The following is a 57,671-nucleotide window of genomic DNA, read 5'->3' as shown; positions in this document are numbered from 1 at the left end:
AGGCCGTTGGCGACCATCATCATGGCGAGCGTGGCGATAAACGGTGGGATACCGAGGATCGCGATATTTGCGCCGTTAATGAAGCCGAGGAGCAAGCCGACCCCGAGGGTGAGGAGCAAGCCGACGGGAAGTGGCAGGCCCATGTGGTCAGTGGACAGGAAAAGGCCCGCCATCACCGCGCATAGCGTCATACCCGTACCGACCGACAGGTCGATGCCCGCGGTTGCGATGACGAAGGTCGCGCCAAGCGCCATGACACCGATGGCGGCAGTCTTGAGCAGAATGTCCGGAAGGATCGTCGGCCCGGAGAATCCGGGGGCGAAAATGAGGAAGATGATATAGACCGCAATGAGGGCTGCTGCCGCAAAGAGCTGCTGCATGGAGGCCCTAAAGAACCCGAGTACGGGGTTCGGGGCTCGTTCCTCAGCGCGGGCTTCCGCCCGTTCGCGTGGGGTTGTTTCGGTCACGACGCGTCTCCCTCCATAAGGGCTTTGCCGACGGTGGCAAGCTCCATGATGTTTTCCTGAGTGGCTTCTTCGTTGTCGAGAATGCCGGTGATTCGTCCGTGGGCCATGACAGCAATCCGGTGGGACATCCGGAGGACTTCGGGCAGTTCGGAACTAATCATGATGATGGATTTGCCCTGGGCCGTCAGGTCCTCGAGCAGTTGGTAAATCTCTTCCTTGGCGCCCACGTCGATGCCGCGGGTAGGTTCATCAAAGATGAGGATGTCGCTGTCCCGTATCAGCCATTTGGCGATCACGACCTTTTGCTGGTTGCCGCCAGATAGCTTGTTCAGCGTCTGGTTAATGGACGGCGTTTTGATCCGCAGCTGACCACGGTACTTGTCGGCATCGCGCTTGGTCTTGGCATCGTTGATGACGCCGGCGCTCGTGTAATGGTCCATCGAGGCGATGGCGGTGTTGGTCTTGACGTCCTGGTCGACCAACAGGCCGAACTGCTTGCGGTCTTCGGACAGGTAACCGATCCCGTGGCGGACGCCATCTGCGGCGTTACTGATCTTGACCTTCTTACCGTGGACCTCGATCGTGCCTTCGGTGCGGTGATCGGCCCCCGAAATGCAGCGAGCGACCTCGGTGCGGCCGGCGCCCATGAGTCCCGCGAAGCCGAGGATCTCGCCCTTCTTCAGATCGAAGTTGACGTCATGCAAGAGGCGCTTGGTCGACAGCCCGGATACGGATAGGACGATCTCATCGGACAGGGGAGCTGTCTTCGGTCGCGCGTCGGCTGCCACCTGGCGGCCGACCATCATAGAGATGATCTCGCGGACCTCGACCTTGTCGGTCTCGACCGTTCCGATGTACTCGCCGTCGCGCAGGACGGAGACGCGGTCGGTGATCTCCTCAATTTCGGGCATGCGGTGCGAGATGTAGATGAGGCCGGTTTCGGGACCAACGAAGTCCCTAATCATCTCGAACAGGGCTTCGGTTTCTTGCACGGTCAGCGCCGCGGTCGGCTCATCCATGATGAGGACCTTGGAGTCGTAGGACAGGGCGCGAGCGATCTCGATCATCTGCAGTCGTGCGACCGACAGTTCGCGGCAGTAGGCCTTCGGGTCGATCGCCATTCCGAGACGATCAAATAGATCGCGGGCATCGGAAAGCATCTTCTTGTCATCGATGAACCCGCCGCGCGAGTATCCGGGCCGGCCCATGTACAGGTTCTGTGCCACCGTCAGGTCCGGCACCATGTTGAGTTCCTGGTGGATGATCGATAGGCCCAGGTCGCGCGCGTGGTTCACATCCTTGACCTTCACGCGGTTGCCCTGCAGGTAGATCTCGCCGCCGGGATCCATCGTGTAGATGCCGGTCAGGATTTTCATCAGGGTGGATTTGCCTGCGCCGTTCTCACCGCACAGGCCCAGCACTTCACCCGTGCGCAGCGTCAGGTCGACATTTTGTAGCGCCTTAACGCCGGGGAACGTCTTGGAGACGTTCTTCAGCTCGAGCAACAACGATTGGTCAGCCATGAGTCACTCCCATCGGCACGACACCCTTGCGCAGCAGGGCGTTGCCATAGATCCGGGTTTCACCGGTGCGGATAATCAGCTGTGCGTCAGCCGCGGCGTCGTAGAAGGCGAAGCGTTCGACGAGGCGGACGGTCTCGCGCGTTAATCCCGCGGCGGCCACGAGCTCGGCTTGGACCGGCAGCAATTCGGGCTCGGGACTTTCCATAAGGTCCAGTCCGGGAGCGTCATCGGGAGGGATGACGGTGCAGATTGCCGCCAGGACTTCGGGTGTCGAGGTGCCGGGAAGGTCAATGCTGATGCCGGCGTGAGCTAACCGAGCAGCGGGAAAGTGGGCATCGGCGATGACCACGGAGTCAGAGTGTCCCATTGCGTCCAGGGCAGCCAGGATCTGGCCTGTGAGCAAGGGATTGATGTTGAGCAGCACCTTTGCCTCCAACGGTAGAGTGAAACCAATTTCACGAAATCGATTTCTTAGAGCGTATGGTACGACACACGTTTCGTCAAGCGACACCGAAAAATAACTCAAATTTCACGAAAAACGAGTCAAAACGCTAGAGATGGGCGCACGGAAGGCAAGTGACTGCAGCTTTCGACGACGAGTCTGGCGCGTGGCACCGCCCGCAGTTCTAGGAGATTTCTTGCGTTCAGTAGCGATTCTGGTCATTTTAAGGGGCTGCATCGTGAGTCGGCGCACGTTATGATGAAACCGATTTCCACATCTATGCCGACGCGTCACACGAAGGAGAGTGAACGATGGCTACGCAACACGCAGCAGTCGATCTAGGAGCCTCGAACGGGCGAGTCATGATCGGGTTGGTGGCCGATGATGCGGTCACATTGACCGAGATTCACCGCTTTCCAAACGGCGGCATTCCCGTTGGTGACCATCTCTACACCGACACGCTGGGGCTGTATGCCGGAGTTGTCGAAGGCCTGCGTCGCGCAAACCGAGTAGGCAAGGTCTGCTCCGTGGGTGTGGATTCGTGGGGCGTGGACTACGGCCGGATCGATGTCGAGGGCCAGCTGCTCGGGTCGCCGCGACACTACCGCGATGAGCGCACCATCGCTCAGCAAGAAAAACTCCGCGCTCAGTTCACCGATGACGAGCTTTACCGGATGACGGGCATTCAGCCTGGCGCCGCCTACAACACGATCTACCAGCTCATGGACGACATGACGTCCGTGCAGTGGCCGCTCGTCGATCAGGTGCTCTTTACTCCCGACCTCGTTGGCTTCCTGCTTAGCGGTGCGCGCGGCGCGGAAGCGACGATCGCCTCGACGTCGCAGCTGTTAGACGCTGCCACCCGGCAGTGGTCCCCGGAAATGGCCCGCGCCGCGAGGATCCCGCTGGAGATCTTCGCCGAGCTGCAAGAGCCCGGCACTCGCCGCGGGCGATTGCGCCCGGGCCTCATCGAGGGCAGCGAGATCGAACTCGTTGCCGTCGGTGGCCACGACACGGCATCGGCTGTCGCGGCGACGCCCGCAGTCGATGAACACTTCGCCTTCATTTCGTGCGGCACCTGGTCGGTCGTGGGTGCCGAGCTCCTCGAGCCGATCAAGTCGAGTGAGGCCTTGGCGGCCGGCTATACGAACGAACTTGGGATCGATGGCACCGTGCGCTTTAACCGCAACCTCACCGGGCTGTGGCTCCTGCAGGAATGTCAGCGCGCCTGGCAGGAAGCCGGCGAGGACGCGAACCTCTTCGATCTGCTTGACGCCGCGGCCCGTTCAAAGGAGCTCGTCTCCGTCGTCGATGCAGGCTCGGAGGTCTTCCTTGCTCGCGGCGATATGCCGAGCCTCATTGCCGAGGAGTGCCGCCGGACCGGCCAACCGGTGCCGCAGGACAAGGGAGCAATGGTTCGGTGCGTGCTCGATTCGCTCGCGCTGGCGCACGCCCGCACGATCCGCGCCATCCAAGAGCTCGGGGGACCGGAGGTCCACGCCGTGCACATCGTCGGAGGCGGGTGCCAAAACGAGCTGCTGTGCCAGCTCACCGCCGACGCCTGCCAGCTGCCCGTCGTCGCGGGCCCCGTGGAAGCCGCCGCCCTCGGCAACATCATCGTGCAGGCCCGCGCCATGGGCGAGCTCGACGGCGACCGCGCGGCGCTCAGAAAGGTCATCGCGAACTCCGGTGGCGTCATCCGCTACGAGCCGCATGGCAGCGCTCGGCCCTGGGATGAGGCGGCGAGCCGAATCTTCTAGCAGACGCGCGAGACAAAAGTCCTTCCCACCAATGTTCGGAGCTGTTAGACTTAACATGATCTAACAAGCAGATGGGATAGTCGATGGCTATTGGCTCACTCAGCGCAGAGAAGCGCCACGCAGTTTTAACCGACCTGCTGGAAAAGAGCGGATCGCTCGATCTGGCAGAAGCGGCCGAAGCATGCGGCGTCTCGGAAATGACAATCCGCCGCGACTTGCAGCAGCTGGAATCACGCGGCCTGGTCAAACGGGTTCGCGGGGGAGCCGTCTCCGTGGAACCAGAACGCTTCGAGCGTCGCGTCGCGATGAACCGCTCCGCCAAGATCAAGATCGCGAGCAAACTCGCCGCCCTCATTCCGGCGCGCGGGATGATCGGGATGGACTCTTCCACCACGCTGCACGCCTTCGCGTTGCGCTCTGATGCGCTCGACGTCGAAGTTTTTACCACCGGCATCGAGAACTTCCTGGCTATGCGGGGCAAGGCCAAGCGAGTCGTGCTCTCCGGCGGCGAACTGGAAGAGGCCACCGACAACCTCGTGGGGCCCGTCGCGCTGAAGGCGCTGGAGGATTTCTACTTCGCGCGCTCCTTCATTTCGATCTCGGCCCTACATCCGGAGTTTGGTGCCACGGACTCGACGATCGAAACTGCCGCGTTTAAGCGGGCCCTGCGGGCTCGCTCCGGTGAGATCGTGCTCGCCACGGATTCGTCGAAGTTCATGACCACCACCGCCAATCTGTCCCTCCCGCTGTCCGAGATCGATGTGCTCGTCACGGAACTCGACCCGGACGACACCCTGCTCGATCCCTTCCGCGATCACGTCGAGATTTTGTAACCCCGAAGGATTAGGTATGTCGCAGCCGCCCGTTGTTAATACACACGTCCACATTCCGCCGAACTTCTCCGCGTTTTCCAGCCCCGAAGATGCGGTAGCCGAGGCCGCCGCGCAAGGGGTCGCCGCGCTCGGGGTCTCCAACTTTTTTGACCAGCAGGTCTATTCGACGTTCGCGACGCTCGCCGAGGACGCGGGCATCGTGCCCCTGTTCGGCCTGGAGTTCATCACGCTCGATGAGGAGTTGGCGGCGGCGGGCGTGAAGGTCAACGATCCGGCCAACCCGGGACGTATCTACCTGTGCGGCAAGGGGATTGACCCGTTCCGCACCAAGTCCGACCTCGCCGAGACCATCGCTCGCGACATTCGCGCGGGCAATGATGAGCGCTCCGGCCTCATGGTGGAGCGGCTCGATGCTCACCTGCGCGAGCACGGCGTGGCGGCCCGCCTGAAGCGTGGCGACATCGAGGCCGAGGTCGCGAAGCGTGGAGGCGTCCCCGCCGAGTGGGTCTCGCTGCAGGAGCGCCACATTGCGCGTGCGGTGGCCGATGAGATCGACAAGCTGCCGGAAAGTGAGCGCGCCGCGACGCTTGGAGCGCTCTACGGCGGCGAGCCGAACCAGGATCCCGCGGATTCGGTTGCGACGCAGGGCGAGATTCGCTCGCGGCTCATGAAGTCCGGTACACCCGGATATGCGCCCGAGGTCCCGCTCGATTTCGCCGACGCCTACCGCTACATCCTCGAGATGGGCGGCATCCCGACCTTCCCGATCCTGGCCGATGGCGCCCCCGAACTCTCGGAGTTCGAGTGGACGCCCGATGTCCTTGCTGGCCATCTCAAGGCGCGCGGCATCTTCGCCGTCGAGCTCATCCCGAACCGCAACCGCAGCGAGATCGTCGACCGCTACGTCACCGAACTCACCGCCGCTGGCATCATCGTCATGGCCGGGACCGAGCACAACACCCAGGAGCGGCTCCCACTGTTGCCCCAGTGTGCCGACGGCCCGCTGTCCGAACTGGCGCGGCAGGCCTTCTACGACGCGACCTGCGTGGTCGCCGCGCATCAGGAGCGCACGCGCAATGGCCAGCCCGGCTATATCGGCGAGGATGGCAGCGTCGTCGGCGACGTCGATGAGCTGCGGGCCGAGGGCGATCGCCTGATCCGCGCCGCGGCTGGTGCCGCGCGCCGATCCGAGCCGGATCTCCTCGCGCCGAAGCTACGTGGCCTGTTTGCAACCGAGGCCGGTCCGGCGATCGTCGTGACTGACGACGCCGCCGACGCCGATGACCTTGCTGGCGCGTGGGAGGTCTCCGCCACCGCAGACATCGCCGACCTGCGCGAGTCCCTCGCGCGCTATCGCGAGGAGCACGGCGGTGAGCCGCAGCTTGTCGTGGCTGGCCGTGCGCTCTACGCGATCGGGCAGCCACTGTCGGTTGCCGGCCGGCTCTCCGGCAAGATCGCCGTCGTCACGGGCGCCGCCCAGGGCTTCGGGCTCGGCGTCAGCGAACATCTCCTGGCCGAGGGCGCCACCGTCGTCCTCGCCGATCTCAACATCGACCTCGCGCGCGCCGAGGCCGAACGCCTCGAGGGGCAGTACGGCGAGGGTCGGGCCCGCGCCGTGGCCATCAACGTCTCCGACGAAGCCTCCTGCAAGGAGGCCATCGCCGAGGTCGTCGCCACCTTCGGCGGCATCGACCTGTTCGTCTCCAACGCTGGCGTGCTGCGCGCCGAGAGCGTCATGACCCAGCCGGTTGCGGACTTTGACCTCGTCACCAGCGTCAACTACCGCGGCTACTTCCTGTGCGTGCGCGCGATCGCGCCCGTCATGGCCGCCCAGTTCGAAGCCGACCCCTCCCGCCTGCTCGACATCGTTGAGGTCAACTCCAAATCGGGGCTGGAGGGCTCGAAGCGAAACTTCGCCTACGCCGGATCAAAGTTCGGCGGCATTGGCCTCACCCAGTCCTTCGCGCTTGAACTGATCGACCATGGCATCAAGGTCAACGCCGTCTGCCCGGGCAATTACCTCGACGGGCCGCTATGGACCGACCCGGAGCGCGGCCTGTTCGTGCAGTATCTGCGCGCAGGCAAGGTCCCGGGCGCCCAGACGATCGACGACGTCCGAGAGTTTTACGAAGCCAAGGTCCCGATGCGTCGCGGCTGCCTGCCGATCGACCTTGCGCGAGCCATTTTCTACCTGACCGAACAGGCCTATGAGACCGGGCAGGCGCTGCCTGTCACCGGCGGCCAGAACATGCTGAATTAAGGAATGCCCCGATGAACGTTGTGCCCTCCACCCAGTACGCCGTCCAGTTCACTGGCGTCGATGAGATCATCATCAATCCCGCAAAGCCCGTCGCGAGCGTGGGCCCGCACGGGATCATGCTGCAGATTGAAGCGTGCGGCATCTGTTTTTCCGACACCAAGCTGCTGCACGCCTTTGACTCCCACCCGCGTAAGTCCGAGGTCGTTGCGGGCCTGACGGAAGAAGAACTCGCCGAGATCCCCGGCTATCAGCCCGGCAGCCTCCCGACCGTACCCGGGCACGAGCCCGTCGCTCGCATCATTGAGGTCGGCGAGAAGGTCACCCATTTCCGCGTGGGCGAGCGCGTCCTTGTCCAGGCGGACTGGAAGCACCTGCCGACGGCGAAATCGAACGCTGCCTTCGGCTACAACTTTGAAGGCGCCCTGCAGGAATTCGTCGTCGTCGACGAGCGGTGCATCGTTGCTCCTAACGGCGATGAGTTCCTCATCCGCGTCGCCGAAGAGCCGACCGCCGCAGCGATCGGATTGATCGAACCGTGGGCAACCGTCGAAGGCGCCTACGCGTGGCGGGAGCGCCGCACGCTCAAGGCTGGCGGTCACCTCCTGGTCGTCGCCGACGCGGACGCTGCCGTCTCTTCGATCGCGGCACTGGTATCGGAGGCGGCCCCGGGCGAGATTACCGCCGTCGGGACTACCGGCGACGCCTTGAGCGTTGCCGCAACGACCGCCGCGAGCCTTGCCGAGCTTGGCGAGCAGCGCTTCGATGACATCATCTACTTCGGCGCCGATGCTGGCGTCATCACGGACCTGGGTGCCCGCCTTGCCGCCCGCTCGATCTTCAACATCGTGCTCGGCGGTAAGCGGATCGAGGGCGTCACGAAGGTCGACGTCGGCCGCGTCCACTACGACTTCATTCGTTACTGCGGCACCACGGGCTCCGACCCCGCGGCCGGCTACGCCTGGATCCCCGAGACGGGGGAGGTGCGCGCCGGCGACAAGCTCGCGATCATGGGCGCGGCCGGGCCTATGGGCCTCATGCACACCATGCGCGCCGTCGTCCTTGGCCTGCCCGATATCTCGATCGACGCCACCGACCTGTCGGCCTCCCGGCTCGAGCACCTCGCGAGCGTCATCGTCCCGGTCGCAGCCGAGACGGGCGTGCCTGTCACCTACCTCAACACGAGCGAGCAGCAGCTCGACGCCGACTATTCCTACGTCGTCGTCATGGTGCCGGCACCGGCCCTCATCGCCGAAGCCGTCACCATCGCCGGCGAAGGCGCGATCGTCAACGCCTTTGCGGGCATTCCCGCCGGCACGCTCGCCGAGATCGACGTCCAGGGCGTCATCGAGCGCCAGATCTTCATGATCGGTACCTCGGGCTCGGACGTCTCCGATATGCGCACGGTTGTGAACAAGATCGAGCGCGGCGATTACGATACGACGATCTCGCTCGACTCGATCACCGGCATGGCCGGGTTCAACGACGCGATCAACGCCGTCATCAATCGGACCTCCGGCGGCAAGATCATGGTCTACCCGCAGCTGCACGACCTGCCCCTCATCGCGCTGAAGGACCTTGCCGACCAGCTGCCCGAGGTCGCCGCCAAGCTCGAGGGCGGGCTGTGGACGCGGGCCGCAGAGGAGGAGCTGCTGCGTGGCGGGAACGGAAACTGACGCACGAAAAACTGTCGAAGCTATTGCGACCGAAAGTTAGTCAGAATAGAATCGAAAGTGAAGCGAAAGTAGGTCAGTGAGGATCATGAACGGGGATCGGCGCGAGCGAGAAGCTCTCATTCTCGATCGCTTGGGCCGCGATGGCCAGGTGTACGTGGCGGATCTTGCCAAGGAATTCGATGTCTCCGAGGTGACTGTCCGAAACACCCTGCGTCACCTGGAATCGCGCGGCCTGCTTATGCGCACGCGCGGCGGTGCCCGCCCATCCTCGATCCAGCACGTGCTCGAGCGCCGCGGCGAAAACGCCGAGGCAAAGGAACGTATCGCGCAGGCCGCCGCGGGGCTCGTGCGTGATGGCGACACCATCATGATCGAGGCCGGGACGACCACCTCGCTGCTCCCGCGATTCTTGACCGGCCGGCGCAACATCAAGATCGTGACGAACTCGACGCTCGTGCTCAACCAAGCGCGCGTCAACCCCGAACTGCACATCATCGTGACGGGCGGATCCTTCCACCGCAAAAGCGAGTCGCTCGTTGGCTCGGGAGCGATCCGTTCGATCCGCGACTACAATGTCCGCCTCGCCTTCGTCGGCACCGACGGCTTTTCGCGCGACGGCCTGACAACCGAGTTCGCGGAAGGCGCCGACATCATCACCGCGATGCATGAGGCAGCAACTGAAACCTGGCTCCTGACCGACTCATCGAAATATGGGCGCGCAGGCTTCGTCAACGTTCTCGGACTATCCGAGCTCACCGGAATTATCACCGACACCGATCTACCCGAGGGCGCGGTCGATGAGGTGTCAGAGCACGCCGACGTGCGTGCCGTCTAGGAGGAATCATGGCCCAAACCGTTGTGATGCCGCAGGCGGGTAACACCGTCGAATCGTGCATCCTCGTGTCCTGGAATGTGGCGGTCGGCGATAGCGTCGAAGCCAGCACCGTCCTGTGCGAAGCAGAAACCGATAAGTCCACGATCGACGTGGAATCGGGCGTCAGCGGCACCGTGCTCGCGCTGCTCGCCGAGGAAGGCGATGAGGTCCCAGTCAAGGCCCCCATCATCCTTATCGGCAACGCGGACGAAAACGCCGAGGCCGCGCTGAAGGAGCTCGGCATCGAACCGCAGACCACCGGCGAAGCCGGCGAGGTCGACGAGTCGAGCGAGGACCCGCTCACCCCCGAAGCCGACGAGGCGGCAACTACGAGCGAACCGGTGGCCCCCGAGGCCGCCGAGCGCCCGGCACCCGTCGCCGGCGCCCCGGCAAGCCCGCGGGCGCGCGGCCGCGCCAGCCACGAGGGCATCGACCTCGATTCCGTTAGCGGCACCGGACCCCACGGGCGCATCATCGAGCAGGACGTCGTTGCGGCAGCGGCCAGCGGCCGCGGCGCGAGCGCCGCCGTCAAGGCGAGCGGCGAGTACCGGCCGGGCGAGGTCCAGGGCACCGGGCTCGGCGGCCGCGTGCGCCGCAGCGACCTCGAAGGCGCGGCCGAGCCGGCAGCGGCATGTCCCGCAGCGACCGGCCGCGACTACCCGGGCGCGACGACGCAGACCCCACTCAAGGGCGTTCGCAAGCTCATCGCGGACCGGATGCGCAATGCGCTGGAGACCTCCGCGCAGCTGTCCTACACCACGAGCGCCAACGCCGCGGCCCTGCTCGCACTGCGCGCCCGGTTCAAGAACTCGGACCCGGCGCTCGGCTACTCGGCCATCACGATCGGCGACCTCGTCTGCTTCGCCACGGTCAAGACGCTCGCCTCGCACTCGGTGCTGAACGCTCACCTCGAGGGCGGCACCCTCACCGAGTTCGCGGCCGTCCACCTGGGCCTTGCCGTGGACACGCCTCGCGGCCTGCTCGTTCCCACGATCCGCAACGCGAGCGCCATGGGCATCCGCGAACTGTCGGCCACCACGAAGGACCTCGCCAGCCAGGCGATCGGCGGCAAGATCGATCCCGAACTCCTCTCGGGCGCGACCTTCACCGTCTCCAACCTCGGCGCCTTCGGCATCGAGTCCTTCGCCCCGATCATTAACGTCCCGCAAACCGGCATTCTCGGCGTCAACACCATCTCGCCGCGCGCCACAACGGATGCCGAAGGGAACGTCGTCGTCGAGCAGCGAATCGGATTCTCCCTCACGGCCGATCACCAGGTGGTCGACGGCGCCGACGCGGCGCGCTTCCTGCGCGACCTCGTCGCCGCGATCGAGAACATCGACCTCACGGTCATCGGCTAGGGGATGGTCATGGATTACGACGTCATCATCATCGGCGGGGGACCGGGTGGCTACATCGCCGCCGAGCGCCTCGCCCACGCCGGCAAGAAGGTCTGCGTCGCCGAACAGGACACCGTCGGCGGCACCTGCCTGAACGTGGGCTGCATCCCGACGAAGTCGCTGCTGAACTCCGCCAAGCTCTACCGCCACGCGCTGGAATCCGAGAAGTTCGGCGTGAGCGTCCAGGGCGTGAGCGCCAACTGGGAGACCATGCAGGCGTGGAAGGCGCAGACCGTCACGACGCTCGTCGGCGGCGTGCTCCAGCTACTCAAGCGCGGCAAGGTCGATGTCCGCAATGCGCATGCCAGCCTCGTTGGCCCCGGCAAGGTCCGGGTCGGCGATGAGGAACTCAGCTGCGAGCACGTCATCGTTGCCACCGGCTCGGTGCCGGTCATGCCGCCCATCCCGGGTGCGCAGGACAACCCCGCCGTCGTGGACTCCACCGGCCTGCTCGAGATCTCGGAGCTGCCCAAGCGCCTCGTCATCATCGGCGGCGGCGTCATCGGCGTCGAATTCGCCTCGATCTTTGGCGCGCTCGGCACCGAGGTCCACGTCATCGAGATGCTCCCAGAGATCGTGCCCTTCATGGACGACGAGCTCGGCTCCCTGCTGCGCTCGGCGATACCCGGCGTCACCTTCCACCTGGGATGCCAGGTCACCGAGATCAAGGGCTCCACAGTCGTCTTCAGCGATCCCGAGGGCAAGACCAACACGCTCGAGGCGGACGTCGTCCTCATGGCCGTCGGCCGCAAGCCCGCGACCGAGGGCTGGGGCGCTAACGAGGCCGGACTGGAACTGGACCGGCGCGGTGTGCGCGTCGATGACACGATGCGCACCAACCTGCCGAACGTCTGGGCCGTGGGCGATGTCACCGGGCGCTCGCTGCTTGCGCACGCGGCCTACCGGATGGGTGAGATCGCCGCGGCCCACATCATCGATGGCGCCAAGGCGAAGGCCGATGGCCAGGTGCTGCGCGAAGAGTGCATTCCCTGGGCCGTCTACTCGCTGCCGGAAGCCGCCGGTGTGGGCCTGACCGAAGCCCAGCTGGCAGACCAGGGAATCGAGCCGGTGACGGTGACCGTCCCACTCGTCCTGTCGGGCCGCTTCGTCGCCGAAAACGGCGTGAAAGAACCCGGAGCCGTCAAGCTCATCGCCGAAGCGAAAAGCCGCGTCATCCGCGGCATCCACATGGTCGGCAACTACGCACCCGAGACCATCTGGGGCGCGGCCGCCACGCTCGAACAAGAACTCAGTATCGATGACCTACGGCAGGTCATCTTCCCCCACCCGACCGTCTCCGAGGGTATCCGCGAAGCGGCCTGGGCCATCGCCGATTAACCCACGAAGGTAAGTGAATAGGACATGACCAAGCACCTCATTGTTGATCCAGCCGACGTCCGGAAATCCCAATCCATCACGTTTTCCGATATCCCGGTCAACGCCTACGAGATGGACTTCAAGGCCGAGCTGAAGCATCACGGCACGGATGGCCTGAAGAACATGCTGCGCGACATGATCGCCATCCGCGCATTCGAATCGATGCTGGACTCAATCAAGAAGACCGGCGGATTCAACGGCATCGAATACAACCACCGCGGTCCGGCCCACCTGTCGATGGGTCAGGAGGCCGCCGCCGTTGGTCAGGCCGCCGAGCTCGGTGCCGAGGACTTTGTCTTCGGCTCCCACCGCTCCCACGGCGAAATCCTGGCCAAGTGCTTCTCGGCCTCCCGCTCGATCGAGATGCCGAAGATTCAGTCGATTATGAAGGACTTCCTCGACGGCGACACGCTGCGTCTGGCCGAAAAGATCCCGTATGACGGCGAGCTGGACCTCGTCGAGAACTTCATCCTCGTGGGAACCCTAGCCGAGATCTTTGCTCGCTCCGCGGGCTTCAACCGCGGCATGGGCGGCTCGATGCACGCTTTCTTCGCCCCGTTCGGCTCTATGCCGAATAATGCGATCGTCGGCGGCTCGGCCCCGATCGCGCAGGGGTCGGCGCTGTACAAGCGCATCAACCGGGAACCCGGCATCGTCATCGCCAACATCGGCGACGCCTCCATGGGGTGTGGCCCGGTGTGGGAAGCCATGTCGTTCGCGGCGATGGACCAGTTCCGCACGCTGTGGCGGGAAGAGGACGGCGGCAATCCGCCGATCCTGTTCAACTTCTTCAATAACTTCTACGGCATGGGCGGCCAAACCTCCGGCGAGACGATGGGCTACGACATCCTCGCCCGCGTCGGCGCCGGCGTGAACGTCGACCAGATGCACGCCGAGCGAGTCGATGGCTACAACCCGCTCGCCGTCGCCGATGCCGTGCGCCGCAAGAAGAAACTGCTGCTGGCTGGCCGCGGCCCGGTCCTCATGGACACGATCACCTACCGCTACGCCGGTCACTCGCCCTCGGATGCCTCCTCCTACCGCACCCGCGAAGAGGTCGAACTGTGGGAGAGCGTCGATTCGATCAAGGACTTCGGCGACCTGCTCGTGAAGAAGAAGGTTCTCAATCGCTCCGAGGTCGACCAGATGTCTGAGGAAATCGACGAGCGCCTGACCAAGGTCCTCGCGCTGACGATCGATGACGAGGCCTGCCCGCGCGTGGATGTCCCGTTCATGGAGTCGATCCTGTACTCCAACGGCAACGAGCCCAAGCTCTCGGATGCCGAAGTCGAGCTCTCCCAGCCCCTCGAGGACAACGATCGCGTCAAGTCGCTGGCCAAGAAGATCCGTACCTCGCACACCGAGGACGGAAAGCCGGTCTCCAAGATCCGGATGTTCTCCTTCCGCGATGCGCTCTTTGAGGCCATGGCCCACGGGTTTGCGACCGACCCGACCATGGCCGCATGGGGCGAAGAGAACCGCGACTGGGGCGGCGCGTTCGCGGTCTACCGTGGCCTGACCGAACTGTTGCCCTACCGCCGCCTGTTCAACTCGCCGATTTCGGAAGCCGCCATCATCGGCGCAGGAGTTGGCTATGCCTTGTCGGGTGGTCGCGCAGTCGTTGAGCTCATGTACTGCGACTTCCTCGGACGCGCCGGTGATGAGATCTTCAACCAGGCTGCCAAGTGGCAGGGGATGAGCGCAGGCCTGCTGAAAATGCCGCTCGTCATGCGCGTGTCGGTCGGTAACAAGTACGGCGCCCAGCACTCGCAGGACTGGTCCTCGATCGTCGCCCACATTCCGGGCCTGAAGGTCTACTTCCCGGCCACACCCACGGACGCCAAGGGCATGCTCAACCTCGCCCTGCGCGGTACCGACCCGGTGGTCTTCCTGGAGTCCCAGCTGCTGTACGACAAGGGCGAAGAGTTCGAGCCCGAGGGCGTGCCGACCGGCTACTACGAGACCGAGGAAGGCGAGCCCGCCATCCGCCGCGAGGGTAAGGACATCACCATCGCGACCATTGGCGCGACCCTGTACCGGGCGCTGGAAGCCGCAGACGTGCTGAAGGAGAAGTACGGCCTGGAGGCTGAGGTCATTGATCTTCGCTTCCTGTGTCCGCTGAAGTATGACACCGTGTTGGAATCTGTGAAGAAGACCGGACGGCTACTCCTCAGCTCGGATGCGGTCACGCGCGGCTCCTTCCTCAACCAGGTTGCCTCCGACATGCAGACCCTGGCCTTCGATTACCTCGATGCACCCGTGGCTGTCGTCGGATCGCGCAACAACGTCACTCCGGCCCCCGAGCTGGAAGACCTCTACTTCCCGCAGGTCGACTGGATGCTCGACACCATCCACGAGCGGATCGTGCCGCTGAAGGGCCACAAGCCCGCGACTAATCAGACCGAAGGAGAGATCCTGCGGCGAGCAGCGAAGGGGTTGTAAGCCGATAGCAGAGACCGGGGTCATCGTCAGTCCGAGAAGATGACCCCGGTCGCGTATTCGGATCGGCGCTCAGCGGTGCAGTAGGCTTTTGAGTCCGCATGAAGTACGAAATCGACAACGAAGTGGATGAGTAGTGGTGAAGGCAGTCTTTGGATTCGACGTAGGAACCTCTAGTAGCAAGGGCGTTCTCACGACCTTGAGCGGGGAGATCCTCGCAACCGCCCAACGCCCGCACGACGTCCAGCGGCCACACAGTGGGCACGTGGAAATGGACCCGAGAATCTGGTGGACCGAGCTCTGCGACGTGGCCCACGAGCTCCTGGACCAACAGCCAGAGGTCGAGGTCGTCTCGGTTGGCGTCTCAGGAATGGGGCCGTGCGTCGCGCTCACAACCCGTGATGGGGAGCCAGTACGCCCGGCAATCCTCTACGGGGTCGATACCCGAGCGATGGACCAGGTCGCGCGCCTCACCGAGGAACTCGGCGGGGCGGAGGAGATCCTCAAGCGAGGCGGCTCCGTCCTCAGTTCGCAAGCGGCGGGTCCCAAGTTCCTGTGGGTGAAGGACAATGAGCCGGAGGTCTATGACCGGGCCGAGCGGTTCTTTATGCCGGCGTCCTTCCTCGTGTGGCAGCTGACCTCCCAGTACACCCTTGATCATCAGTCGGCTTCGCAGTGCACGCCGCTCTACGACACGGAATCCCTCACGTGGTACGAGCCCTGGGCGAAGCAGTCAGCCCCAGCGATCGAGCTGCCGGAGCTCTATTGGGCGGGCGAGACCGTCGGAACAGTGACGGCGAAAGGCCATGCGGCAACGGGCCTTCCCGAGGGGATTCCTGTCGTCACCGGCACGATTGACGCATGGTCCGAAGCGCTATCGGTCGATGCCCATAACGTCGGCGATCTCATGCTCATGTACGGCACGACGATGTTCTTCATCAACACCGTCGATTCGCCGGTGCTGTCAAAAGAGCTATGGGGCACCGTCGGTGCTCTGCCCAATACGCGAAACGTCGCCGGCGGAATGGCGACATCGGGTGCCATCACCGGCTGGCTGCGCAGGCTCTTCGGCGACGCGGATTTCGCCGAGCTCACTGAGCAAGCTCGGCAATCGGGACTCGGCGCGAACGGCCTAATCATGCTGCCGTATTTCGCGGGGGAGAGGACCCCGATCTCCGATCCTGATGCCCGCGGACTCATCCTCGGCTTAACCCTCGACCACTCCCGGGGCGACCTCTACCGCGCAGCGCTCGAAGGCACAGCCATGGGAGTCCGCCACAATATCGAAGCGATCGAAGCTGTCGGAGGCAAAATCGAGCGGATCATTGCCGTCGGCGGCGGCACCCAGGGAGATCTGTGGACGCAGATCGTCTCGGACGTGACTGGACGGCCGCAGGTCATCCCGACGCACACCATCGGGGCCGCTTTTGGAATGGCATGGCTCGCCGCATGCGCGATCGAACCGATCCCCGCGCACGAGTGGAATCCGCCCGCACGGATGCTCGAGCCGAACGCGGAAGATCACGCACGATACGACGAGCTCTACCGCCTGTATACGTCGCTGTACCCCGCGAATATGGAGCAGATGCACGCGCTCGCGGCCATTCAGCGCGCGGGTGACGGGCGGTCGTGACGCAACGATCCCGCCCCCTGAAGAGGCGGGATCGTGCTGCGAGGATAGGGTTAGCGGAACTCTACGAGCAGTGGCCCATGGGAGTCCGGTTCTATCGTCGCTCGCCAGCGGTTTAGCATCTCGGCGACTAAACGGAAGGTGCGTCGTCAGGTGCATTACTGAGCAACCGATGAAAGGAAAACTCGCAGAATTCCTCAATCTTATCGTGCGTCAGACCATCTAATAGTCGCTCGACTTCCAATCGACTGCCCAGGAGAGCTGATATAGTAATTAGATTATCCAGGTCATCGTCGATTGTCGGCTTTGTGACTATCTCTTTACGCAATGAAATCAACAGGTCTAACTCTTTGCTATCAAGCGGACGTAACATTGAGACTGCTTGCAGAGTTCGTACTGCAATGCCAATGGACCGCAATCCAGCGCCCTGTGCCATTGATCCTACTTCTGCCGCTATCGCCGCATGGTAATTAGGCGTTGTGTGCTCGCCAGTGCAGCGCAATAAATATTCAATTAGCCATTCTAGTCTAGAAGTGTTATTGGGAGTGCTAGGAAGCCTTGAGTATGCCGAAACGATCTGGTCGGGGCAGAGGTTTCCACAACGCTCGATTTCTTCTTGCGTGAGCAGGTCATATCCGGTAGCCCAGAACCCAGAGTTATTGTCTGCAGAACCGTCATGTTCGATCCACAATACGCAGTCGAAAAGGCTGCCAAGTTTAACGTCTTCTCCTTCGTCGGCCTGAATAACGAGTGCTAATTCTAATCCGCCTAAACTCTGTTGAAACCGTGATGATCCAGATATTGGTCTGCTGAGCGGTTGTCCGCGGTAGAAGTATCCATGAATAGCATGTATTGAGTTCCACTCGGAAGCTAGTATTCGTGCTGGATACAAGATTGTGGTGTCGATCTTTAATTCATTCGCGACTTCCTGTAGTTCTCTCAGATTGGCCAGATGTGCGGAGATGTCGTCGGAGTCTTGTGGTGTGTTTGACTTGTAGCGGTGCGGTATTCCGTTCACAGTGATTGTCCCGGTGTCAAGCAGCGCGTTAACTAAGGTGTATATTTGATATATTTCTATATATGGGACGTTAGGATGAGGGGCGAGCTCCAATTTGGCTCTATTGTCGAAAATCTTGAACGTCGCCCAGTCTGTAAGGCGCAAGACAAGTAGCTTTTCTTTCTCATAAATCTCACCTCTTGTCTCCAATTTGATCTCGCCGACCTGTATAGTTATCGTGCCTATGCTACGGATCCTTCGGAGGACGACCGGAGTGTAAAATGCAAATCCTTCGATTTCGTTTTCGCCGTCGAGCATATAAAAATCGGCAGTTTCCGGAGTCAGAAATATTTCATCTTCTGTGTAGTTGATCGGCTGGGCAGATTTGATTTGTAAAGTTGTCAAAGAAGCCAAGGGGTCTTTATTTGGGTGTTCCCTAAGCCGCTTCGTGGATATCCCAAACTCTACGATACGCTTGAGTTCGTCGGGATGTTTCGGGAGTTGTTTTAGGGGTATTCTGAATTTATTGGTTGATTCCGATAGTAGTTTACAGATCAAAGGGGGAGTAAGGAGAGCGTACATGTTTTTCTGGGAGGTCTTTTGAGGGTCGACGCGTATGGCTACGAAAAGCACAGTCTCCAGCTTTTGGAATCCTTCCAGCGTGGCGCGATCTAAACTAAAAGTCTTCCCAAGGCGCTTTCTGCCTTTAATTTGGACATCTAATCGACCTACAAATGTATCCTTAGCTCGTGAGTCTCCTTCATATAGATCGATATGGCCATCTGTGAAAGGCCCCGAATCTGAGGTGTTGAAGCTCGGCACCAGATGTTGAGATTCTGCGAAAAGACAAGTTGCTGTTCCCACGGCAGTGAACTCGGCGTTACTCACTTCTGGACCTATCTGTAGTTTCTTTTGCTCGCCGCGTCACGACAAGCTCGTCACGCGCGCGGGTAGCGGCGACGTAGAGAAGGGACCGTTCGCGCAGTATGCCATCCTCGCGATCAGCCTCGGTGAGGCGGTCGATGGCCCACGGCGCGGGGATCTCACCGCTGCCGGCGCCGAGGACGATGACGTGCTGGAACTCGATGCCCTTGGCGGAGTGCATCGTCATGACGGGGACCTGGCCGGGTGTGAGTTCGGCGTCGCGCCTGCGTTGGCTAGCGGGGATATTCCGATCAACGAGGGCGCTGGCGGCATCGCGGGCGCGGGACTCGGCCCGGGCGAGGACGCCGATGGCTTCGGGCTTCACGCCGTCGTCGATCCAGCGGGTGATTTCGCTGGCGACGGCTATCATCTCATCGTCGGCGTTGCTGACGTCGAGGATGCGTGGGGCGGGGCCGGAGCGCACGGAGCGGTAGTCATCGCTGCGCTCGCCTTCACCTTCGAGATCGGTGATGGCGTTGCCGTCGAGGATGGAGATGGCGTAGGCAAGGTTTTCCGCGGTGGTGCGGTAGTTCAGGCGGAGGCGGCGGGCGCGACCGCGGATGTTTATGCCGTATTGCGAGAGCGTGATCTTATGGCCGTAGATGCGCTGGTGGGAGTCTTCGGCGATGAAGAGGTCGTTTCGTCCTTCGGCGACGAGGGCACGCAGGAGCTGCCAGTGCAACGGGTTGAGGTCCTGGGCTTCGTCGACGAGGACGTGATCGGCGATGGGGGCCTCGCGCGCTTCGAGGATTTCGGCGGCAAGCGCGGCGACTTCGGGGAAGGAGAGTTGGCCATCGATTTGGGTGGTGGCACGGAACTGGGCGAAAACCTTCCACAGTTCTTGGCGCTGGCGGCGATTCAGTGGCGTGCCGCGGCCGGTGCGGGCGACCCGGACGTAGCTGCGCTCGTCAAGGATGCGGTTGGCCAGGACGATGTAGACGTACTCCTGCTCGAGAAAGGCAGGGTTGGCTAGTTCCTCGGTGACGTCCGGGTCGGCCATGACGACGGCGTCGTCCCAGGCCTTTTTCGCGTTGGTCACGCGCTGGTTGCCGATGGTCGCGGCGACGCCGAGGACACGCTCGGCGGCGAGCTGCTTCTCATCATCCGTGGCCGTGGCAAGGACATGGCTAGCGATCTGGTCAATTCCGGTGATCGCGACGCCAGGCTCGCCCAGACCAACTTGGGGGATCTTGGGCGCGAGTCGCGAGAAGTTCTCAGCCAGCGAGTCGGCGAGCGTCCGGGTGAAGGTCGTCAGCACGATGCGAGAGTCCGGCTCTCCTCGATACAGGTAGCGGGCGCGGTGCAGCAGGACGACAGTCTTGCCGGTGCCGGCGCCGCCGGAGAGGCGATAGGCACCCTTCCACGATCCTTCGGCGTAGCGTTTCTGCTCGGGGTGGAGAAAGACGCGCCAGCGATCGATGTCCATCGACTCGAGGGCTTCGCGCAGCTCGTCGGGGCTCTCGCCGACGTAGACGAATCCGACGGAGGACGACTTCAGGGCTTCGACGATCGAGTCGTCGGAATCATCCGTCGCGGGGGTCGCAGGCAGGCCTAGATCGGTGCGGACGGCCTCGAGCGAGTCGCCCGTTGCTAGGCCGAGGAGCATGAGTCCTTGGGCTTCGGGGGCACGATCAATCACGGCAGTCAGTTCTGCCGGTGTCGATGCGGCGAGCGCAGGTGCCGCGAAGGCCTCCGAGATACCGGTCTCAATGAGGCTCTCGGTGTCCCAGTTCTCGGGCAGGTGATTGACCCACTCGGGCGCGATCGGCTCCGTCGGCGCGGTCTGTTCGTAGGTGACGCGCGGGGTGAAGACCGGCTCGGGGGTCTCCACGGGCTCTTCGTAACGGAACTCGGGCATGCCGAGCGCGAGGTTGAAGTCGAGGATCGTGTTGCGAGCGATGCGGATGGCGTCGTCGTGGTTGTAGGTGCCGTGATAGATGTAGTGCGCCTGACCGCCGGAATCTAGCCGGAAAAGGACAGCTCGGTATTGCTTGGAGACTCGGCCAGTGCGGGCGCGCCGGTCTCGGGCATCGATCATCGGCTCGATATGGAGGCCGGGAGTCGTGTCGTCCTTCTGCAGCTTGTGGAGGAAGTCAAGCACCTGGTTCTTGATTGAGCCGTCGACCTTACTCTGGTGAGAGGCCATGGTGACGTAGGGCATTACGATTCCTTCCTGCAAACGGCGGCCACGACGCCGTCGATGTCGTCAAGGCTTAGTACGGCCCACTCGGGCGCATCGAGGGTGCCAATGTCCTCGGGGTAAAGCACGGCAATGTGGCGATCGGGCCAGCTCACGACGGTAGAGAGGCCTGCGAGTTCTTCGCCAACCTCCGGCAGGGGAGCGCCTGATTCCGCAAGAGCTGTGAGGAGTGGTTTCTCGTCGTCGTACGCATCCGAAATGAGGTCGACCCACTCCTGCGAGAACTCTGCCTCGGCGGAACTCTCCTCGGGTTCGGCTTCATCGAGCGCGGGAAGCAGGAAGTCGGCAGTGGACGTCGTGACGGCGTGAAGCTCGTCAGGGGCCTCGGTAAAGGCCAGCAGAGTCGACCACAGTAGCCACTGCTGCCACGCGGCACGGAAGTCCTCATCGCCGACGGCTCCATCCTCCAGGTGTAGAACCGTTCGATTTCGGCTGCCATCGCGGGCCGAGGAGCTGCGGAACACGAGGTGCGGAGTAGTAAAGCCCCAGAGGCGCCGGTCTGCTTCCTTGGTCAGAAGGAAGGATTGAAGGAGTGTCGCCGTTGCCTGGTCCAGTCCCGGGGCGAGAGCCGTGGGCTCCAGTGCCGGTGGCAGCGCTCCGGAGTTGAAGAAGGAAGCGGGCAGGCGCTTTGCGAGGATGCGCCAGCGGTCCAGGCCGGGATTCAGCATCCACTCCCACAACAGGCCCATGGTGCCGGTGCCAATCGCGGCGACGAGTTTGGAATCGAGGCCAAGCTTTTGCATGAGCAGATCAAGCATCCGCTCTTCGACTCCCGCGGCTGCCTTCCAGTCCTGACTCGACTTCTTGCTCGCGAAGCGCTCGATGTCCTGCAGGGTGACGGCCCAGGGAATGATGCCCTTAGCTCGCAGGTTCTCCCGCTTGATCGCGTCATCGCCGACGCGGTTATGGGCCGGGGTGGCGTGGAACTCGAATCCATCTGTGTAGATCGCGATCTTGGGGATATTCGTATCTTCGGACGAGAGCACGAAGTCGGGGCGGGTACCTTCGATGGTCACCTGCGGATCGAGTTTCCAGCGCTTCCCCTTCAACGTGAAGACGAGCTTTTCGCCCACGATCGTCGGTGTCGCCTCCACCTGCGCTTTCGATGCCTTGAGGCGGTCCTTCAACGCTTCGCGGAAGCGTATTTCCAGCGGGCTCTCACCACGCGAGGGATCGACTGTTCCAAAGCGAACGTTCCAGCGCGCTGGGTCAGGATCGGGGTGGTTTTCGTCCACTCCGAGCAGTAAGCCGAGAACGCGCAACGCCTCAAGACGGGAGACATTGTCTTCTTGCTGGTTAGGCGCATAGGGCAGGAGGCAACGATGGCATGCCCGGCGGTCATCGAGCTGGCAGGGACAGTCACGGCAGATGCGCCACGCGGTAGCGAGGACATCGAAGATGACTTCTGGGTTCTTGAACGAGGCAAGGTATCCCGTCCCGCCCGGAACGGTGTCGTGCACGAGGAAGCACTGTGAGGCGGGCTGTTTCGGATCTGGGACGCTGATGATCTGCAGATGCCCCGGTGTTCCGCCGAGTCGTTCCTTCAGGCCGAGCAGGATTGCGGCGTGAAGGGTCGGTACTGAGAACTGTCCCGCAGCGGAGGCCTGTGGTGGCAGGGTGAGTTTCACTCCCTGGGTGGACAGCTTGCGGGCGAGAACGAGTGGGCGGGTGTGTTCTTCCGTTGCATTGCGGTACTTACACCAGAACCGGTGATTATCCCGGGAGTTGTGGCGCGCAGTCGGGTCGAGCTTGCCACAGTATTCGCACAGCGGGAACAGGGGAGCGGTGATCTTCTTGCCAGCGATTTCGTACGATTTTCCGCCTACGCCTTGTCGGCCGAGATTCAGCCAGGTGATGTCAACGCTGCGGAGGTACTCGGAGCCGAACCCAGTCGCGTCGACCTGCCAAGGACCTTCGACGTAGGCGTCGTTGATATCGGCGATCGGCGCGATCTCGAATCTGACGCGCTTGCGGTCGTCTGTCGAGTCGGAGATCGAGGCTTCGTCGCGCCGAACTTCGGCGGAGACCTTCGACAGCACGATGACGTCGTAAACGTTGCCGGTGTCGTTGATACCTCCGGCGCCGCAGCGAATACACCGCGTGGCAAGTCCGCCGTACGTGAGGGGAGATGCGCTCAGTAGGGTGACGGAGTGGCGCCAGCCGCACGATGGGCACATCTGCCAGTATTCGGCGTCGCGGAGATCCGGGCCGAGGTCCACGGCATCGATAGCAATTTCCATGCCCTGGACGTAGAAGGTCGATCCGGGGGCGAGTTCCTGAATTGCGGAGGACGCTCCTCGACTGTACTCGTGCGGGGTGGCTTTGAACTCTTGAGTATCTTCGTCGCGAGAAATCACGGTCAGATCGAGATCGACTGAGTCTCCCACCAGCGTGTAGTTGGGGAAGACCCCGTAGGCTTCGAGCGCTGAGATCCAGAAGACTTTGCGCATCCCCGCGAGGCGCCCACCGATACGGGAAGCCTGCGCACGGGAGGATTTCAGGTCGCTTTCCGCCTTCTTGACTTCGGGTGAGTCTTCCGGATAGACGCTAACCGTATCCTCGAATTCCTTTTGGAGGGTGAGGATTGCTTTGTCCATGTCGGTTCTGCGGTGGCGGAGGTCTTCCAGGTCCCGCTGGAAGTCAGCGCTCGCCTGTTCCAACCGAACGGGCAGCTCGTTGTGCGCCCAGGATCGAAGTCGGTTGGATGCCTCGAGGGACAGGTGCGGGCCGAACTGGTTGATGAAGGTATCAAGCAACTGGTCGCCTGAACGCTCGACGAGTGCGGCCAACTGAGGCAGATAATCGCGGTCATTCTTCCACTGCAGAGCCCCGATCGCAGAACGAGGCTGGCGGAATTCAGCTGCGCGAGCGTAGGTATCGCCCACGAACGCGGTGAACTGCCGGGTCAGGATTTCCTCGGCTTCTAAGTACGTTGAGGGCGGAGCAACCTCGCCATTGATAATGCTCAGCGGGTCGTAGAGCTTTGGGAGGTGTTCGCCGCGCCCTCGTACAAAAGACAGCACAAGAGAATTACCGGTCTTGCGACCAGCTCGGCCGACACGCTGGACGTAGTTCGCAACCGTACGCGGCATAGACGCCAGCATCACGCATGAGAGGTCGCCAATGTCGATACCCATCTCAAGCGTGGGGGTCGCAACGAGCACATTGGGATCGTCTGGTTTTTGGTCCTCGGCACGGAACGCATCTTCATAGCTGCGACGAACATCATCGGGCAACAACGAAGTGTGCTCGCGAGAGACGACTCGCTTGCCAGCTGTCGCATACATCTGCCGGTAGTAATTGTCCGGCGAGGCTTCAGATCGAACATGGATCCCGGGACAGCGCAGCTGTAGACAGGGGGATCCATCGAGCTGCTTGACGGTGTTGAGAGTGCCGAAGAGTTTGGTTTGGCACACGGTGCATTGCAGCGAGTTGTCGCGGTCTGCAAGCCCTTGATCCGTCGGCACGGATAGGAAAATGCTGTGTGGGTCGAGCGCGTACACCGTAGCGGAGGTTTCGGTTTCGCACTTCTTCAACAGGTCGTTCTCTGCAAGGGCCGGCAGCAGCGCTGAAGCGAGACGGCCGCCGTCATCTTTCGGAATGCTGAGAACACGTGAGGTCCAGTCGGCGTACCACGAAGACCGTGGGCCAACCGGGTCGAGACCCGAGTCAGATGGTGTTGCTCCAACGATCGGGAATGCCGGTGCCGGTCGGCCTGCCGGAAACGCTGGCATTCCTTCGTTTCGATAGCGACCGCCCCAAAGGTGGTAACGCCGACCGTGGGAACGGATATAGCGACCCAACCAGGGATGGAAGATGCCGCCCTGAATCCGCATGCGGATAAGAAGACCGCGGACCCACGCGAGGAACTGCGTGTCGGTAGGACGAGCAACATCAAGGACACCCAGTGAGTCCCACAGCTCGTTCGCGATATCGAGGATGAGGGTGGGGGGCATATCCACTTCGGCCACGAGGGATCCCGTGAGCTCGAGGGTACGGCCGAGCCTCGATTGGAGACCGAGTTCGAGCGCAGCATCGAACTGAAATCGCTTGAGGACCCGATTGCGGGCACTCGCTACGGCACGGGCATCGGCTCCAACGGCCCAGAACTCCCTGAAACCGGGACGCTCAACAAGTTCTGGCGGAATGATCGCGTATTTCTCGTCAGCGTCGCCGAAGCGAGCGAGTCCGAGGGCGTCATCCGCGACTTGGGCAAGGGTCTTGACCTCACCTTCAGTGAAGGTCCGCCGGATCTGGGAGCGGAGCGCAAACGTGTGGGCTCGCGATTGGATAAACCCCGCGCGGTGGGCAGCGTCCTGGACGGAGTCGGTGAAGACCAGCGCCTTCTTCTCGCCGGCATCGAGTTCGGCATTTCCGAACATGTTCGAGATTGCCACCGAGGTCAGGGTCGCGATCGCAGACCCGACGAATCGAATGGCATCGGGAGCAAAACACGCGGGGCAGGCTTGGTCGGTGGATTGGTCGCCAGCGGTCGGTCCCGTATGCGTGAGGACTGGGATGATTCGCCCTTCCTGGAAATCGCGATCGTTCGAGTCCGGAAGATTGGTGGTGAGTTTGCGATCCACGGTGTGGAAGAAGCGGAGGTTGGTTTCGCGAATCGAGCGGGAGTTCTGGCCTTCGTTTAGTGCAGCGTCTGCTTCGCCGGCTGCATGCATGAGCGCGCGGAAGCTAGAGGAACGCCGCGCGGCCTCTTCGCGGATCTTCGACGGAGCCGTCCCAATCTCATCATCGATAGCCGTGGTGATTGCTCCCCACCCAGATTTGCCGCAATGGCGGCAATAGACCGCCGGTAGGTACAGAGCGGTGTCATCGTCGGCAACACCGTCGTCGCTCCACCGGTAGACGTGGCCGACGTCGACGGCGGCGTCAATCCGGCTGAGCTCTCGCACCCAGAGGTGGGTTTCTACTCCGAGAGCCTCCCGGCCGGACCGCGCGCGGATATGTGAAAGGTACGCGACAAGAATCTCGACGAACTCGGTGACTTCGGCGTGCGAGATTGTTCCGACTCGATCGGGGAACAGCTCATACGCAATGTCGCGGATGTGTACGGCATTGACAGTGATACACGCGAGCTGTTCGATCAGTGGGTGGTGCCGCACGCCGGCAAGAAGATTCGCTGGGGGAGTCTCGAAGAGCTTCCGGGTGAGTAGCTCGGGGAGGTCATCAACCGGGGTCTCATGAACCTGCTTGAGGAGTTCGGGGATCTGCCCGTAAATGACGTCAGTCGCTACCGGAGTTCCGGATTCCGATTCTGGTGACAGGGCTCGCCACGACTCGAAACTCATCCTGCTTTCGGTGACGAGAGCGGACGGTTCGAGCTCTTCACCGAAAACCGTGTGCGCGAAGTGAAGCATTGCTTCTCCTCCGTCGCCGGAGCCGAGGGTCGCTGAGGTTCCGACGGGTGTGATCCGTCCGAGGGGGCGCTTGCGATCCTCTTCGGTCGGTGGGTAAGGCAGCTGCGAAAGGTCGCTTGGCCAATACGACTTCAGTAGTGCACCGAGGCGCCGCAAGAGCATGGCGACGTCGGTTCCTTGAGCCCCGTCATAGGTGTGGAATTCATCGAGTACGAGGTACTGCAACGATGTTGCAGACTCCTCCCACAGCGCGGAGTCTTCCTCACGGAGGAGCAGCATGTCGAGCATCTTGTAGTTCGTGAGCAAGATGTCTGGCGGGTCTGTGCGCATCACGTAGCGATCAGTAATGAGGGACGTTGGTGTGACCCGGGAGGATTCCGGTCCCTCTTCTCCTGTATAGATACCTGCCCGCACGCTGCTCAGACGAGCGTCGGAAGAAAGCAACTCCGCCAATCGATGTGCCTGATCGTTCGCGAGGGCATTCATCGGGTAGAGAATGAGTGCCTTGATGCCTGAAATCCCGGCGGCCTGTGCCCGCAGGACATGGTCGAGAATCGGATAAAGGAACGCTTCGGTCTTTCCGGAGCCAGTACCTGTGGTGACGATTATGGGTTCCGGCCGACGGAACCCGCCGTTAGGGGATTGCGCTTTGAGCCGTGCGAATGCCGCCGCTTGGTGACCGTACGGGACGAAACCCTCGGGTAGGTACTCGAGTGCGGAACGGGGATCAATCGTCGATGGCTCGTAGGGGAGACGTAGCCGAATGAAGGGTCCCTTGAACATGCCGGTATTTCCGGATGTCAGGAACTCGTTGACAGCGCGCTGCGCGCCTGTGTTAGACAAGGCGAACGTCGTCGCGAGATAGTCCGTCAGACCATGGGTGATCTGCGAAGCTAGGCGCGTCGGCAACAATTCGCTCATTCAGGGTCCTTGTGGAGAAGGGGCTCGAACTTAGCGTAAGCCGCACGCATGTCTTCCTCGCGGTCCAGCAAAACGAACGGCAGTTCGAACGTGTACGTCACGCCAGATTGAGGGTGTGTCCACGTCCGGTCATCGCGCGTGAGGCCTTCGTCGCCTACCTTTTCCCACAGCTTCACGATTTCCCTCGGGACCTTTCGCCCGTTCGCGTCGTAACGGTCAACTTTTTCGTAGCGGTGGTGAAGAACCGAGAACTGTGTTCGATAGATCGTGCAGAGCTCATCCGCGGTGATGCCTAGTTCCAGGGCTGCGAGTGCATCGAGCTCAACCAAGAGTTGGCGGCGCTCGCGGGCGTTGCGTTCGGGAGAGGCTGAAGTCCACGGCGTGCCCATAGCTTCCTCCCACAGTTCCGCGAAAACAGAAGAGACGCACACTAGACGAGAAGCGTGCCCGACGATGATGGAGGAGGCAGGAGAACCTACATTAAACCGGGGCATCAGCTCGAGGAGATCAAAGCTGATTTTCGATGCTCCACCCGCTTTCACCATAAAGTCGGTCGGAAGTGACGCGCCAATTCCTAGTTGCCCTAAGAGTTCGGTTGCATTCGCGAAGCCGCCGGCAGAATAGACGGCGTGCACGTGCGCTGCTCCAGGAGGTATTACCGTTGGATAGAACGTGCGAACTCCAGTGACGGCAGCCATATTGCGCCAAGCTAGGCGGTAAAAGTCTCTGACGGGCTTCTTGGAACCATCAGGGAGTGTCCAAGTGCCGTAGTTGGAGTCGTAATCGACATCGCCATCCCGATTTGGCTGGTAGCTTGTGCGCGGAATGAAGTTGGACGGTAGCACTTCTAGGTCCAATTCGGTGTAGTCCCGATTGCTCCGCATCGAGGGATTGGCTTCTTGAAAGAATGGGTTGGCAATGCTGAAGAAAGGACCCTGCAAGATGACGTCATCCCATGACACGTTTACCTTGCTTCCAACCTCAAAATATCCCCTCTTACGGTCCATTGCTTCGTCCCAACCGCGCGAGAACTGGAGATGAAGATTCCGGACTCGTGGGGCATGAGCGAGCTTGTTCAGCACCTCTGTACTCGCTCGGTTCACGGGATAGAGCATCGTTGCCTCCTCGGCAGGTGTGCCAGGTTTGTCTGAGATGCTTGCCCAAGCTTCCAATACGTCGTTGTCGACTCGGATGAGCCTCTCTGCATGCGGACGACGGTCCCACTCGTTGTTTGAATCCTTCAAGCCAGGGATTTCGCCGCTGCCATCATGTTTGAGAGATCGGGTGACGGTTTCGGGATGGTAGAGCGAGCTTGCAGTGATGAAGGAAGCGCGTTCAAGACGGGGCCCGTAGATATGAATGCCGTATACTACATGGTTGCTGATCTCATAGAGCATTAATTCATTCAGGAATTGCCAGTGTCTTCTCAGACGTGAGTAGGTCTCTCTGCGCAGCGCACCGGCCTTCTTCTCCGTCAAGTGCGATTCTGGATGAACGAGGCCAACTACGCCAATAGCTGCCATATTCTGCCAGGTCTTTGACATAAAGGACCGATATAAATCAGGCTGCAACCCTCTCAGTAGCGGGTACTGACTTGGAGATCCAAGGAATGCGGCGGTCACCGGTATCTCCGGGGCAGCTTCGATGATTGATTCCCGAGCTCCTGGTTGCTCGAGGGCACGTTGCTGACGCGTTCGCTTTGCTGCCTGGGTGGGGCGGTGTGCGAGTTGGAACCAAACGTCGGTCTCTGCAAATAGAGCGTCCATGTCGGATCGAGGGCGCACCCAAGGCGGATTTCCGACTTGAAGGTCGAACCCACCATTCGAGAAGACGGAGGCAAAGTCCAGTTCCCAATGGAAGAAACCCTGGCGTTTTGCTACGCTGTCACAAACTCTTAGCCATGGGTATGCGTCCGACAGTCGAGTTGTGTCCGCCGATCCCGCAAGCTCAAGATCTAGCGTTTCAGCCTCGCCCAGATCGTCCCACGTTAATGCTGAAGAGAACGTTGGCTGGGTGGCATCAACATGAGTTCCAAGGATGTCTTTTAATGCTTCGATCCATTTCTCCAAACTGGGTGGATTGATCTCCGTTTGAAGTGGCCAGAACCAGAGGGCGCACCATGCGTCCATCACTCGGCGTAGGCGCATATACGCCCCGTTGGGATCACGAAGACTCGATTCGATCTGTTCGCGAGTGATTCTGTTCTGAGTGAACTCGCGACGATGCGGCCAGTAGTCAATGAACCTTCGAGCTTCCGACTCGGCTATTGAAAGTCGGTAGAGGACAAACCGCCATAAAGTCTCGACCCGTTTAGCGAGCCCCTTCAACTCTTTCACCTGAGCCTTGGACAGTTTGACCCGGATCGAGCGCACCCATTCCTTGAGGCGTTTCACTTCGTCGTCTGCGATGCCCCTTAGCTCCTTGGCATCCGCCGCGGCACCCCAACCTTCGCTAGGCAGGAGGAAATGATGGATCCCATCAGCGATAGCGTTGTCAGCCCCATCGAGCGCTGCGTTCGCGAGACCACTAAGCGGGACGTCACGCGGGGCTTCGGTTAGGTACAGCTTCTTCGCAACTTGTTGGGGAGAATAGACCGCTCGTTTGGCCCCGATGAGGGAGTTGCCTCGCCGTAAATGGAGACCAAACCATGGCGCGTGAAGCCCAGGAAGCATCGTGTCGAGCCACAGCGAAACCTCCGCGAGTTCGACTGCTGTGGCATTGAGATCCACTCCGTAGATCTGGTGAAGGGCGATGTGGGCCTTCACCCTCTGCAGCTCGAGTGGATAGTCCTCTGCAGATATCTCTTCCCCGAGCTCCTTCTGCTTCCGCTCCAGGTACTCGGCCGCTAGTTGCCTCACAGCCTCGAGAGCGAAGGCGCCAGATCCGAGCGCTGGCTCGCAGACGGTGAGCTTTAGGATGTCGTCGGCGGCTGTGTCCTCTGTCAACAATTCCTCGAGCGCCTGTGATACGACGAATCGGGTTATCACTTCCGGTGAGTAGAACGACGCTGACTGTTGCCGCTCACGACCAGCGAGCCGGAAAACGAAGCTGCCCTTCTTATGGAGTACCGGTTTACGGGTATTTGTGACGTCATCAAGACGCGTGACGAGGTGTCGATTTTCAATGTCATCTGCCTGGTGTACGGGAACCACCCACGAGCCAGCAGATGCGTCCCCGTCTTTGGCGACTTCTCGTAGGTCTTCCTTGGCAATGAATCCTGTATAGCTCATCAGTCCTTCATAGACCGCGCCTAACTGGTTGATGCCTAGATTGGCGTAGGAGATGAAACCACGGTCATTGGATGAACGCTTGGAGAGTAAGAGTCTTTCAAGAACGCGTTGGAGCTCAGCATTCGACAATCCCACGTCATCGATGAGCGAGGTCGCCTCGGGTTGGAACAAGTCAGCTTTGAGTGGCTCGAAGGTGAGACCTTCAGTTTCGTCCGATTCGGTGCCAGACCGACGTTGCGACGGGTGATCGCCATTGACGAGTTGGAACAGTAAGGCGAGCGATTCATATATGTGAGTGCCGCTACGAGAGTGGTAGCTGGAAAGCTCGACCTGAATGAGTTCGCGTAGCCGATCCAGTCCATACCCGGCGTCGTACTCGCCGGCACCTTTCGGAAGGACTCCAAGTTCGGGGGAAGCCTCGGCGTAAAGCAGGAAGAGAATCCGGTACAGATAGCGCAGCGACTGTCGAGCGAGTTCCTGGCCATCAAGGTCATCATTGCTTAGCCCACGAGCAGTTCGCCGAACCAGAACGTCGTTCGCGATGATCTCGATCGATTCACGAATGCCATCGCGGAGATCCTTTGAAACACCGACGGCGTGCTCACGAGATTCCTCCAGGCGTACATTCCACCAGATAGTGCCGTCAGAGTCCGGGACGAGAGAGTTCCTCGAGAAGATCGAGAGAAAGCGGTTGATCTCGCCCTTGTCCTTCGCGTCGTTTCTCTCGGCTACGAGTTGAACATCAGCGCCGAGATAGCGGCCTTCCGGCCAGCGCTCACGGTCCGTCAAGAAGAGATAGGAACCAGCAGAAACAACGATGAATTGTGGCGAAGGCGAGGAGAGATAGAGCTCCGAGAGCACCTTCCCAATTGGTTCAAGTCGATCCTTGCCATCGACCCGATGGACGCCAATCAGATATGACGAAGTAAAAACATCATCGATGCTCTCGGCAGGGGTAGCCGTCAGCCACAGGACCTCACGGTCGCCTCCAAGGACCACTCCGGTGATTTCGTAATCCGTGCTGCCACGCTCAAACGTGAGAATCTCTGGCTGCTGCCCGAAGCCAAGAACTCCACGCAGCTGTGCGGAAACGTCAAGGATCGCATCCTCGCCAGCTTCGTCGAGGGTCGCGAGTTTCGCTTGAAGGTCTGCGCGTTGGGAGGAGAACCGGGTGATCGGCGTGGAGTACCCGTCCGCCTTATCGGCCTTCCAGGTCTTAACGAGGTCCGCCTGTGCGCTCGCGAACGTAGCGCCTTTGTCGGCGGTGAAGTAATGCTCGCTGATCCACTCTTCGACGTTGACTATCGAATCGAACTCGCTCATGCTGCGCCTCCAGTTCCTTCGCGCGGAACGACGACAAGTAGTGGACGAATGATGCTCTGCGCAGGAGCCATTTGCCGAGCCAGTTCCTGTTCCACACGAACGCGTTCCCGACGATCCTGAACCTCACGGCGCTGAACTAGCCCCGCAGCCTCCGCATTCCATTCCTCTGCACGCTTGAGCCAGTCAGCCAAGAGGGAAGCGGACTGGTTTGCGAGGCCGTCGTACATCATGCCCAAGTGGCCCTCCGCGGCATCAATAGCCGGACCAACGAGTGAGCCGAGATCGGCTGTGTCCACGGGACCGGGATTGGCAGCTCTCGATGTCAACCCGATTGACTCCAAGTACTCTCCGATGTCCCGGATCGGGTGAGCGAAGCCGTCCGAGACTGTCATGAAAGTGCGATTGAGGAGTTGACCGCGCTGATTGGTGATGGTGCCTAATAGTAGGAACTCTGGAGATTCCACGTCCCCGCGTATGGCGAGGACTTCGTTTTGCGCCATTGACGCGAGCGCCCGATCGGAGGCCCAGTCCAGAACGGGGTGTAACGGCCCAAGGAAATGTGCTGCCGGCCAGTTGGTCTCGTCAGACTGCCGAGCGCTCAGCAGCGAGCGTTTGCCCGTAGCGGGTGACGTTGCCAGCCGAAGCGAATCCGCGACTCGGCGCTCTTTCAAGTAATCCTGGGGAAGGAATGTCAGTCGCCTCCGCAGGTCTGCCGGGGGAGTGAGGCTAGCGACGTCGTGCTCGTCGTCGACCACCCAATCGACCTTCTCGTAGGGGTCGCCGAATGCTTCACCAAGTGCTTGGGAAAGGAACTCAAGATCTGAATCAAAGAGTTGCCGACCGTTAGACGTGACGACGACATCAGAAAGGTTCGAGGAATCCTCGTCCCCGTCAAGCCCCGCAAGGAGTTCATCAAAGAAATCACCAACAGGTTCTGGGATCGTCTCCTCGATGTCCCGGCCTTCGGCGAGCATCTTGGCGATGGCATCTTCCTCCGCTTTGATGGAGTTCTTCCCCATGATCGATGCCACGTCTGGCAGAATCTTGTGCGCCTCATGCTCTTTTTCGACCAGCCGAGTGAGCACTCGAATATCACCCGAGAACTTTTCCGAGTCCGGTTGCAGCAGGAGCGTAGCGATCTCTGGAGTGTGTCGTTGTCCGTAGCGATCGATGCGACCGTTGCGCTGTTCGATCCGGATCAGCGACCAGGGAATGTCGTAATGCACGAGAAGGTGACACTCCGCGTGCAGGTTCACGCCTTCGGAAGCCACATCGCCCGTAACGAGAACTCGAAGTTCGGACGTGCCCCGTTTGAAGTCCTCCACAATCTCCTGTTGCTCAACATCGCTCAAGCCGCCGTGCAGCAGACCGATGGCGCCAGCGGGCAGACCTAGACTCTTCGGAAGAGTCTCTTGCAGGAATTTGAGCGTAGCGATTCGTTCCGCGAACACCACGGCACGGGTATCCGAGCCTCGGCCAACCCCCTTGTCCTTCAGATGGTCGACAAGAGCTTCAAACTTCGCGCTCACTGATTCGTCAGCTTCCTCGGCCAATATGAGGAGTCTTCTCAGGGCGCTAACCTCGCGATCGGCGCTCGCGGATTGATCGCCCGATACGTCGATGCGCTGGAGCCGACTTTCGATCGTTTCGCGCAGCGCTGCAGGAGACGACAAGAAGGCCTTGGCAAGGGTCCAACCGAAAAGATGGTTCGACGACGGTGACGTGGTTTTCGAATAGAGCCAGGTGTCTGCGAGATCCTGAGCAACGGCATTCTCTGCGGGTGAGGCATCAACCAGGAGGTTCAACGGCTCGGCACGCTCCGCCCAATCGGTCCCCACCTCGGATGCGACCTCGGGGCTGTAGCGGTGGCGGCGCACGATGAGCTTGCGCGCTGCTTCTTCATTGATCTCGCCATCCGGGCTCACAGCAGTTGGATCAAGGAGCCGGATGAGCTCGGCGAAGGATTCGTTCTTTCCGTTGTGAGGGGTCGCAGAGGCGAGGATTAGGGCATCTGTCCGCGGAGCGAGGATACGTGCGAGCTCGTTGTTCAGGGTTCCGGTGTTCGTGAGGTTGTGCGATTCGTCGATGACAACGGCGTCCCAGCGTCGCCTTTTGAGATGCTCGCGGTAGCGGGGCGTCTTGAGAGTATCGATCGAGATGATGGCGCGCTTGAAGTAGGTAAAGGGATTGCGGGTCGCCGGTATCTGTTGACGGATCCGCTGGATGCCTTGCGAGTCGAGGCGCACGAATGGCAGGGCGAAACGGCACCACATTTCGTGCTGCATCTGCTCCAGGACGTGCCGAGGAGTCACGATCAGGATGTTGTCACCGCGTCCGCGAGCGACGAGTTCCGACAGGATCATGCCGATCTCGAGAGTCTTACCGAGACCCACGGCGTCTGCAATGAGAATGCGAGGACGGATGTTCGTGGGATCGAGCGCTTTGGCGACCGCGATCCGCTGATAGTTGAGTTGCTCGGCCAGCATTCCGGTGGAAACTGTCAGAGCGGCTGAGGTAGCCGGCTCGGGGGTCTTGCGAAGAGTCGTCTCGAGAAAAAGTCGTGTCTTGCGGTAGCGGGGAGTGTCATCCGCGATGATCTTTGCGTTACGGGGGTCAACAACTTCAATTCGGTCGAGATCGGAATAGAAAGCGGCCTCGGTGCCTCTAACCAGCTCAGTCAGACCGCGGACTTGGATGAGGGTGCCGGACGCGGTTGCTTCGGTTCCAGTGACAAGCCAATCCTCGTCTCGCACTCGAACAACCGACCCAGGAGCAACGTTTGGAGCGGAGTTCGCCACGGGAGCTGCAGTGCTCACACACTCTCCTTGTGAGACAGGTATTACTACGACCACCCCAGTCTAGGTCAGGGGCCATAAGCAAGCAGGCCGTGGTTACAGTGACGCATTCATAGCGGATAGCGGTGATCTGCCTCAATCTAGAGGAGTGGATGCGAACAGATCCTATTGAAGTTTGGCGCTAAACTGCACGGTGGAACCCACGAAAGGTCGTCATGTCTGATACTCCGCTGAGCCCGCTGGATGAAGCGGGCGTCGAGTCTGCGGTAGCTGAGGCTCTCGCAGCGATCGAAGAAGCTGACTCACTCGAGAGCCTCAAGGCTGTTCGTCTCGCGCACGCTGCGGATGCGTCGCCGCTTGCTGGCGCTAATCGCCAGATCAAGTCGCTGGATCCGAAGGATCGTGCCGCTGCTGGAAAGCGCATGGGCCAAGCCCGCGGTCGGGTCAACAAGGCCATCGCCGAGCGTGAAAGTGTGCTGAAGAAGCAGGAAGCAGAGCGGGTTCTGCTTGAAGAGAGCGTGGATGTCACCATTCCGGCTCGCCGGCTGGCGCACGGCGCGCGCCACCCAATCGGCCTGCTCATGGACGACATCTCTGACTTCTTTGCCTCGATGGGCTGGCAGATCGCCGAGGGCCCCGAGGTGGAACACGAGTGGTTCAACTTCGATGCACTGAACTTCGGGCCAGACCATCCGGCTCGCCAGATGCAGGACACCTTCTTCGTGGATGCCCCCGGTTCCCATCTGGTCATGCGTACCCACACCTCACCGGTGCAGGCACGCACCCTGCTCAAGCAGGATCCGCCGCTGTACATCGCTTGCCCAGGCAAGGTCTTCCGCTCAGATCAGCTCGATGCGACCCACGCCCCGGTATTTCACCAGGTGGAAGGGCTCGCGGTCGACAAGGGGTTGACCATGGCCCACCTCAAGGGCACGTTGGATCATTTCGCGAAATGGATGTTTGGCGAAGAAGCGCATACACGCCTGCGCCCCTCCTACTTCCCCTTTACCGAGCCGAGCGCTGAACTCGACCTGTGGTTCCCACAGAAGAAGGGCGGCGCCGGATGGATCGAATGGGGTGGCTGCGGCATGGTCAACCCCAACGTGCTGCGCGCCTGCGGCATCGATCCCGAGGAATACACCGGCTTCGCCTTCGGCATGGGAATCGAGCGCGGCGTCATGCTGCGCCACGAGATCAACGACATGCGCGACATGGTGGAAGGCGACATGCGCTTCACCACTCAGTTCGGCCCGACTTCGCATGCAAGGGGAATCTAAGACATGCCATACGTACCCATTGATTGGCTTCGCGAGCACGTTGATGTTCCCGCAGGAACGACGGCCGAGGAACTCGCTGCCGCACTCGTTGCCGTAGGTCTCGAGGAAGAGGAAATTCATCCTCCGTCAGTTTCGGGCCCGCTCGTTGTCGGCAAGGTCCTGACCTGCGAGAAGGAAACCCACAAGAACGGCAAGACCGTTAACTACTGCCGCGTGGATGTTGGCGAGCACAATGTCGCTCCAGGGACCGGCAAGGAGCCGAGCGAGCTCGAGAGCCGCGGCATCATCTGCGGTGCCCACAACTTCGGCGTTGGCGACTACGTCGTCGTCTCGCTTCCGGGGACGACACTTCCGGGAGGATTCGAGATCGGCGCCCGCAAGACCTATGGGCACTGGTCCGATGGCATGATCTGCTCCGATAAGGAGCTCGGCCTCGGTGACGACCACGATGGCATCATCGTTCTCAACGAGCGTTTCGAGGATATTCCGGAGCCCGGCACATCGGCCCTCGAACTGCTCGGGCTTGGCGGAGAACTCCTCGAGATTAACGTGACCCCGGACCGCGGGTACTGCTTCTCGATGCGCGGTGTCGCTCGCGAGTACGGTCACTCGACGGGAGCCACCTTCAACGATCCGGCTCTCGGCGTCGACGTTCCCGAGGCCACGGCAGACGGGTACGAAGTCCGCATAGAGGATGCCGCACCGATTCACGGCAGTGTTGGCTGCGATCGCTTCGTTACCCGCATCGTGCGGGGCGTGGATCCAACCAAACCGAGCCCGAAGTGGATGAAGGATCGACTGACAGCGGCCGGCATGCGTCCGATCAGCCTGGCAGTCGACATCACCAACTACGTCATGCTCGATCTGGGCCAGCCACTGCACGCCTATGACCTGGACAAGATGAACGGCCCCATCGTCGTGCGGCGAGCGAAAGCAGGGGAGTCCTTCGAGACCCTCGATGACATCACGCGCAAGCTCGACCCCGAGGATCTCCTCATCACCGACTCTGAGGGCGCACGGGTACTGGGCCTTGCCGGCGTGATGGGTGGAGCGGATACCGAGGTAAGCGAGTCCACCACGGACCTGCTGATCGAAGCTGCCCACTTCGACCAGGTTTCGGTCGCGCGTACCGCCCGCCGCCACAAGATCCCGAGTGAAGCTGCTAAGCGATTTGAACGCGGTGTCGACCCGGAGCTCCCGCCCGTTGCGGCACAGCGTGTGGTCGATCTCCTCGTCGAATTTGGCGGCGGGACCGCTGATCCTGCCGTAGGCGACGTCAATAATACGACCGCTCCCGAGCCGATCAGCTTTGATCCGGCTCAGGTCGCCGGGCTCGCGGGACTCGATCTCTCTGATGACCGCATTGCCGAGGTTCTCGAAGCCATCGGTTGCACCGTCGAGCGAGGAGATCGCTGGCAGGTTACCCCTGCTACGTGGCGACCGGACCTTTCCGGCGGCGCGGATCTGGTGGAAGAAGTAGCCCGCATTGTCGGCTATGACAAGATCCCATCGATTGTTCCCACTGCTCCGGTTGGCTCTGGCCTCACCGCAGACCAGTCCCGGCGTCGCGCGATCGCCCGTTCGCTAGCCGAGCATGGCCTCCTCGAGGTGCTGTCCTTCCCGTTCACGGGAGCGGATCGGCTAGGCATTGCTGAGGGAGACTCGCGTTTCAAGCGTCTGAAGCTCGCCAATCCGCTTGCCGATGATGCCCCATACTTGCGGTCTAATCTGCTCTCGACCCTGCTGGACACAGCTGTGCGGAACGTGTCGCGGGGACTCGAGCGCGTCGCGATCATGGAGCTTGGCACTGTCGTCTTGCCGAAGGAATTGAAGGAAACTCCGCTTCCTGCGGTCGGCGCGCGTCCAAGCGATGCCGACCTGGAGGCGATCGCTGCTGTCGTTCCGGATCAGCCGTGGCATGTGGCAGGCGTGCTTTCCGGGCCGGTTTCAGAAGGCGCAGCCCTTGGATCGTCGCGCTCCTACGACTGGGCGGATGCCATTGAGTTCACCACCATCGTCGGAGACACGGTCGGTGTGCCGTTGACCCCGGTGAAGACGGAGTATGTCCCGTTCCATCCAGGTAGGTGCGCCGAGCTCAGGGCGGGTGACATCGTCGTGGGTCACGCGGGCGAACTCCACCCTGATGTATGCGCCGAGCTCGGGCTGCCTGCCCGCACATGTGCGTTCGAGATCGACATTGATGCACTCCTGGCACAGATCCCAGATGGTGCTCACCTTGTATCCCACGTCTCGACCTTCCCACCCGCGAAGGAGGACTTCGCGTTTGTCGTGAAAGACTCCGTCACCGCCGCTGAGGTTGAGCAGGTGGTGCGCCAGGCGGCGAAGGAACTGACCGAACAGGTCCGCACGTTCGACATCTACCGTGGTGCCGGAATCCCCGAGGGCCACTACTCGATTGCGGTGGCCCTTCGAATCCGTGCCCAGGATCGAACCCTGACTGCAGAGGACATCAACCAGGTGCGCAATCGTGTCATCAAGTCGGCCAAGGCCCGGATTGGGGCTGAGCTGCGCTCCTGACCGGGTGCCAACTTAGCGAGGTCCCCTCAGTTCGACACGGTGTCTGACTGAGGGGACTTTGCGCATCTCTTATATGGCCTAGCCTTGAAGGCATGCGTGGACAAGTCAGCCCGATCCTCTCGGCGTACGGAAATGTTGATCGCGATCTCATCATCCCGGTGTATCAGCGGAATTATGACTGGCGAATCAAGCAGTGTGAGCAGCTTCTGGTGGACTTAGAACACCTCATTCTGACCGATCAGCCGAAACACTTCTTTGGTGCTCTTGTCGGAAAGCCGGATGACAGTTTCACCTGGGTGGTCATCGATGGACAGCAGCGGCTCACCACGGTGAGCCTCCTGATGCTCGCGATTGTCCATACCATTCGCGACAGTGGTGAGGGCGATAGCGGCCTCGCGCGACGGATTCAGCGCAACTATCTCCTCTCCGGTGACTCAACTGATAACCCGCGCTTCCGGCTGAAACCCGTTAAACACGACGCGGAGGCGTACCGGCGGCTGTACGGTCCAGAAGATGAGTTCATCGAGACGTCGAACCTCACGGCGAATTACCGATACTTCATGAAGCGGATTCCCGAGCTGGAGGTTACCCCTCAACAGTTGTGGGGAGGAATTGAACGCCTAGAAGTGATGATCCTCGATCTTGAGGCACACGACGACGCCCAACGCATTTTTGAATCGCTGAACTCGACAGGACTGGCGTTGAGTGAAGCTGACAAAGTCCGCAACTTTGTTCTCATGGGTCTACCCGTCCACGAGCAGACAGTTGTCTACGAAGATTATTGGAATCGCATCGAACAGAACGTCGAGTACGACACCACTGCCTTCTTACGCTGGTATCTGACAGCCAAGACCACGCGGATTCCTACGATCAGCGCCGTGTATGACGAGTTCAAACGGTACGCGCGCGACCAAGGTGCAGTTGGTCGTGAGTTGCTAGCGCCAATCCGCGAATACGCCGATATCTATCGTCAGATTCGCAGAGCCGACACCGCTAGTGACGCCGTCAACCACAGACTGCAGCGGTATAACATCCTCCGAGCTGAAGTTGTTCTCCCGTTCCTCCTGCCGACGTTCTCAGATTGGCGTCATGGAAGAATCAGTGAGCACGATGTTGTTGAGAGCTTGCGAATTATTGAGTCATACCTCTTCCGACGGTGGGCTTGTTCCATCCCTACGCACGCGCTCAACAAGATTTTTGCAACCGCCTATCGAGAGCTCACGCGACTCAAGGGCGACTCGGACTCGTTCGTGGACGTCCTTGCATATCTCCTTCGCCGCCGCACGAGAACAGGAACGTTCCCTGCGGATGCGGCATTCACCGAAGCGCTACGGACGCGTGACTTCTATAAGACCAAGCGGGAATGGCGCAATTACCTCTTTGAGTGTCTAGAGAACCTGAACTCCCGGGATTCTCGCGACATCGTCAAGCGACTCGAAGATGGCGAACTTTCTGTCGAGCACATCATGCCGCAGACTCTCACGGACAGCTGGCGGCGAGATCTCGGAGCAGAGGCCGATGTCATCCACGAGAACTGGCTGCATCGTCTAGGCAATCTCACCGTCACTGGTTACAACTCGAAGTACTCAAACGTCTCGTTCAAAAAGAAGCAATCGATCGAGAACGGGTTCTTGGACTCTCCATACCGGCTCAATCGGGAGTTGAAGACGGCTGAAGTTTGGGACCTCGACGCCATGGAGGCGAGGACCGATCGGTTGGTCAACGACGCATTAAAGTACTGGCGCTACCCCGAAACCTCCTTCGAGCCTCCTGCCCCACAGCTGCCAGTAGAGACGCTGGGAGGAGATACGAACTTCACCAACCGAGTCATCGTGGCGTTCGAGTTCAACGAGGTTCAGGGTACGGTCGCTTCTTGGACTGAATTCGCGCAGGTCCTAATGAAGGAACTACTGCGTATCGATCGAGAACGTGTGCTCGCTTTCGCGCAGAAATTCGTTGAATTCCATGTGGGTAGCGAACCAAATATGGGGCGTAAGCTGACAAAGATCGACAACGGTTTTTACTGGAACCTCCAGACCTCGACGAGGGAAAAGGTCCTCACTTTGCGTCGCCTATTCGAGTACCTAGACCTCGATGCCGAGGATGTTTTGGTTACTCTCCGGCCAACTGAGAGTGAGAACGCCAGCGAACGGCAGGAAGAAGAAGCTAAATCTACCTACGCCTTACTCATCAAGTTCAAGGAACGCCTCGAAACCCGTCGCGGTGCATCCGAGATCGACGAGGAAGCACAGCAAATCCTCGCGGAGTTTACCGGCGAGGTGATGAAGTTTGGCATTGAGGATCCGATGGGAGTCCTCGGATCGACTCCGATGGAGTTCGCGGGCGATCCCGAGCGAGTGACGGCGGCCTCTGAGCAGGAACTGCTAGCGCTCATCTCGGGCGTAGTCGCACTGGACAAGGTTTTCCCGGGCTCGCTTTGGCGTCAGGTCGCCAATGGAAACCTGGTCGACTGGCTCGGACGGTTGGCCGAGAAATCCTAGATCGTCTCGAGCGGGCCCGATCGCTCCGGGGCCGGGAAGGCGTCCTCCAGGGCGGCTAGGACATCATCGGTGAGCTCGAGATCGAGCGCAGAGACGTTCTCCTGCATACGCTCGGGCGAGCGTGTCTTTGGGATCGCGATGGTCGAGCAGTCGCGCATGACCCACGCCAGGGCGAGAACGGCGGAAGAGAGCCCGGCTTCGGAAGCGATGGCGGCGAGCCGCTCGCCGCGCTCGCCGTCAAAGAGCCGCCCTTGCTCGATGGGGGAGTAGGCCATCGCGGGCATGCCAAGCATCCGCATGAGTGGGAAGAGATCGACCTCGGGGCCGCGGCGAGTCAGGTTGTAGAGCACCTGGTTGGTGGCGCAGTCTCCCGAGATCGTCTGGAGCTCGTGAAGGTCGTCGGGATCGAAGTTCGACACACCCCAGGACCGGATTAGGCCCTCGGAGACGGCCTCGTCGAAAGCGGCAACGGTCTCCGCAAGCGGCACGGCACCGCGCCAATGCAGGAGGTAGCAGTCGAGGTAGTCGGTTCCGAGTCGCTCGAGTGATGCTCGCAGCGATCGCCGTACCCCATCGTGGCTGGCATTCTCGGGGAGCACCTTGCTCACGAGGAAGACCTCATCGCGGCGACCCGCAATAGCCTCGCCTACGAGTTCTTCGCTGCGGCCATCGCCATACATTTCGGCGGTATCGATCAGGCGCAGTCCGGCATCGAGGCCGGAGCGAATTGCGGCGATTTCATCGTCTCGCTTGCTGGCGTCATCGCCCATCATCCAGGTGCCGATACCGAGCCGGGGAACGTCGTTGAACCTCATACCTCGACCGTACGCTACTGGCCGCGCGCTGTGACGTACGTCTGGTGGTGGCGGCGGAGACTGCACGCGGTTGGGGACTGAACTAAGCTAAGGACGTAGGTCACCGATTCGTCACCAACAGCAAGGGACACTGGAGTCATGAAGGTACTCGTAGTCATCGCATCCCAGCACGGCGCCACCGCAGAAATTGGCGACGCCATCGTCGAAGAGCTGCGCGCTGCGGGCCACGAATCTCGCCGGGTAGCACCCGGGGATGTTCGCGACCTCGAAGGCATCGACGCAGTTGTTCTCGGCTCTGCCGTCTATATGACTCAGTGGATGGAATCCGCGCGCAATTTCGTGCAGCGCTTCCGTTCCGAGCTGCGTGACATCCCGCTGTGGACCTTCTCCTGTGGCCTGGCCGGCGTCCCCAAGGGCAACGTGCAGGATCCGCGCCGCGTCGGACCGGTCCTGCTGTCTATCAACCCGATCGACCACGAAGTCTTCAAGGGCCGCCTCGACCTTGGCGGACTCTCCCTGCGCGAGCGCACGGTCGCTCGCCTCGGTAATGCCCCCGAGGGCGACTACCGCGAGTGGGACAAGATCAAGGAGTGGGCGCAGGAAATCGGTAGCCAGCTCTCCGAGCAGGAAAAGCTCCAGCAGTAGCCTGCCGTGCCGAGATGGCCAGTGTCTACGGCGCACAGCGTCCTCGCTGAAGTCCCGCGCGACCGTTTTCATCGTTGCTCTGTTCATTACGCTCGTCGCCGTGGCGGCCTCGTTTCCGGCGCGCGAGAAACCGCGTTGTGGCTCGCGATCATCCCGTCGGCGCTCGCCGCGTGCGCGTTTTGGCTCGGCCTGTACTACCTGTGACGGCTGCGCATTCAGTTCACACCCGAGGAGATTCGCCTCACCGTCCCCTTCCGCGGCGTACAGACAATCCGCCGGAAGGACATCGACCTCATCACGGCGGTGTCCAACAAGGGGTACACGTACTACCGGCTGGACCTGAAGGACGGGACGACGGTGAACATCAGCCCCGTGCTTTTCCGGATCGATTCGCCATGGGATCACTACCTGCGCACCTTCGCTCGCGCGGAGATGTAATGCGGACCCACGCGCGCTAGCTTCACTACGTCGAGGGATGATCCGCCCCTCGAGCTTCGCCTAATCCGGACATCGTCCCACAATTCGGTACGAGCACCTGGAAGAATTTACAGCTCGACGTATGGTTATGCACATGACTCTTCACGTCGCAGTCGTTGGAGCCTCCGGTGCTGCCGGGGGAGAGGCGCTACGCCTGCTTTCTGCCAACGAGAACCTGGACATCACCCACCTCATGGCGCACTCCTCCGCGGGTAGCCGCCTGGGCGAACATCATCCCCACCTGCGAGCACTTGCCGACCGAGTCATCGAAAAAACCGACGTCGCCAAGCTCGCCGACGTCGATGTAGCGATCCTCGCCCTGCCGCACGGCGCCTCCGGTGAGATCGCTGCCCAGCTGCCCGAGACCGTCCGCGTCTTTGACGCCGGGGCCGACCACCGGCTGGCGAGCGCCGAGGACTGGCAGACCTACTACGGCTCCGAGCACTCCGGCACCTGGCCCTACGGCCTGCCCGAGCTGCTGCACGCCGGTGAGAAGACCGCTGCCAAGCAGCGCGAGATCCTCGCGAGTGCCACGCGCGTGGCCGTTCCCGGCTGCAACGTCACCGCCGTGACCCTCGCGACCCAGCCCGGAGCGCTGCTGCAGGACAAGGTCGACTTCTCCGAGCTGGTCGCGACCCTCGCCGTCGGCTACTCCGGTGCAGGCAAAGCCCTCAAACCCCACCTCATGGCGCTCGCCGCCCAGTCCAACGCGGCGCCCTATGCCGTCGGCGGCAGCCACCGGCACATCCCCGAGATTGAGCAGAACCTGCGCACCGCGGGCGTTGAGGACCCCACGGTCGCCTTCACCCCGATCCTCGTCCCGATGAACCGCGGCATCCTCGCCTCCGTGACGCTGCCGACCACGGCCTCGGCCGCCGAGCTGCGCGAAGTCTGGGAGGCCGTCTACGCCGATGAGCCGTTTGTCCACGTCCTGCCGGAGGGGATCTGGCCCACGACCCAGGCCGTGCAGGGCTCGAATATCGCGACCGTGCAGGTCACCAAGGACGAGCACTCCGGCCACCTCATCGCGATGTGCGCGATAGACAACCTCGTGAAGGGCACGGCCGGCGGCCTCATCCAGTCCATGAACATCGCCCTCGGCCTGCCCGAAACGAGCGGCCTGCCGACGGAGGGAACACCATGAGCGTCACGAGTGCCAAGGGCTTTACCGCGTCCGGGGTCAAAGCCGGGATCAAGGACTCCGGGGCGCTCGACCTCGCCCTCGTCGTTAACGACGGGCCCGAGGTTACTGCTGCGGCCGTCACGACGCCGAACCGGTTTGCCGCCGCGCCCGTCTACGTCACGCGCGAGGTGGCCGCGACGGGCCGCGCGAAGGCCGTCGTGCTGAACTCCGGTGGGGCGAACGCCTGCACGGGGGAGCAGGGCATGGCCGATGCGCGCCACATGGCGGCGCTTGTTGCCCAGGAGCTCGGCTGCGAGGCTGGCGAGGTCATGGTCTGCTCGACCGGGCTCATCGGCGCCTTCCTGCCGATGGACGCCGTCGCCTCCGGCATTCACGCCGCTGCTGGATCGCTTTCGGGCACCGGCGGCGAGGATGCCTCCCGCGCGATCATGACAACTGACACCGTGCCGAAAAACGCTGCGGTGAGCACCCCTGCGGGCTATACCGTCGGCGGCATGGCCAAGGGCGCGGGCATGCTGAACCCCGCCATGGCGACGATGCTGAGCGTCATCACGACCGACGCCGTCGTCGCCGGGGAGGACGCGCAGGCGGCGCTTGCCGCCGCGGTCGATGTCTCCTTTAACCGGATGGACTCCGATGGCTGCCAGTCGACCAACGACACGGTCATCCTGCTCGCCTCGGGCGCCTCGGGCGTGGTGGCGAGTCGCGAGGACCTGACCGCGGCGCTCACCGAGGTGTGTACCTCGCTGACGAAGCAGATGCTCGCCGATGCGGAGGGCGCCTCGCACACCATCGCCGTGACCGTCACCTCTGCGGTGAGCGAGGCGGCCGCCGAGGCCGCGGCGCGACGGGTGACGAGCTCGAACCTGTTCAAGGCCGCGATCTTCGGCGGCGATCCCAACTGGGGCCGCATCCTCGCCGCGATCGGCACGCTCAGCGAGGCCGAATGCCCCTATGACCGTGACGAGGTCACGGTCGCGATGAACGGGCAGCCGATCTTTGCGACCGGGGCCCCGCAGGCCGGGGCACGCGAGGTCGACCTATCGGCCCACGACGTTGATGTCACGATCGACCTGGCGGCCGGCAGCGCCCGCGCCACCGTCTGGACCAATGACCTGACGCACGACTACGTCGAAGAAAACAGCGCCTACTCGTCGTAGGGGAGAGCCATGACCAATCCACTAGACAACCTCACCGCCGTCGATAAATCCGAGGTGCTGCTCGAAGCCCTGCCGTGGCTGCAGGAGTTCGAGGGCGAGATCGTCGTCGTGAAATACGGCGGCCACGCCATGACCGACGAACACCTCAAGGCCGCCTTCGCCAAGGACGTCACCTTCCTGCGCCAGGTGGGCCTGAAACCCGTCGTCGTGCACGGCGGCGGCCCCCAGATCAACGCGATGCTCGCGCGGCTCGGCATTGACTCGGAGTTCAAAAAGGGCCTGCGCGTCACCACGCCCGAGGTGATGGAGGTCGTGCGGATGGTGCTCACGGGCGTCGTCCAGCGCGAGATCGTCTCCCTCATCAACGCCGACCGCCCCTACGCCGTGGGCCTATCCGGGGAGGACGCCACCTTCCTCACCGCCGAGGTCCACCACCCCGTCATCGACGGCACGAACGTAGACATCGGCCTCGTCGGCGACGTCGTGAAGGTCGCGCCCGGCGCCGTCAAGGACATCATCAACGCGGGCCGCATCCCCGTCATCTCCTCCGTTGCGCCCAGCCGCGACGGCCAGTTGCTCAACGTCAACGCCGATACCGCGGCCGCGGCCATTGCGGGCGCGCTCGGGGCGCGTAAGCTCGTGGTCCTCACCGACGTTGAGGGCGTTTACCGTGATTTCCCCGACAAGACGAGCATCATCCCGCACATGAGCCTCGCGGAGCTCAACGAGCTGCTGCCGACCATGAGTGAGGGCATGATCCCCAAGCTGCAGGCCTGCCTGGCCGCGATCGAGGCGGGCGTGAAGGAAGCTCACATCGTCGATGGCCGCAAGGCGCACTCCCTGCTGCTGGAGATCTTCACCGACGTGGGCGTGGGCACCCGCATCGATTCGCCACTAAAGGAGGGCGCGTGACCTGGCAGGAGGACTACACCGAGGCCTTCCAGCAGGTCTTTGGCACCCCGCTGCTCAACCTCGTATCCGGCGAGGGCCTCATCGTGCGCGATGACGCCGGAAAGGACTACCTCGACCTACTCGGCGGGATCGCCGTGACGTGCCTCGGGCAGAACCACCCCGCGATCACCGGCGCGGTGACGCGCCAGCTGCAGACGCTCGGGCACACGTCCAACTTCTTCACCACCCCGCCGCAGCTCGCGCTTGCCGCGAAGCTGCGCACCTACCTGCCGGGCGCCAAGGTGTTCTTCGCCAACTCCGGCGCCGAAGCCAACGAGGCCGCCCTCAAGCTCGCGCGCAAGCACCGCGCCGGAGGCGGCTTCGTCGCGCTTGACGGCTCCTTCCACGGGCGCACCATGGCGACGCTGTCGGTGACGTCCAAAGCCGCCTACCGCGAGCCGTTCGCGCCGCTGATCGAGCCCGTCACCTTCGTGCCGCCCGAGGATATCGACGCCCTCGCCACGGCCGTCACCGAGTCGACCGCGGCCCTCATCCTCGAGCCGATCCAGGGCGAGCGCGGCGTCGTCGCGCTCAGCAACGACTACCTGCGCGCCGCGCGCGAGATCACCGCCGCTGCGGGCGCGCTGCTCATCGTCGACGAGATCCAATCCGGCACCGGGCGCACCGGCTCCTTCTTCGCCCACAGCGCCGCCGGCATCACGCCCGACGTCGTCACTCTCGCCAAATCCCTCGGCGGCGGCATCCCCATCGGCGCGATGCTCGCCGTGGGCGAGGCGGGCGACCTATTCGCCGCGGGCGACCACGGCACCACCTTCGGCGGCAACCCCATCGCGTGCGCCGCCGCCCTTGCCGTCATCGAGACGATCGAGGAGCAGGACCTCATGGCCCGCTGCGCCGAGGTCGGCGCTCGCTGGGCGGCCGAACTCGCCGCAATCGAGGGCGTCGCTGAGGTCCGCGGCGCGGGCCTGCTGCTCGGCGTCGCGGTCGCCGATGCGCCCGCCCTGCAGCGCGAGCTGATGGAGGCCGGCTTCATCACGAACGCGCCCAATACCGAGACGCTCCGCCTCGCGCCCTCCTACCTCATCAGCGATGAGCAGCGCGCCGCCTTCACCTCGGCGCTGCGGGCGGCCCTGGCGCGACGACGACGATAGGGCACCTCGCCCCGTCCTCGTCCCCGCACCTGCCACCCGAAAGACTCTCCGCCATGACTATCCCCACCTCCGCCCTGTCCGCAATGTCCGATTATTCCTCCGACGATAAGCCGATCGTCCTGGCCTACTCCGGGGGCCTCGATACCTCCGTCGCCATCGGCTGGATTAAGAAAGCCACCGGCCGCGACGTCGTCTGCGTCGCCGTCGACGTCGGCCAGGGCGGCGAAGACCTCTCCGTCATCCGCCAGCGGGCCCTTGACTGCGGGGCCAGCGCCGCCTATATCGCCGACGCGCGCGATGAGTTCGCCGAGGACTACTGCATGCCGGCGCTCGCCGCCAACGCCATGTACCAGGGCGCCTACCCGCTCGTCTCGGCGCTGTCCCGCCCCGTCATCGTCCGCCACCTCGTCGCCGCCGCCCGCGAATTCGGCGCCACGACCGTCGCCCACGGCTGCACCGGCAAGGGCAACGACCAGGTGCGCTTCGAGGTCGGCATCACCTCGCTCGCCCCCGAACTCACATGCTTGTCCCCGGTGCGCGATCTCGCCCTGACCCGCGAGCGCGCGATCGAGTACGCCGAAGAGCACAAGCTGCCGATCGAAACGACGAAGAACAACCCCTTCTCGATCGACCAAAACGTCTGGGGCCGCGCGATCGAAACCGGCTACCTGGAAGACCCCTGGAACGAGCCCACCAAGGACATCTACTCCTACACCGATGACCCGGCCTTCCCGCCCGTCGCCGACGAAGTGACGATCGCCTTCGAGCGCGGCGTGCCCGTCGCGATCGACGGCCAGGCCGTCACTCCGCTTGAAGCGATCCAGCAGCTGAACAAGCGCGCGGGCGCGCAGGGCATCGGCCGGATCGACATCATCGAGGACCGCCTCGTCGGCATCAAATCGCGCGAAGTCTACGAAGCCCCCGGCGCCAGCGCGCTCATCACCGCCCACCGCGAGCTCGAACGCCTCACCCTGGAGCGCGAGCAGGCACGCTTCAAACCGACGATCGAAAACCGCTGGACCGATCTCGTCTACGACGGCCAGTGGTTCAGCCCCTTAAAGGGCAGCCTCGATGCCTTCATCGCCGACACCCAGTTCTACGTCTCCGGCGAGATCCGCCTGCAGCTGCACGGCGGCCGCGCCACCGTCACCGGCCGGCGCTCGCAGACCTCGCTATACGATTTCAACCTCGCCACCTACGACGAGGGCGATACCTTCGACCAGTCCAACTCGCGAGGCTTCATCGAGATCGTGGGCCTGTCCACCAAGCTCGCCGCCCGCCGCGACGCGGCCTACGACCGCCTGTAAGGAGGCGCCGTGTCCGTCCCATCCGTACCCGCCACCAAAGTCGCGCGCCAGGCGGCCGTCGTGCGGATCCTGCGCGAGCAGGACGTGCGCAGCCAGGCAGAACTCGCCGAGCGCCTCGCCCGCCGCGGCATCTCCGCCACTCAGGCGACGCTCAGCCGTGACTTGGTGGAGCTCGGCGCGCAGAAACTGCGCCGGCCCGACGGCACCTTCACCTACGACGTCCCCACCGACGTCCCCATCCCGCCCGAGACCTCGACGGCGATCGTGCGCCTAGCGCGCCTGGCCGCCGAGCTCGTCGTCGCCGCCGATCACAGCGCGAACCTCCTCGTGCTGCACACCCCGCCCGGCGCCGCGCAGTACCTCGGCTCCGCGCTCGACGCCGCCCTCGGCGCGAAAGCGCTCGGCACCGTCGCGGGCGATGACACGACCCTGACCGTCATGCGCTCATCCGACATGGCGGCCGATATCTGCGCCCGTATCCTCGCGGGCCTGCCCCCGCTCGACGATTAGGAGCCCTGCCATGGATAAGCCCACGAGCCTGTGGGGCGGCCGCTTCAGCTCCGGCCCCGCCCCCGAGCTGGTGCGCCTGTCGGATTCCACGCACTTCGACTGGCGCCTCGCCCCCTACGACATCGCCGGCTCCAAGGCGCACGCCCGAGCCCTGCTCACCGCCGGCCACCTGAGCCAGGGCGAATATGAGCAGATGATCGCGGGACTCGATGCCCTCGCCGCCGACGTCGCCTACGGCGCCGCCCAGCCGATCGCTGGCGACGAGGACGTCCACACCGCCCTAGAGCGCCTCTTGATCGAGCGCGTCGGCGCGGAGCTTGGCGGCAAACTGCGCGCGGGCCGCAGCCGCAACGACCAGATCGCAACCCTCATCCGCGCCTACCTGCGCGAGCAGGCAGCAACCCTCGCGGCCCAGGTGCGTGACCTCATCGCCGCGCTGATCGACCAGGCCGAGCGCGCCGGCACCGCCATCATGCCTGGGCGCACCCACCTGCAGCACGCCCAACCGGTACTGCTCGCCCACCACCTCGCCGCCCACGCATGGCCGCTCGTGCGCGATCTGTCGCGCCTTACGCAGTGGGACGAGCGTGCCGCCCGCAGCCCCTACGGCGCCGGCGCGCTCGCCGGCTCCAGCCTGGGCCTCGATCCGCGCCAGGTCGCCACCGACCTCGGCTTTGCCGCGCCCGAGCCCAACTCGATCGACGCCACCGCCGCGCGCGACGTCATCGCCGAATTCTCCTTCATCTGCGCCCTCATCGGCGTGAACCTCTCGCGCCTAGCCGAAGAGGTCATCATCTGGAACACCGCCGAATTCGGCTTCATCACGCTGCACGACGGCTACTCCACGGGCTCATCAATCATGCCGCAGAAGAAAAACCCGGACATCGCCGAACTCGCCCGCGGCAAAGCCGGCCGCCTCATCGGCAACCACACCGGCCTGCTCGCCACCCTGAAGGCCCTGCCGCTTGCCTACAACCGTGACCTGCAAGAGGACAAGGAACCCGTCTTCGACGCCGTCGACCAGCTCACGACGCTGCTGCCCGCGTTCACCGGCATGATCGCCACCCTCACGTTCGACACCGAGCGCATGGCACACCTCGCCCCGCGCGGCTTCGCCCTCGCCACCGACATCGCCGAGTGGCTCGTGCGCACGGGCGTCCCGTTCCGCGACGCCCACGAGATCGCCGGCACGTGCGTGAAGGTCTGCGAAGCCCAGCACAAGGAACTGTGGGAGCTTACCGACGACGAACTCACGAGCATATCGCCGCACCTGAACGCGGGCGTTCGCGAGGTCCTCTCAGCCGAGGGGAGCGTCGCTGCCCGCAGCGGCTACGGCGGTACCGCGCCCGAGCGCGTAGCCGAGCAGCTCGCCGAGCTTAGAGAGTTTGTGGACGCTACGTAGAATAGCGATCTGCAAGTGTGTCAATAAATTAGATTATCGGACATGAAATTGGACTCCATGTGATGGCGCTCAACGGGATAGAGCTGATTGCCATTGCGACGTCGATGGTGTCCGTCTTGGCGACTGTTCTCTCGGTACTGTCTCAATACGCGAAGAAATATCGCGCAACTAGTTCTTTGAGCTGGTTGGATAAAACGGGTAGACACTATTGGGAACGACAAAATTCCGAAACTTTTGGTGAGATTCGGCGCAAACACTTGTCTTATCTCGCAAGCATCGAGATCGTTCCAACCAAGAAGTTTGTCAGCTTCCCTCTGTTTTTCTTGGTTTGGCCGCTGTTATTCTTGCTGCTGACTCATTTTACAGATTCTGTTTTAGTGCTGGTAATATACCTTGCAATCGTGTTCGGTGTCTCTGTTATCGTCGTAAATTACTTTATCTACTTCTATTCTCAGCGAGTACTTGTTCGCTGGTGCATATATGCTGGAATTAAGATTCTTCCTGAACCCCGGGAACGAGGGGTGCCGACTGCTATTGTAGGTTTTCCGTGCCATGGACTAATATTCTCGATCGGGTATTTGGCTCTTGGCGTCGTCCTGCCTGCTCTATTCAAGCCAACAGGCGTTTGGGTAGACGGCGTTCTTGGAATTCTCCTGTGTTTTGCTTTGCTTCAATTCCTGAGGGGATACCTATGGGTGATCAGGAAAGATGCGAAAGCACTGGTTCAGTATGCTAAGACGAGAAGTACCACGCTGACTCGCCAGATTGTTTTCGAGCAGAACGTTACGTCGATGCCGTCGTGGTCTACCCCAATATTCGAGTATCCGAAGATTGGGTGGATGCTAAAGAAGGCTCTTTTGGGCTTTCCTTCGACAAAATCGCGTAGCTAATAATGGTAGGGGTCCGCAGCTACTGACAGCTGCGGACCCCTACAGTGTTCGAACGATTACTCCCCGAGACGCGCGTCCGCGCGCTCGAGCTTGATCGACCCGAGATCGGTGCGCGCCTTGATGCGAGCGACCGGAGCACCGGGCGTGGGCTCGGCGGCTTCCTTAAGGTCGGTGCGTACGGAACCAGCGGTCGCGTGGCAGTCAGCGTAGACCGAGATGCCGCGCGCGACGGCAATGCGGATGGAGCCGAGGCTCGCCTTCGCGTCAATATCGGAGGCGCCCGCATACTTCACGCGGATGGAGCCGGCATCGGCGTTAGCGGTCAGCGAGTTCAGGACCTCACCGACACTGATGCGGCCAGCGCTCGTCTTCAGCACGCCATCGCGCAGGTTCTTGATGACGATCTGGCCAGCGTCGCACTTGGCGTCGACGCTTTCGACCTTGCCGACCTTGAGGTTTCCGGCGTCGCCGTGGAACTTTATGCGCGAGGCTTCTTCGATGTTGACGCTGCCAGCATTGGTCTTGACGTCGGCGCCTTCGAGGCGGCCGTGCGTCTTGACGGATCCAACGTCCAGCGTCGCGTCGAGCGAGCTGCCCGCGGGCACCGTGACCTCGACGGTCGACTTGAAGTCGCGCGGCACTCCGCGCCACGAGTTCATCCAGGTGTCGGAGAGCTTCGGAATGTCGACCGTCAGCGTACTGCCATCGAAGTGGGCGGTGGCACCCTCGTGGACCTCGTCCGGCCCTGACAGCGATGCGTGGACGCGATCGCCGATGTTGACCTTCAGGTCGAGGTAACGGGACTCCACGTGGATCGTGACAGGTCCGGTGGGTTCGTGCGAAGAAAAAAGTTCGGTGTACATGTGCGGATTACCTTTCAGGAGTACCAGCCGGACAGTCCGCCGGAGGAAAACGAAGTTTGTGGGGGAGTGGTGCCGGTTGACGGGCGGTGCAGCGCCGTGCGAATTGCGTCGACGATCCAGGTGTTGATCGACTTACCCGACTTCTTGGCTGCGCGTTCGACATCGTCACGCAGGTACATCGGCAGCCGCACGGTCGTGCGGACCGGATTGTCAGCGCCGTCGTCTTCCGGAAGATCGCTCGAGCCGGCCGGCGTCGACTTGGGGATTGCAACGAGCTTCGGTTCGCCATCGACAAGTTGAACGACCACCTGGGCATCAGGCAGCTGCGCGCTGAGATCCGAAGCCAGTTGGTCATAGTGCGAGAGCGTCACCTGGCGAATTGCCGGCTCCGACGTCGCGACGATCGCTTCGGCCAGGTTCCGGGTCTGCTCGTCACCGAGCGAAACCGAACCGAGCAGAGCGGATCTGAGTGCGGACACGTGGTCAGAGATGTTCATGTCGCCAGTATGACACCATCGGTGGTGTCACTGCAATGGCAAAGCGACATCAAGGTGTGTCGACGAGTCTGACGACGCTGGTCTGTGTGGCGTTCGCGCGGGTCCTGGCGAACTTCGATGGAGCGGTCCGCGACCGTCCCCGTGAATTTTCGGCGCTTGATCTCCATGAGCGCGTCGCATGACTCGATCCCAGAAATCGGTATCGGTCGCATCGCCATCGATCGCGTCGATCCCGCGCTTTTCCAACGCCGTAACTCGCGCCGGGTCGTGTTCGACCCCAAGGACGTTCAGCCCGTGTTCGAGCTCAAGCTGCTGGTAGGCAGCACTGCCGACCCGCCCCATCCCGAGCACGAGCGCCGTGGCGTCGCCAAATGGAATCGGCCGGTCGTGGATGTTGAGCTTTTCGGGCGGCCGCGAGGGAAAGCGCGCAGCGAAACTCGACAGGGCGGAGGTATTGCGCGGGTTGAGGATCGCGGCGATAACGAAACTGCCTGCGACAGCGACCGCGAGTTTGACGAGCCATTCGGGCTCGAGCCAGCCATCGGCGACGCCGAGCGCCGCCACGATGAGAGCGAACTCCGAGTAACTCGTCAGCAGCGCACCCGTGAGCAGGCTCGTGCGGTGCCGCATCCCCGACAGCGCCAGCAGCACCCAGTAGCCGGCTCCCTGAATCGGCAAGAGCAGCAGCAACATGAGCCCGCCGATGAGCGTATTGGTCGTCAGCAGCCCCGCGAACCTAATGTTGACGAAGAACGCGACGGGCAGCAGTTCCTTCAGCGTAAAGAGCGCATCGGAGAGCTGGTTAGCCCCGGGGTGGCGATAAAGATCCCGAACAGTGCCTGCATCTCGCCGTGCCCGAGCCGGGTGAAGCGCCGCAAGATGATGACCAGCAGCGGGATGAGGAGCGCGAGCCCGAAGATGAGCGGATTCGGCGCGGTGCCATGCGAGATAGAAATGAAGATGACGGCAAAGATGTCCTGCATGATGAGGACGCCGATCGTGATGCGGCCATACAGCGCCTGCTCGTCGCCGCGGCCCTGCAGAATCTTGACGGCGAACACCGTCGAAGAAAACGACAATGCGAGCGCGAGCAGCGCCATCACTCCCACGCCAGAAACGCTGACGATGCCCCACGTCGCGAGCAGCCGAATGAACCCGGTCCCGACGAACACCGTACCAAGCAGGTGGGCGGTGGCGGTCAGCTAGACCTCCTTACCGAGCAGCGCGCGGATATCGAGCTTCAGACCGATCGCGAAGAGCATGAGCGTCACACCGAGCTCGGCCGTCGAGCCCGGGGAGCTTATCGATCCCGTTGGCGTTCAGTAAGAACCCGGTCGCCAAGAACCCAATGAGGGGCGGCAGCCGCAGCGCGATCGCCGCCAGGCCGCCAGCAAAAACCGCCCCCAAGTAGATCATCACCGCCGTCATGATCGGAGTGCACCCAGGCTCTGCGGCTAAATTCGGACCTCTCGCGCTGGTCCCACCCCGCGCGCGATAGGCTGGGCCCGCAAGCATTCACACCACGACCGTGGAAGGTAACCCGATGAACACTCTCCTCGAAGAGCTTCAGTGGCGCGGCTTCATCGCCCAACACACTGACCTAGATGCGCTCGACGCAGCCCTCGAGGAAGGACCCATCACCTTCTATGCCGGCTATGACCCGACGGCTGCCTCGCTGCATCACGGCCACCTCGTCCAGCTCATGTTGATGAAGCACCTGCAAAATGCGGGCCACAAACCGCTCGCCCTCGTCGGCGGCGCCACCGGCCTCATCGGTGATCCGCGCATGAGCGGGGAGCGCACCCTGAACCCCAGCGACGTCGTCGCCGAGTGGGTGGAAAAGCTCCGCGGCCAGATCTCGCGCTTCCTGTCCTTCGAGGGCGAGAACGCGGCGGTCATGGTGAACAACTACGACTGGACGAAGGACATCTCCGCCATCTCCTTGATGCGCGACCTCGGCAAGCACTTCCGCATGGGCACGATGCTCGCCAAGGAATCGGTCGCCGCGCGGCTGCGCAGCGACGAGGGCCTCTCCTTTACCGAGTTCAGCTACCAGATCCTGCAGGCCAACGACTTCGCCGAGCTCTACCGCCGCTACGGGTGCACCCTGGAAACCGGCGGCAACGACCAGTGGGGCAACATCATCGGCGGCGTCGACTTCGTCCGTAAGTCCCTCGGCGCCACAGTGCACGCCTTTACCACTCCGCTCATCACCAAGGCCGACGGCACGAAGTTCGGAAAGTCGGAGGGCGGCGCCATCTGGCTCGATCCGGAGATGCTCTCGCCCTATGACTTCTTCCAGTTCTGGATCAACGTCGACGACGTCGAAGTTCCCAAGCTGCTCAAGATCTTTACGATGCTGCCGCGCGAAGAGATCGAGCGCGTCATCGCCGAGCACGAAGCGAACCCGCGCGCCCGCCTCGGCCAGCGCACGCTCGCCCGTGAGGTCACGAGCCTCGTTCACGGTGCCGGCGCTGCCGCAGACGTCGAAGCCGCCTCCGGCGCACTCTTCGGCTCGGGCGATCTCGCCACCATTGACGCGCAGACGCTGAAGGACGCAACCGCTCAGCTGCCCAGCGCCGACCTGACCCTGGGGGAGTCCACCATCGTGGACGTCCTCGTGGACTCCGGGCTTGAGAAGGGGCGGAGCGCTGCGCGCCGCACGGTTGCCTCCGGTGGTGCGTACCTGAACAACGTCAAGGTCGAAGACGAAGACGCCGTCATCACCGAGGCGGACCTCCTACCCGGCGAGTGTGTACTCGTGCGCCGTGGGCGGCGAAACCTTGCGGTTGCGCGCCCGAAGGCGTAACACAAACCAGCGAGCGATACGGCGGTGCGATCCGGACCACATTTATGAGTCCAGATCGCACCGCCGTTTCGTTTGCCGCGAGATTCCGGGCGAAATCGGGGGTGGAACAGGCGCTTGCGCAGACTTGACGCACCGCCCCCGGCAGTCATAAGCTCATTGAGCCCGGTTGCGGAACGGAGAGATTCGGAAAGCGAAGGGAGATCCCAAAGCGGCCAACAGGTTGCGGCGCGGATCACACAAATCGAAGTTGACCGAGTCAGACAGACAAGGTAGACTCGATACCCGGCCCAGATGATGGGCCAACGAAATCCCACTTCTTTCAAAGTAGACATGATTGTGTCTGCGGCGGGAGTGTGTGGTGGTTCCTTGATAACTCAACAGTGTGTCATTTTGTATTTTTTGTGATGCCATTTGGCCTGTGCTCGCTTTTTTTGGTGGGTGTGGGTTGTTTTGTTTGGTTGGCTGCCCCTTTTTTTGGGGTGGTTGGCTGGGACATTATTTTTCGTATTTGGCTGATGGTTTTTGCTATTGGTTTTTTTGCGGAGAGTTTGATCCTGGCTCAGGACGAACGCTGGCGGCGTGCTTAACACATGCAAGTCGAACGGGATCCATTTCCGCTTGCGGTTTTGGTGAGAGTGGCGAACGGGTGAGTAACACGTGAGTAACCTGCCCCCTTCTTTGGGATAACTGCCGGAAACGGTGGCTAATACTGGATATTCAGCAATGGTCGCATGGTTGTTGTTGGAAAGGTTTTTCTGGTGGGGGATGGGCTCGCGGCCTATCAGCTTGTTGGTGGGGTGATGGCCTACCAAGGCTTTGACGGGTAGCCGGCCTGAGAGGGTGACCGGCCACACTGGGACTGAGACACGGCCCAGACTCCTACGGGAGGCAGCAGTGGGGAATATTGCACAATGGGGGAAACCCTGATGCAGCGACGCCGCGTGAGGGATGACGGCCTTCGGGTTGTAAACCTCTTTCAGTAGGGAAGAATTTGACGGTACCTGCAGAAGAAGCGCCGGCTAACTACGTGCCAGCAGCCGCGGTAATACGTAGGGCGCAAGCGTTGTCCGGAATTATTGGGCGTAAAGAGCTCGTAGGCGGCTTGTCGCGTCTGCCGTGAAAACCTGCAGCTTAACTGTGGGCTTGCGGTGGGTACGGGCTGGCTTGAGTGCAGTAGGGGAGACTGGAATTCCTGGTGTAGCGGTGGAATGCGCAGATATCAGGAGGAACACCGGTGGCGAAGGCGGGTCTCTGGGCTGTTACTGACGCTGAGGAGCGAAAGCATGGGGAGCGAACAGGATTAGATACCCTGGTAGTCCATGCCGTAAACGTTGGGCACTAGGTGTGGGGACCAGTTCCATGGTTTCTGTGCCGTAGCTAACGCATTAAGTGCCCCGCCTGGGGAGTACGGCCGCAAGGCTAAAACTCAAAGGAATTGACGGGGGCCCGCACAAGCGGCGGAGCATGCGGATTAATTCGATGCAACGCGAAGAACCTTACCAAGGCTTGACATACACCGGAATGCTGCAGAGATGTGGCAGCCTTTGGGCTGGTGTACAGGTGGTGCATGGTTGTCGTCAGCTCGTGTCGTGAGATGTTGGGTTAAGTCCCGCAACGAGCGCAACCCTTGTCTCATGTTGCCAGCACGTGATGGTGGGGACTCATGAGAGACTGCCGGGGTTAACTCGGAGGAAGGTGGGGATGACGTCAAATCATCATGCCCCTTATGTCTTGGGCTTCACGCATGCTACAATGGCCGGTACAGTGGGTTGCGATCTCGTGAGGGTGAGCTAATCCCGTAAAGCCGGTCTCAGTTCGGATTGGGGTCTGCAACTCGACCCCATGAAGTCGGAGTCGCTAGTAATCGCAGATCAGCAACGCTGCGGTGAATACGTTCTCGGGCCTTGTACACACCGCCCGTCACGTCACGAAAGTTGGTAACACCCGAAGCTCACGGCCTAACCTTTTTTGGGGGGAGTGGTCGAAGGTGGGACTGGCGATTGGGACGAAGTCGTAACAAGGTAGCCGTACCGGAAGGTGCGGCTGGATCACCTCCTTTCTAAGGAGACTGTTTGTCTCTAGTGCATCTCTTTTTGTTTTCATGCCTGCTTTGTTTGTGGGTGTGGGGGGTGTGCGGTTTTTTGGATGGAATCATCACGAAAAGGTTTTATACGGAATGGCATGCTGTTGGGTTGTGGGGGAATCGCCTGTGTGGTGGTTTTCTTGTGGCCCTGTCTGCTGGGTGGCTCGTTGTGGGCGGTCTGGTGGGTGTGGGTGGGTTGTTTGAGAACTGTATAGTGGACGCGAGTATCTTTTGGTCTAGTTTGTAA

Annotated in this window: 36 protein-coding genes and 1 rRNA gene (1 of these 37 running past the window's edge); 24 read left to right on the top strand and 13 right to left on the bottom strand. The window is 61.9% G+C overall.

The window, feature by feature from the left end:
* The 3 genes in view from BLU67_RS07805 to BLU67_RS07795 are tightly spaced (each overlapping or abutting the next) and all read right to left on the bottom strand, a layout consistent with a single transcriptional unit that may run on beyond the window.
* A protein-coding gene (locus BLU67_RS07805) for an ABC transporter permease (RefSeq protein ID WP_261977072.1) crosses the window boundary here: on the bottom strand, window positions 1-467 show its 5' portion. The gene continues 556 nt to the left of window position 1, outside the view; only the first 467 of its 1,023 coding nucleotides appear in the window; it begins with the start codon at window positions 465-467; its stop codon lies off the left edge, out of view.
* Complete coding sequence (locus tag BLU67_RS07800) at window positions 464-1,990, bottom strand: sugar ABC transporter ATP-binding protein (RefSeq protein ID WP_092564675.1); 1,527 nt, start codon at window positions 1,988-1,990, stop codon at window positions 464-466. Before BLU67_RS07800 ends, BLU67_RS07805 begins: the two co-directional genes overlap by 4 nt.
* Complete coding sequence (locus tag BLU67_RS07795) at window positions 1,983-2,414, bottom strand: RbsD/FucU domain-containing protein (RefSeq protein WP_092564673.1); 432 nt, start codon at window positions 2,412-2,414, stop codon at window positions 1,983-1,985. Before BLU67_RS07795 ends, BLU67_RS07800 begins: the two co-directional genes overlap by 8 nt.
* A 329-nt stretch (window positions 2,415-2,743) precedes the next feature.
* Between BLU67_RS07795 and BLU67_RS07790 the strand changes: the two genes are divergently transcribed.
* The 9 genes from BLU67_RS07790 to BLU67_RS07750 all read left to right on the top strand — a co-directional run bounded on the left by BLU67_RS07790 (window position 2,744) and on the right by BLU67_RS07750 (window position 16,681).
* Complete coding sequence (locus tag BLU67_RS07790; RefSeq protein WP_092564671.1) at window positions 2,744-4,192, top strand: rhamnulokinase; 1,449 nt, start codon at window positions 2,744-2,746, stop codon at window positions 4,190-4,192.
* 83 nt (window positions 4,193-4,275) lie between these two features.
* A complete protein-coding gene (locus tag BLU67_RS07785; RefSeq protein ID WP_092564669.1) occupies window positions 4,276-5,025 on the top strand; it encodes a DeoR/GlpR family DNA-binding transcription regulator in 750 nt (249 codons plus the stop codon).
* Window positions 5,026-5,041: 16 nt separating this feature from the next.
* Window positions 5,042-7,285 carry an SDR family NAD(P)-dependent oxidoreductase gene (locus tag BLU67_RS12575; RefSeq protein ID WP_261977071.1) on the top strand — a complete coding sequence of 748 codons (2,244 nt, stop codon included), beginning with the start codon at window positions 5,042-5,044 and terminating at the stop codon, window positions 7,283-7,285.
* An 11-nt stretch (window positions 7,286-7,296) separates the two neighbouring features.
* Window positions 7,297-8,958, top strand: coding sequence for an alcohol dehydrogenase catalytic domain-containing protein (locus BLU67_RS07775; RefSeq protein WP_092564667.1), 1,662 nt, complete (start codon window positions 7,297-7,299; stop codon window positions 8,956-8,958).
* An 85-nt stretch (window positions 8,959-9,043) separates the two neighbouring features.
* Window positions 9,044-9,793 (top strand): DeoR/GlpR family DNA-binding transcription regulator, encoded by a 750-nt coding sequence (locus BLU67_RS07770; protein ID WP_092564665.1) that lies wholly within the window; start codon window positions 9,044-9,046, stop codon window positions 9,791-9,793.
* An 8-nt stretch (window positions 9,794-9,801) separates the two neighbouring features.
* Entirely contained in the window at window positions 9,802-11,193 is a 1,392-nt protein-coding gene (locus BLU67_RS07765) for a dihydrolipoamide acetyltransferase family protein (protein WP_092564663.1), read from the top strand.
* Between the two features lie 9 nt (window positions 11,194-11,202).
* Window positions 11,203-12,570 carry a dihydrolipoyl dehydrogenase gene (gene lpdA / locus BLU67_RS07760; protein ID WP_261977070.1) on the top strand — a complete coding sequence of 456 codons (1,368 nt, stop codon included), beginning with the start codon at window positions 11,203-11,205 and terminating at the stop codon, window positions 12,568-12,570.
* Window positions 12,571-12,594: 24 nt separating this feature from the next.
* Window positions 12,595-15,051, top strand: a complete 2,457-nt coding sequence (locus BLU67_RS07755) for an alpha-ketoacid dehydrogenase subunit alpha/beta (protein WP_092564659.1) — start codon at window positions 12,595-12,597, stop codon at window positions 15,049-15,051.
* Window positions 15,052-15,184: 133 nt separating this feature from the next.
* Complete coding sequence (locus BLU67_RS07750) at window positions 15,185-16,681, top strand: FGGY-family carbohydrate kinase (RefSeq protein WP_222842428.1); 1,497 nt, start codon at window positions 15,185-15,187, stop codon at window positions 16,679-16,681.
* A 127-nt stretch (window positions 16,682-16,808) separates the two neighbouring features.
* Here BLU67_RS07750 and BLU67_RS12105 read toward each other — a convergent pair whose 3' ends face one another.
* The 5 genes from BLU67_RS12105 to BLU67_RS07730 are packed head-to-tail and all read right to left on the bottom strand — an operon-like array spanning window position 16,809 to window position 34,401.
* The gene (locus tag BLU67_RS12105) at window positions 16,809-18,563 is read right to left on the bottom strand and encodes a hypothetical protein (RefSeq protein WP_143027373.1); all 1,755 of its coding nucleotides are present in this window, start codon (window positions 18,561-18,563) and stop codon (window positions 16,809-16,811) included.
* The gene (locus BLU67_RS07745) at window positions 18,556-20,760 is read right to left on the bottom strand and encodes a 3'-5' exonuclease (protein ID WP_092564657.1); all 2,205 of its coding nucleotides are present in this window, start codon (window positions 20,758-20,760) and stop codon (window positions 18,556-18,558) included. The genes BLU67_RS12105 and BLU67_RS07745 overlap by 8 nt, the downstream gene beginning before the upstream one ends.
* Window positions 20,760-27,095, bottom strand: coding sequence for a DEAD/DEAH box helicase (locus BLU67_RS07740; RefSeq protein WP_092564655.1), 6,336 nt, complete (start codon window positions 27,093-27,095; stop codon window positions 20,760-20,762). The genes BLU67_RS07745 and BLU67_RS07740 overlap by 1 nt, the downstream gene beginning before the upstream one ends.
* Window positions 27,092-31,648 carry a DNA methyltransferase gene (locus BLU67_RS07735; RefSeq protein WP_092564653.1) on the bottom strand — a complete coding sequence of 1,519 codons (4,557 nt, stop codon included), beginning with the start codon at window positions 31,646-31,648 and terminating at the stop codon, window positions 27,092-27,094. Before BLU67_RS07735 ends, BLU67_RS07740 begins: the two co-directional genes overlap by 4 nt.
* Complete coding sequence (locus tag BLU67_RS07730) at window positions 31,645-34,401, bottom strand: helicase-related protein (protein WP_092564651.1); 2,757 nt, start codon at window positions 34,399-34,401, stop codon at window positions 31,645-31,647. The genes BLU67_RS07735 and BLU67_RS07730 overlap by 4 nt, the downstream gene beginning before the upstream one ends.
* A gap of 257 nt (window positions 34,402-34,658) precedes the next feature.
* On the opposite strand from BLU67_RS07730, the gene pheS reads away from it, so the two are divergent.
* From pheS to BLU67_RS07715, 3 genes are all read left to right on the top strand, one after another.
* Window positions 34,659-35,720: a phenylalanine--tRNA ligase subunit alpha gene (pheS, locus tag BLU67_RS07725; RefSeq protein ID WP_092564649.1), complete on the top strand. Its 1,062-nt coding sequence runs from the start codon at window positions 34,659-34,661 to the stop codon at window positions 35,718-35,720.
* A gap of 3 nt (window positions 35,721-35,723) precedes the next feature.
* Window positions 35,724-38,258 (top strand): phenylalanine--tRNA ligase subunit beta, encoded by a 2,535-nt coding sequence (gene pheT / locus BLU67_RS07720; protein ID WP_092564647.1) that lies wholly within the window; start codon window positions 35,724-35,726, stop codon window positions 38,256-38,258.
* Window positions 38,259-38,350: 92 nt separating this feature from the next.
* Window positions 38,351-40,759: a DUF262 domain-containing protein gene (locus BLU67_RS07715; RefSeq protein WP_092564645.1), complete on the top strand. Its 2,409-nt coding sequence runs from the start codon at window positions 38,351-38,353 to the stop codon at window positions 40,757-40,759.
* On the opposite strand, the gene BLU67_RS07710 is transcribed toward BLU67_RS07715, so the two are convergent.
* The gene (locus BLU67_RS07710) at window positions 40,756-41,574 is read right to left on the bottom strand and encodes an aldo/keto reductase (protein ID WP_092564643.1); all 819 of its coding nucleotides are present in this window, start codon (window positions 41,572-41,574) and stop codon (window positions 40,756-40,758) included. The two genes, BLU67_RS07715 and BLU67_RS07710, sit on opposite strands and share 4 nt — an antisense overlap.
* Before the next feature lie 138 nt (window positions 41,575-41,712).
* Between BLU67_RS07710 and BLU67_RS07705 the strand changes: the two genes are divergently transcribed.
* The 10 genes from BLU67_RS07705 to BLU67_RS07665 all read left to right on the top strand — a co-directional run bounded on the left by BLU67_RS07705 (window position 41,713) and on the right by BLU67_RS07665 (window position 51,172).
* The gene (locus BLU67_RS07705) at window positions 41,713-42,219 is read left to right on the top strand and encodes a flavodoxin domain-containing protein (RefSeq protein WP_092564641.1); all 507 of its coding nucleotides are present in this window, start codon (window positions 41,713-41,715) and stop codon (window positions 42,217-42,219) included.
* Between the two features lie 303 nt (window positions 42,220-42,522).
* Window positions 42,523-42,657, top strand: coding sequence for a hypothetical protein (locus BLU67_RS12570; protein ID WP_261977069.1), 135 nt, complete (start codon window positions 42,523-42,525; stop codon window positions 42,655-42,657).
* A gap of 133 nt (window positions 42,658-42,790) precedes the next feature.
* Window positions 42,791-43,840, top strand: coding sequence for an N-acetyl-gamma-glutamyl-phosphate reductase (argC, locus tag BLU67_RS07700; protein ID WP_222842426.1), 1,050 nt, complete (start codon window positions 42,791-42,793; stop codon window positions 43,838-43,840).
* Window positions 43,837-45,000: a bifunctional glutamate N-acetyltransferase/amino-acid acetyltransferase ArgJ gene (argJ, locus tag BLU67_RS07695; RefSeq protein WP_092564637.1), complete on the top strand. Its 1,164-nt coding sequence runs from the start codon at window positions 43,837-43,839 to the stop codon at window positions 44,998-45,000. Before argC ends, argJ begins: the two co-directional genes overlap by 4 nt.
* 9 nt (window positions 45,001-45,009) lie before the next feature.
* Window positions 45,010-45,912, top strand: a complete 903-nt coding sequence (gene argB, locus BLU67_RS07690; protein ID WP_092564635.1) for an acetylglutamate kinase — start codon at window positions 45,010-45,012, stop codon at window positions 45,910-45,912.
* Complete coding sequence (locus BLU67_RS07685) at window positions 45,909-47,063, top strand: acetylornithine transaminase (RefSeq protein ID WP_092564633.1); 1,155 nt, start codon at window positions 45,909-45,911, stop codon at window positions 47,061-47,063. The genes argB and BLU67_RS07685 overlap by 4 nt, the downstream gene beginning before the upstream one ends.
* A 53-nt stretch (window positions 47,064-47,116) precedes the next feature.
* A complete protein-coding gene (locus BLU67_RS07680) occupies window positions 47,117-48,370 on the top strand; it encodes an argininosuccinate synthase (protein WP_315971782.1) in 1,254 nt (417 codons plus the stop codon).
* Between the two features lie 9 nt (window positions 48,371-48,379).
* Window positions 48,380-48,880 carry an arginine repressor gene (locus BLU67_RS07675; RefSeq protein WP_092564631.1) on the top strand — a complete coding sequence of 167 codons (501 nt, stop codon included), beginning with the start codon at window positions 48,380-48,382 and terminating at the stop codon, window positions 48,878-48,880.
* Window positions 48,881-48,890: 10 nt separating this feature from the next.
* On the top strand, window positions 48,891-50,282 hold the full coding sequence (argH, locus tag BLU67_RS07670; RefSeq protein WP_092564629.1) for an argininosuccinate lyase: 1,392 nt from the start codon (window positions 48,891-48,893) through the stop codon (window positions 50,280-50,282).
* A 59-nt stretch (window positions 50,283-50,341) separates the two neighbouring features.
* Window positions 50,342-51,172, top strand: coding sequence for a hypothetical protein (locus tag BLU67_RS07665; protein ID WP_092564627.1), 831 nt, complete (start codon window positions 50,342-50,344; stop codon window positions 51,170-51,172).
* 56 nt (window positions 51,173-51,228) lie between these two features.
* Here BLU67_RS07665 and BLU67_RS07660 read toward each other — a convergent pair whose 3' ends face one another.
* The 4 genes from BLU67_RS07660 to BLU67_RS07645 all read right to left on the bottom strand — a co-directional run bounded on the left by BLU67_RS07660 (window position 51,229) and on the right by BLU67_RS07645 (window position 53,704).
* Entirely contained in the window at window positions 51,229-52,035 is an 807-nt protein-coding gene (locus BLU67_RS07660; RefSeq protein WP_092564625.1) for a DUF4097 family beta strand repeat-containing protein, read from the bottom strand.
* Between the two features lie 14 nt (window positions 52,036-52,049).
* Entirely contained in the window at window positions 52,050-52,532 is a 483-nt protein-coding gene (locus BLU67_RS07655; RefSeq protein WP_092564623.1) for an Arc family DNA-binding protein, read from the bottom strand.
* 27 nt (window positions 52,533-52,559) lie between these two features.
* Window positions 52,560-53,225 carry an NAD-binding protein gene (locus tag BLU67_RS07650; protein WP_092564621.1) on the bottom strand — a complete coding sequence of 222 codons (666 nt, stop codon included), beginning with the start codon at window positions 53,223-53,225 and terminating at the stop codon, window positions 52,560-52,562.
* Window positions 53,226-53,305: 80 nt separating this feature from the next.
* Window positions 53,306-53,704 carry a cation:proton antiporter domain-containing protein gene (locus BLU67_RS07645; protein ID WP_092564619.1) on the bottom strand — a complete coding sequence of 133 codons (399 nt, stop codon included), beginning with the start codon at window positions 53,702-53,704 and terminating at the stop codon, window positions 53,306-53,308.
* 371 nt (window positions 53,705-54,075) lie between these two features.
* Between BLU67_RS07645 and tyrS the strand changes: the two genes are divergently transcribed.
* Both tyrS and BLU67_RS07630 read left to right on the top strand, forming a co-directional pair.
* A complete protein-coding gene (tyrS, locus tag BLU67_RS07635) occupies window positions 54,076-55,341 on the top strand; it encodes a tyrosine--tRNA ligase (protein ID WP_092564615.1) in 1,266 nt (421 codons plus the stop codon).
* 536 nt (window positions 55,342-55,877) lie between these two features.
* Window positions 55,878-57,400 (top strand): 16S ribosomal RNA (locus BLU67_RS07630).
* The last annotated feature ends 271 nt before the right edge of the window (window positions 57,401-57,671 follow it).

This window comes from Bowdeniella nasicola (assembly GCF_900107735.1).
Classification (GTDB): domain Bacteria; phylum Actinomycetota; class Actinomycetes; order Actinomycetales; family Actinomycetaceae; genus Bowdeniella; species Bowdeniella massiliensis.
This window is presented reverse-complemented; position numbering and strand designations above follow the sequence as displayed.

Excerpts from the sequence above, each read along its gene's own strand:
- BLU67_RS07800 (WP_092564675.1), bottom strand. The coding sequence starts at position 1,990 with ATGGCTGACCAATCGTTGTTGCTCGAGCTGAAGAACGTCTCCAAGACG.
- BLU67_RS07790 (WP_092564671.1), top strand. The coding sequence starts at position 2,744 with ATGGCTACGCAACACGCAGCAGTCGATCTAGGAGCCTCGAACGGGCGA.
- BLU67_RS07785 (WP_092564669.1), top strand. The coding sequence starts at position 4,276 with ATGGCTATTGGCTCACTCAGCGCAGAGAAGCGCCACGCAGTTTTAACC.
- BLU67_RS12575 (WP_261977071.1), top strand. The coding sequence starts at position 5,042 with ATGTCGCAGCCGCCCGTTGTTAATACACACGTCCACATTCCGCCGAAC.
- BLU67_RS07775 (WP_092564667.1), top strand. The coding sequence starts at position 7,297 with ATGAACGTTGTGCCCTCCACCCAGTACGCCGTCCAGTTCACTGGCGTC.
- BLU67_RS07770 (WP_092564665.1), top strand. The coding sequence starts at position 9,044 with ATGAACGGGGATCGGCGCGAGCGAGAAGCTCTCATTCTCGATCGCTTG.
- BLU67_RS07765 (WP_092564663.1), top strand. The coding sequence starts at position 9,802 with ATGGCCCAAACCGTTGTGATGCCGCAGGCGGGTAACACCGTCGAATCG.
- lpdA (WP_261977070.1), top strand. The coding sequence starts at position 11,203 with ATGGATTACGACGTCATCATCATCGGCGGGGGACCGGGTGGCTACATC.
- BLU67_RS07755 (WP_092564659.1), top strand. The coding sequence starts at position 12,595 with ATGACCAAGCACCTCATTGTTGATCCAGCCGACGTCCGGAAATCCCAA.
- BLU67_RS07745 (WP_092564657.1), bottom strand. The coding sequence starts at position 20,760 with ATGCCCTACGTCACCATGGCCTCTCACCAGAGTAAGGTCGACGGCTCA.
- BLU67_RS07740 (WP_092564655.1), bottom strand. The coding sequence starts at position 27,095 with ATGAGCGAATTGTTGCCGACGCGCCTAGCTTCGCAGATCACCCATGGT.
- BLU67_RS07735 (WP_092564653.1), bottom strand. The coding sequence starts at position 31,648 with ATGAGCGAGTTCGATTCGATAGTCAACGTCGAAGAGTGGATCAGCGAG.
- pheS (WP_092564649.1), top strand. The coding sequence starts at position 34,659 with ATGTCTGATACTCCGCTGAGCCCGCTGGATGAAGCGGGCGTCGAGTCT.
- pheT (WP_092564647.1), top strand. The coding sequence starts at position 35,724 with ATGCCATACGTACCCATTGATTGGCTTCGCGAGCACGTTGATGTTCCC.
- BLU67_RS07715 (WP_092564645.1), top strand. The coding sequence starts at position 38,351 with ATGCGTGGACAAGTCAGCCCGATCCTCTCGGCGTACGGAAATGTTGAT.
- BLU67_RS07710 (WP_092564643.1), bottom strand. The coding sequence starts at position 41,574 with ATGAGGTTCAACGACGTTCCCCGGCTCGGTATCGGCACCTGGATGATG.
- BLU67_RS07705 (WP_092564641.1), top strand. The coding sequence starts at position 41,713 with ATGAAGGTACTCGTAGTCATCGCATCCCAGCACGGCGCCACCGCAGAA.
- argC (WP_222842426.1), top strand. The coding sequence starts at position 42,791 with ATGACTCTTCACGTCGCAGTCGTTGGAGCCTCCGGTGCTGCCGGGGGA.
- argJ (WP_092564637.1), top strand. The coding sequence starts at position 43,837 with ATGAGCGTCACGAGTGCCAAGGGCTTTACCGCGTCCGGGGTCAAAGCC.
- argB (WP_092564635.1), top strand. The coding sequence starts at position 45,010 with ATGACCAATCCACTAGACAACCTCACCGCCGTCGATAAATCCGAGGTG.
- BLU67_RS07680 (WP_315971782.1), top strand. The coding sequence starts at position 47,117 with ATGACTATCCCCACCTCCGCCCTGTCCGCAATGTCCGATTATTCCTCC.
- argH (WP_092564629.1), top strand. The coding sequence starts at position 48,891 with ATGGATAAGCCCACGAGCCTGTGGGGCGGCCGCTTCAGCTCCGGCCCC.
- BLU67_RS07660 (WP_092564625.1), bottom strand. The coding sequence starts at position 52,035 with ATGTACACCGAACTTTTTTCTTCGCACGAACCCACCGGACCTGTCACG.
- BLU67_RS07655 (WP_092564623.1), bottom strand. The coding sequence starts at position 52,532 with ATGAACATCTCTGACCACGTGTCCGCACTCAGATCCGCTCTGCTCGGT.
- BLU67_RS07650 (WP_092564621.1), bottom strand. The coding sequence starts at position 53,225 with ATGTTGCTGCTGCTCTTGCCGATTCAGGGAGCCGGCTACTGGGTGCTG.
- tyrS (WP_092564615.1), top strand. The coding sequence starts at position 54,076 with ATGAACACTCTCCTCGAAGAGCTTCAGTGGCGCGGCTTCATCGCCCAA.